At 53.7% G+C, this 56,338-nt stretch carries 56 protein-coding genes and 1 pseudogene (2 of these 57 only partly in view); 26 read left to right on the top strand and 31 right to left on the bottom strand.

Translation table 11 applies throughout. The annotated features are described in order from the left end of the window. Positions 1 to 1,096, bottom strand: partial view of a glycoside hydrolase family 57 protein gene (locus tag DOP62_RS03785; protein ID WP_208673378.1) — the 5' portion only. 500 nt of this gene lie to the left of the window's left edge; 1,096 of the gene's 1,596 nt are visible here — the first part of the coding sequence; its start codon is at positions 1,094 to 1,096; its stop codon lies off the left edge, out of view. Between the two features lie 173 nt (positions 1,097 to 1,269). Between DOP62_RS03785 and DOP62_RS03780 the strand changes: the two genes are divergently transcribed. The 3 genes from DOP62_RS03780 (at position 1,270) to trhO (ending at position 3,304) form a co-directional block, all read left to right on the top strand. Then, positions 1,270 to 1,770, top strand: coding sequence for a hypothetical protein (locus tag DOP62_RS03780; protein ID WP_228383057.1), 501 nt, complete (start codon positions 1,270 to 1,272; stop codon positions 1,768 to 1,770). 161 nt (positions 1,771 to 1,931) lie between these two features. Then, positions 1,932 to 2,492 carry a LabA-like NYN domain-containing protein gene (locus DOP62_RS03775; RefSeq protein ID WP_208673376.1) on the top strand — a complete coding sequence of 187 codons (561 nt, stop codon included), beginning with the start codon at positions 1,932 to 1,934 and terminating at the stop codon, positions 2,490 to 2,492. Further along, on the top strand, positions 2,489 to 3,304 hold the full coding sequence (trhO, locus tag DOP62_RS03770; protein ID WP_208673375.1) for an oxygen-dependent tRNA uridine(34) hydroxylase TrhO: 816 nt from the start codon (positions 2,489 to 2,491) through the stop codon (positions 3,302 to 3,304). The genes DOP62_RS03775 and trhO overlap by 4 nt, the downstream gene beginning before the upstream one ends. Here trhO and DOP62_RS03765 read toward each other — a convergent pair. After that, positions 3,280 to 4,056: an ABC transporter ATP-binding protein gene (locus DOP62_RS03765; protein WP_208673374.1), complete on the bottom strand. Its 777-nt coding sequence runs from the start codon at positions 4,054 to 4,056 to the stop codon at positions 3,280 to 3,282. The two genes, trhO and DOP62_RS03765, sit on opposite strands and share 25 nt — an antisense overlap. Beyond that, positions 4,046 to 5,125, bottom strand: a complete 1,080-nt coding sequence (locus tag DOP62_RS03760) for a branched-chain amino acid ABC transporter permease (protein WP_208673373.1) — start codon at positions 5,123 to 5,125, stop codon at positions 4,046 to 4,048. Before DOP62_RS03760 ends, DOP62_RS03765 begins: the two co-directional genes overlap by 11 nt. 179 nt (positions 5,126 to 5,304) lie before the next feature. Between DOP62_RS03760 and DOP62_RS03755 the strand changes: the two genes are divergently transcribed. From DOP62_RS03755 to DOP62_RS03740, 4 genes are all read left to right on the top strand, one after another. Continuing rightward, positions 5,305 to 6,114: a 2OG-Fe(II) oxygenase gene (locus DOP62_RS03755; protein ID WP_208673372.1), complete on the top strand. Its 810-nt coding sequence runs from the start codon at positions 5,305 to 5,307 to the stop codon at positions 6,112 to 6,114. A 132-nt stretch (positions 6,115 to 6,246) separates the two neighbouring features. After that, positions 6,247 to 6,627, top strand: a complete 381-nt coding sequence (locus tag DOP62_RS03750) for a hypothetical protein (RefSeq protein ID WP_208673371.1) — start codon at positions 6,247 to 6,249, stop codon at positions 6,625 to 6,627. A 66-nt stretch (positions 6,628 to 6,693) separates the two neighbouring features. Next, positions 6,694 to 8,094, top strand: a complete 1,401-nt coding sequence (locus DOP62_RS03745) for a TldD/PmbA family protein (protein WP_208673370.1) — start codon at positions 6,694 to 6,696, stop codon at positions 8,092 to 8,094. 76 nt (positions 8,095 to 8,170) lie between these two features. Continuing rightward, positions 8,171 to 8,635: a tRNA (cytidine(34)-2'-O)-methyltransferase gene (locus DOP62_RS03740; protein WP_208673369.1), complete on the top strand. Its 465-nt coding sequence runs from the start codon at positions 8,171 to 8,173 to the stop codon at positions 8,633 to 8,635. A gap of 6 nt (positions 8,636 to 8,641) precedes the next feature. Here DOP62_RS03740 and DOP62_RS03735 read toward each other — a convergent pair whose 3' ends face one another. The 3 genes from DOP62_RS03735 to DOP62_RS03725 form a co-directional block, all read right to left on the bottom strand. Next, on the bottom strand, positions 8,642 to 9,322 hold the full coding sequence (locus tag DOP62_RS03735; protein ID WP_208673367.1) for a response regulator transcription factor: 681 nt from the start codon (positions 9,320 to 9,322) through the stop codon (positions 8,642 to 8,644). Further along, complete coding sequence (locus DOP62_RS03730; RefSeq protein ID WP_370538866.1) at positions 9,319 to 10,767, bottom strand: sensor histidine kinase; 1,449 nt, start codon at positions 10,765 to 10,767, stop codon at positions 9,319 to 9,321. The genes DOP62_RS03735 and DOP62_RS03730 overlap by 4 nt, the downstream gene beginning before the upstream one ends. 149 nt (positions 10,768 to 10,916) lie before the next feature. Next, positions 10,917 to 11,450, bottom strand: a complete 534-nt coding sequence (locus tag DOP62_RS03725; RefSeq protein ID WP_208673366.1) for a YHS domain-containing (seleno)protein — start codon at positions 11,448 to 11,450, stop codon at positions 10,917 to 10,919. 729 nt (positions 11,451 to 12,179) lie between these two features. On the opposite strand from DOP62_RS03725, the gene DOP62_RS03720 reads away from it, so the two are divergent. Together DOP62_RS03720 and DOP62_RS03715 are read left to right on the top strand one after the other, a co-directional pair. Further along, the gene (locus DOP62_RS03720; protein WP_261789806.1) at positions 12,180 to 12,323 is read left to right on the top strand and encodes a hypothetical protein; all 144 of its coding nucleotides are present in this window, start codon (positions 12,180 to 12,182) and stop codon (positions 12,321 to 12,323) included. Between the two features lie 15 nt (positions 12,324 to 12,338). Further along, positions 12,339 to 12,575 (top strand): annotated as a pseudogene (locus DOP62_RS03715) (tRNA (cytidine(34)-2'-O)-methyltransferase); the annotation flags it as partial. A gap of 30 nt (positions 12,576 to 12,605) precedes the next feature. Here DOP62_RS03715 and DOP62_RS03710 read toward each other — a convergent pair. Continuing rightward, entirely contained in the window at positions 12,606 to 13,133 is a 528-nt protein-coding gene (locus DOP62_RS03710) for a dihydrofolate reductase family protein (protein WP_208673365.1), read from the bottom strand. Between the two features lie 44 nt (positions 13,134 to 13,177). Next, entirely contained in the window at positions 13,178 to 13,723 is a 546-nt protein-coding gene (locus DOP62_RS03705; RefSeq protein WP_208673364.1) for a hypothetical protein, read from the bottom strand. 148 nt (positions 13,724 to 13,871) lie between these two features. On the opposite strand from DOP62_RS03705, the gene DOP62_RS03700 reads away from it, so the two are divergent. From DOP62_RS03700 to htpG, 6 genes are all read left to right on the top strand, one after another. Further along, the gene (locus DOP62_RS03700; RefSeq protein WP_208673363.1) at positions 13,872 to 14,138 is read left to right on the top strand and encodes a hypothetical protein; all 267 of its coding nucleotides are present in this window, start codon (positions 13,872 to 13,874) and stop codon (positions 14,136 to 14,138) included. Positions 14,139 to 14,249: 111 nt separating this feature from the next. After that, on the top strand, positions 14,250 to 14,615 hold the full coding sequence (locus tag DOP62_RS03695) for a response regulator (protein WP_208673362.1): 366 nt from the start codon (positions 14,250 to 14,252) through the stop codon (positions 14,613 to 14,615). Between the two features lie 45 nt (positions 14,616 to 14,660). Then, entirely contained in the window at positions 14,661 to 17,594 is a 2,934-nt protein-coding gene (locus DOP62_RS03690) for a Cache 3/Cache 2 fusion domain-containing protein (protein ID WP_208673360.1), read from the top strand. After that, complete coding sequence (locus DOP62_RS03685; RefSeq protein WP_208673358.1) at positions 17,587 to 18,819, top strand: response regulator; 1,233 nt, start codon at positions 17,587 to 17,589, stop codon at positions 18,817 to 18,819. The genes DOP62_RS03690 and DOP62_RS03685 overlap by 8 nt, the downstream gene beginning before the upstream one ends. After that, positions 18,812 to 19,552, top strand: a complete 741-nt coding sequence (locus tag DOP62_RS03680) for a Crp/Fnr family transcriptional regulator (RefSeq protein WP_261789805.1) — start codon at positions 18,812 to 18,814, stop codon at positions 19,550 to 19,552. The genes DOP62_RS03685 and DOP62_RS03680 overlap by 8 nt, the downstream gene beginning before the upstream one ends. Positions 19,553 to 19,674: 122 nt before the next feature. After that, positions 19,675 to 21,588, top strand: a complete 1,914-nt coding sequence (gene htpG, locus DOP62_RS03675; protein WP_208673357.1) for a molecular chaperone HtpG — start codon at positions 19,675 to 19,677, stop codon at positions 21,586 to 21,588. Positions 21,589 to 21,957: 369 nt separating this feature from the next. Here the strand turns inward: htpG and DOP62_RS03670 are convergent, their stop codons facing one another. The 3 genes from DOP62_RS03670 to DOP62_RS03660 form a co-directional block, all read right to left on the bottom strand. After that, complete coding sequence (locus DOP62_RS03670) at positions 21,958 to 25,077, bottom strand: PAS domain S-box protein (protein WP_208673355.1); 3,120 nt, start codon at positions 25,075 to 25,077, stop codon at positions 21,958 to 21,960. 363 nt (positions 25,078 to 25,440) lie between these two features. Further along, positions 25,441 to 27,195: a diflavin flavoprotein gene (locus tag DOP62_RS03665; protein WP_208673353.1), complete on the bottom strand. Its 1,755-nt coding sequence runs from the start codon at positions 27,193 to 27,195 to the stop codon at positions 25,441 to 25,443. Positions 27,196 to 27,421: 226 nt separating this feature from the next. After that, a complete protein-coding gene (locus DOP62_RS03660; RefSeq protein ID WP_208673351.1) occupies positions 27,422 to 29,137 on the bottom strand; it encodes a diflavin flavoprotein in 1,716 nt (571 codons plus the stop codon). Positions 29,138 to 29,201: 64 nt separating this feature from the next. Here DOP62_RS03660 and DOP62_RS03655 point away from each other — a divergent pair, with 64 nt between their 5' ends. Then, complete coding sequence (locus DOP62_RS03655) at positions 29,202 to 29,945, top strand: pantothenate kinase (RefSeq protein ID WP_208677033.1); 744 nt, start codon at positions 29,202 to 29,204, stop codon at positions 29,943 to 29,945. On the opposite strand, the gene DOP62_RS03650 is transcribed toward DOP62_RS03655, so the two are convergent. The 4 genes from DOP62_RS03650 to bcp all read right to left on the bottom strand — a co-directional run bounded on the left by DOP62_RS03650 (position 29,918) and on the right by bcp (position 31,469). Beyond that, a complete protein-coding gene (locus DOP62_RS03650; RefSeq protein ID WP_208673349.1) occupies positions 29,918 to 30,364 on the bottom strand; it encodes an NUDIX hydrolase in 447 nt (148 codons plus the stop codon). The genes DOP62_RS03655 and DOP62_RS03650 overlap by 28 nt on opposite strands. Continuing rightward, positions 30,365 to 30,625 (bottom strand): DUF2442 domain-containing protein, encoded by a 261-nt coding sequence (locus DOP62_RS03645; protein WP_208673347.1) that lies wholly within the window; start codon positions 30,623 to 30,625, stop codon positions 30,365 to 30,367. 17 nt (positions 30,626 to 30,642) lie between these two features. Beyond that, positions 30,643 to 30,909 carry a DUF4160 domain-containing protein gene (locus tag DOP62_RS03640; RefSeq protein WP_208673346.1) on the bottom strand — a complete coding sequence of 89 codons (267 nt, stop codon included), beginning with the start codon at positions 30,907 to 30,909 and terminating at the stop codon, positions 30,643 to 30,645. 95 nt (positions 30,910 to 31,004) lie between these two features. Next, positions 31,005 to 31,469, bottom strand: a complete 465-nt coding sequence (gene bcp, locus DOP62_RS03635) for a thioredoxin-dependent thiol peroxidase (protein ID WP_208673345.1) — start codon at positions 31,467 to 31,469, stop codon at positions 31,005 to 31,007. A 14-nt stretch (positions 31,470 to 31,483) separates the two neighbouring features. Between bcp and DOP62_RS03630 the strand changes: the two genes are divergently transcribed. The 4 genes from DOP62_RS03630 (at position 31,484) to DOP62_RS03615 (ending at position 35,090) form a co-directional block, all read left to right on the top strand. Beyond that, a complete protein-coding gene (locus DOP62_RS03630; RefSeq protein WP_208673344.1) occupies positions 31,484 to 32,263 on the top strand; it encodes a 4'-phosphopantetheinyl transferase family protein in 780 nt (259 codons plus the stop codon). Between the two features lie 98 nt (positions 32,264 to 32,361). Continuing rightward, positions 32,362 to 32,895 (top strand): hypothetical protein, encoded by a 534-nt coding sequence (locus DOP62_RS03625; protein ID WP_261789804.1) that lies wholly within the window; start codon positions 32,362 to 32,364, stop codon positions 32,893 to 32,895. A 60-nt stretch (positions 32,896 to 32,955) separates the two neighbouring features. Continuing rightward, complete coding sequence (locus tag DOP62_RS03620) at positions 32,956 to 33,393, top strand: Fur family transcriptional regulator (protein WP_208673342.1); 438 nt, start codon at positions 32,956 to 32,958, stop codon at positions 33,391 to 33,393. A gap of 74 nt (positions 33,394 to 33,467) precedes the next feature. Further along, positions 33,468 to 35,090, top strand: coding sequence for a DUF3685 domain-containing protein (locus tag DOP62_RS03615; RefSeq protein WP_208673341.1), 1,623 nt, complete (start codon positions 33,468 to 33,470; stop codon positions 35,088 to 35,090). A 102-nt stretch (positions 35,091 to 35,192) separates the two neighbouring features. Here DOP62_RS03615 and DOP62_RS03610 read toward each other — a convergent pair whose 3' ends face one another. The 6 genes from DOP62_RS03610 to DOP62_RS03585 all read right to left on the bottom strand — a co-directional run bounded on the left by DOP62_RS03610 (position 35,193) and on the right by DOP62_RS03585 (position 39,909). Beyond that, positions 35,193 to 35,909 (bottom strand): alpha/beta fold hydrolase, encoded by a 717-nt coding sequence (locus tag DOP62_RS03610; RefSeq protein WP_208673340.1) that lies wholly within the window; start codon positions 35,907 to 35,909, stop codon positions 35,193 to 35,195. A 224-nt stretch (positions 35,910 to 36,133) separates the two neighbouring features. Next, entirely contained in the window at positions 36,134 to 36,583 is a 450-nt protein-coding gene (locus DOP62_RS03605) for a Spy/CpxP family protein refolding chaperone (protein ID WP_208673338.1), read from the bottom strand. Between the two features lie 38 nt (positions 36,584 to 36,621). Continuing rightward, entirely contained in the window at positions 36,622 to 37,653 is a 1,032-nt protein-coding gene (gene hypE / locus DOP62_RS03600; RefSeq protein ID WP_208673336.1) for a hydrogenase expression/formation protein HypE, read from the bottom strand. Between the two features lie 187 nt (positions 37,654 to 37,840). Beyond that, on the bottom strand, positions 37,841 to 37,990 hold the full coding sequence (locus DOP62_RS03595; RefSeq protein WP_208673334.1) for a hypothetical protein: 150 nt from the start codon (positions 37,988 to 37,990) through the stop codon (positions 37,841 to 37,843). A gap of 160 nt (positions 37,991 to 38,150) precedes the next feature. Then, positions 38,151 to 38,777: a DUF3102 domain-containing protein gene (locus tag DOP62_RS03590; protein ID WP_208673332.1), complete on the bottom strand. Its 627-nt coding sequence runs from the start codon at positions 38,775 to 38,777 to the stop codon at positions 38,151 to 38,153. 628 nt (positions 38,778 to 39,405) lie between these two features. Continuing rightward, positions 39,406 to 39,909: a tyrosine-type recombinase/integrase gene (locus tag DOP62_RS03585; RefSeq protein ID WP_208673329.1), complete on the bottom strand. Its 504-nt coding sequence runs from the start codon at positions 39,907 to 39,909 to the stop codon at positions 39,406 to 39,408. 123 nt (positions 39,910 to 40,032) lie between these two features. On the opposite strand from DOP62_RS03585, the gene DOP62_RS03580 reads away from it, so the two are divergent. Next, entirely contained in the window at positions 40,033 to 40,326 is a 294-nt protein-coding gene (locus DOP62_RS03580; protein ID WP_208673327.1) for a YciI family protein, read from the top strand. 12 nt (positions 40,327 to 40,338) lie between these two features. Continuing rightward, a complete protein-coding gene (smpB, locus tag DOP62_RS03575) occupies positions 40,339 to 40,803 on the top strand; it encodes an SsrA-binding protein SmpB (protein WP_208673325.1) in 465 nt (154 codons plus the stop codon). Between the two features lie 39 nt (positions 40,804 to 40,842). Here the strand turns inward: smpB and DOP62_RS03570 are convergent, their stop codons facing one another. The 3 genes from DOP62_RS03570 to hemB form a co-directional block, all read right to left on the bottom strand. Beyond that, a complete protein-coding gene (locus DOP62_RS03570; RefSeq protein WP_208673323.1) occupies positions 40,843 to 42,021 on the bottom strand; it encodes an LL-diaminopimelate aminotransferase in 1,179 nt (392 codons plus the stop codon). Between the two features lie 5 nt (positions 42,022 to 42,026). Further along, positions 42,027 to 42,350, bottom strand: coding sequence for a thioredoxin (trxA, locus tag DOP62_RS03565; RefSeq protein WP_208673321.1), 324 nt, complete (start codon positions 42,348 to 42,350; stop codon positions 42,027 to 42,029). 168 nt (positions 42,351 to 42,518) lie between these two features. Further along, positions 42,519 to 43,499, bottom strand: coding sequence for a porphobilinogen synthase (gene hemB / locus DOP62_RS03560; RefSeq protein WP_208673319.1), 981 nt, complete (start codon positions 43,497 to 43,499; stop codon positions 42,519 to 42,521). A gap of 207 nt (positions 43,500 to 43,706) precedes the next feature. Here hemB and DOP62_RS03555 point away from each other — a divergent pair, with 207 nt between their 5' ends. Further along, complete coding sequence (locus tag DOP62_RS03555; protein ID WP_208673318.1) at positions 43,707 to 44,948, top strand: PQQ-dependent sugar dehydrogenase; 1,242 nt, start codon at positions 43,707 to 43,709, stop codon at positions 44,946 to 44,948. Positions 44,949 to 44,958: 10 nt separating this feature from the next. Here the strand turns inward: DOP62_RS03555 and DOP62_RS03550 are convergent, their stop codons facing one another. The 4 genes from DOP62_RS03550 to DOP62_RS03535 all read right to left on the bottom strand — a co-directional run bounded on the left by DOP62_RS03550 (position 44,959) and on the right by DOP62_RS03535 (position 51,968). Then, positions 44,959 to 45,774: a DNA adenine methylase gene (locus tag DOP62_RS03550; protein ID WP_208673317.1), complete on the bottom strand. Its 816-nt coding sequence runs from the start codon at positions 45,772 to 45,774 to the stop codon at positions 44,959 to 44,961. Between the two features lie 6 nt (positions 45,775 to 45,780). Beyond that, on the bottom strand, positions 45,781 to 46,764 hold the full coding sequence (locus tag DOP62_RS03545) for a DnaJ C-terminal domain-containing protein (protein ID WP_208673316.1): 984 nt from the start codon (positions 46,762 to 46,764) through the stop codon (positions 45,781 to 45,783). A 121-nt stretch (positions 46,765 to 46,885) separates the two neighbouring features. Continuing rightward, positions 46,886 to 51,592 (bottom strand): translocation/assembly module TamB, encoded by a 4,707-nt coding sequence (locus DOP62_RS03540; RefSeq protein ID WP_208673315.1) that lies wholly within the window; start codon positions 51,590 to 51,592, stop codon positions 46,886 to 46,888. 202 nt (positions 51,593 to 51,794) lie between these two features. Then, the gene (locus DOP62_RS03535; RefSeq protein WP_208673314.1) at positions 51,795 to 51,968 is read right to left on the bottom strand and encodes a hypothetical protein; all 174 of its coding nucleotides are present in this window, start codon (positions 51,966 to 51,968) and stop codon (positions 51,795 to 51,797) included. Positions 51,969 to 52,028: 60 nt separating this feature from the next. On the opposite strand from DOP62_RS03535, the gene sufU reads away from it, so the two are divergent. Genes sufU through DOP62_RS03520 form a run of 3 tightly spaced genes read left to right on the top strand, consistent with a single transcriptional unit; the run spans position 52,029 to position 53,450 of the window. Further along, the gene (sufU, locus tag DOP62_RS03530) at positions 52,029 to 52,511 is read left to right on the top strand and encodes a Fe-S cluster assembly sulfur transfer protein SufU (RefSeq protein WP_208673313.1); all 483 of its coding nucleotides are present in this window, start codon (positions 52,029 to 52,031) and stop codon (positions 52,509 to 52,511) included. Next, a complete protein-coding gene (locus DOP62_RS03525) occupies positions 52,508 to 53,035 on the top strand; it encodes a Ycf51 family protein (RefSeq protein ID WP_208673312.1) in 528 nt (175 codons plus the stop codon). The genes sufU and DOP62_RS03525 overlap by 4 nt, the downstream gene beginning before the upstream one ends. Continuing rightward, entirely contained in the window at positions 53,028 to 53,450 is a 423-nt protein-coding gene (locus DOP62_RS03520) for a DUF4332 domain-containing protein (RefSeq protein ID WP_208673310.1), read from the top strand. The genes DOP62_RS03525 and DOP62_RS03520 overlap by 8 nt, the downstream gene beginning before the upstream one ends. On the opposite strand, the gene DOP62_RS03515 is transcribed toward DOP62_RS03520, so the two are convergent. From DOP62_RS03515 to DOP62_RS03505, 3 genes are all read right to left on the bottom strand, one after another. Next, positions 53,436 to 54,296 (bottom strand): RNA polymerase sigma factor SigF, encoded by an 861-nt coding sequence (locus DOP62_RS03515; RefSeq protein WP_370538865.1) that lies wholly within the window; start codon positions 54,294 to 54,296, stop codon positions 53,436 to 53,438. The genes DOP62_RS03520 and DOP62_RS03515 overlap by 15 nt on opposite strands. 443 nt (positions 54,297 to 54,739) lie before the next feature. Further along, a complete protein-coding gene (cmpR, locus tag DOP62_RS03510; RefSeq protein ID WP_370538864.1) occupies positions 54,740 to 55,720 on the bottom strand; it encodes an HTH-type transcriptional activator CmpR in 981 nt (326 codons plus the stop codon). 69 nt (positions 55,721 to 55,789) lie between these two features. Beyond that, a protein-coding gene (locus tag DOP62_RS03505; protein ID WP_208673308.1) for a methylenetetrahydrofolate reductase crosses the window boundary here: on the bottom strand, positions 55,790 to 56,338 show its 3' portion. The gene runs 384 nt beyond the window's last position; the window shows 549 of its 933 coding nt (coding positions 385–933); its start codon lies beyond the right edge, outside the window; it ends in the stop codon at positions 55,790 to 55,792.

The following is a 56,338-nucleotide window of genomic DNA, read 5'->3' as shown; positions in this document are numbered from 1 at the left end:
AGGGGCCTTCGTACCACCAGTGGCCATAGAGTTCGGCATCGTAGGGAGACAGCACAATGGGTGGGCGACCCATCATGCTACTGAGGTGAGAGATTTGTCGCTGCCGGTTGAACATAAAATTCTCTGCATGTTCAGCCGCTTTCTCCCGTGCCCAGTAGGGATCGTAGAGCGCTTTCTCATGCAAACTCAGGCCACGACCTGTGATTTTGTGATACTTAATGCCCGTATTTTTCCGTTGCCCATTCGGCATGATGTAGGGCTTAATGTATTCGTATTCCGCTTCCCACCCGAGATCTTTGTAGAACTCGCGATATTCAGCTGCACCCGGATAGCCAACTTCCGATGACCAAACCTGCTGTGAGGACTCATGGTCACGGCCAAACGCTGCCACGCCTGTCTCGGTGAAGATCGGCGCATAGGTGCCAAAGCGCGGCCGCGGTCGGGCATAGAGTAGCCCGTGGCCATCCATGATGAAGTAGCGAAGGCCAGCATCCGCCAGCATCCGCTCCAGTCCTTCGTAGTAGGCACATTCCGGCAGCCAGATCCCTTTGGGGGGACGCCCAAAGTTTTCTTCATAGTGCTGGCAGGCTACTTGGATTTGCGCCCACACGGCCTGTGGATACATCTGCATTAGGGGCAGATAACCGTGAGTTGCTCCACAGGTAATGATTTCGAGGTTATTGCTTTCGAGGAAAGGCTTAAACGCTTGTATTAGGTCGCGATCGCAGCGCTCCCAAGTTTCACGAACCCGCGTAAATTCCTGAACGTAATAATCTGCCAGATAGCGTAAGTGACCATTCTGGCTGTGGTGATCAACTTCTTTCTCAGCCAACTCGATCAACTGATCGAGGTGTTTGCTGTAGCGGTCTTGCAGCAATGGATCCCGTAGCATCGACACCAAAGGCGGCGTCATGCTCATTGTCAGCTTAAAATCAACTCCATCTCGCAGCAGCCCTTCAAACATCAAGAGCAGCGGCACGTAGGTTTCGGTAATGGCTTCGTAGAGCCACTCTTCTTCTAAGACATAGTCACTTTCGGGATGCCGCACGAAGGGCAAGTGGGCGTGCAGAACTAGGGCAAGATATCCAAGGCTCATAGGGACACATTCCTTAGGGACGGGCGATTGCGCGTTGGGGATCAACGGGGATCGCCTCTGTGCCCCAGATTCTATCGATAAAGTTCACGATCGCCTATTGCTCTGCAAGACTGCTCGATGATCTGTGTAAGTTACTGCCAAACACTTCGATCAAGGACGATCGCATGCCAGTGATGGAGTCGTTCGAACGTGCTCAGCCAAGAGATGCAGCCAGTATTGCTGCGCTGATCGATGCCCAGTTACGGCCACAAGGCGTGACGGTTGCCGGCATACAAACCCCTGATGGACTCCAGCTGCGGCTGCAAGGAGTCACCGTCGAGCAGCAAGTTCTACTCGAGCCCTATCTCAGAGAAGTCTTGCGTCGGCTGCAGATTCCGATGTCGTCAGTGCAAATTCAGGGCTGTACGACCCAAGGCACGCTGGTTTGGCAAACTCGTCTGCGGCTGGCTGATATCCCTGAGACTTCTCGCAGTACACCTGTGCCTGCTACAACACCGATGCGATCGCGGTCTCAGTCGGCGATCGCCGCTCGCTCCAGACGGGGCCGCCTGCTGGTCCTGATGCTCCTCGCCGCGATCGCAGGAGTTGCAACAGCCTTTTGGCAGACCAGTCGCCAGCTATCAAGCCCAGCTCCGACGGAGCAAATTAGCCCCTTGACAAATCGGCTTCAGTAATTGGGCTCTATGAAAAAAGCGATTGCTGTTAACATCCATTCAGCCCCTCAGCCCTCGACTCACCAAGGGCTAACAACCCAGTTGGCAATTGCGTAGTCAGCAAATTTATAGGATGGTTGTAAGGCTAGTAACCTTTCGTTGATTGTTAAAGGCAAGGCTTTATGGCGTTTCGCCCTAGTCGTTTGGCCATCTTTATTGATGGCAATAATATGTTCTATGCACAGCAGAAGAACGGTTGGTTCTTTGATCCCCGTAGAGTCCTGAACTATTTTGCAAATCGACCAGAAATTGAGCTAGTCAATGCCTATTGGTATACTGGTCTCAAGGATCCTCAGGATCAACGTGGATTTCGAGATGCACTGGTCAGCCTTGGCTATACCGTGCGCACGAAAATGCTCAAAGAATTCCACGATGAGTCGAATGGCAACCGCTATTTCCAGCGTGCCAATTTGGATATCGAAATTGTTATCGATATGTTCAATACAGTTGAACAATACGATGAGATTGTTCTCTTCAGTGGTGATGGTGACTTTGAACGCGCCATTGAGCTTTTGCGGGCCAAGAAGACGCACATCACCGTTGTCTCGACGGACGGCATGATTGCTCGCGAGCTGCGGAATGCCACCGATCGCTACATCGATCTCAATGACATTCGGAGTTTTATTGAAAAAACGGAGCGCCCGGAACCCTTCGTCAGTGCTCCTGTCATTGCACCGGCATGAGTCTCGTTCTCGTTCTGATCAATTTCTACCGCTTTGTTGCTCTTTCAGACTGCGATCGCTGGCAACAGCGGTTGCAGGATCGCTGTGCAGCTCTCGGGCTGCGCGGCACAATTCTATTAGCCCCTGAGGGAATTAACGCGAGTTTAGTGGGCGATGCTGAAGCAATTGGTCAGTTCCTTGAAGAACTCCAACAGCATCCCTCCTTTGCCAATCTCAATCTCAAGACAGCGGTTGTCACTGACTGGCCCTTTGCCCGTCTCAAGGTCAAAGTAAAACCTGAGATTGTCACCTTGGGTCATCCTGAATTGAATCCAGCGGAGCGTACAGGGACACTTGTCGCTCCTCAAGACTGGAATCAGCTCTTGGAAGATCCTGAGATTGTCCTGATCGATGTGCGCAATCGTTTTGAAATTGCGCTTGGTAGTTTTCCGCAGGCGGTCGATCCACAGACCGATCGCTTCCGAGACTTTCCGACTTTTGTCCAAGAGCAGTTATTGCCCCAGCAGCCCGCAAAAGTCGCTATGTTTTGTACCGGCGGCATCCGCTGTGAGAAAGCCTCTGCCTATCTATTAGAGCAGGGCATCGAAACGGTTTACCAGCTGGAAGGCGGCATCCTCAACTATCTGGAAGCCATCGCGCCGGAAGACAATCGCTGGCAGGGCGATTGCTTTGTCTTTGATGAACGTATTGCTGTCGATCGCCAGCTCCAAACGCCACAGCATCACCTCTGCGAAGTCTGTGGTCAGCCTGTTGTTGCTGCCACTTGTTCACATTGCCAAGATGCTGCTCAGGCCGATTCCAGCCCGAGATAAGCGGCCAAAACCTGTTCGTCTTGCTGGATCTGTGCTGGGGGACCATCCACCAAGTTTTTACCTTCGGCCAGCACCCAGACGCGATCGCAGAGCGACATGATCACGTCCATGTTGTGTTCGATGATCAGAAAACTGATGCCCTGCTGGTTCCACGTTTGGATGTGCTGGCAGATCTTCTCGATCAGGGCGGGATTGACGCCGGCTGCCGGTTCATCCAACAGCACGAGTTGCGGCTGTGCCATCAGCGCTCGCGCCATTTCTAGTAGCTTGCGTTGCCCACCGGACAGGCTACCTGCATAGTCTTGAGCTTTAGCGGCCAAACCCACATCACTGAGTAAGGAGAAAGCGCGATCGTGTAGGACTTGTTCCTGCTGGCGAATGGCTTGGGGCTGTAGCCAGACTTGCCAAAATTGTTCGCCGCGCTGCTGTTGGGCGCCAAGCAGCATGTTCTCCAACACTGTTAAACGCGAGAGCGATCGCGCTACCTGAAACGTCCGTACCAATCCCAACCGGGCCAGTTGATAGGGTTGCAGCTTTTCGATCGCCCGGCCTCGAAATCGAACTCGCCCCGCATCTGGCTTGAGAAAATTGGAGAGCAGCGCAAACAAAGTGGATTTACCCGCGCCATTGGGGCCAATCAGCCCCGTGATAGAACCAGCCGCCACTTGCAAGTGCACATCCTGCACCGCCTGCAAGCCACCAAAGCGTTTGCTCAGGCTCTCCGCTTCTAACAACCAAGACTCAGCGGCCAAGGCTCAGCTCCTCCCGTCGTCCCAAAATGCCTTGAGGCCGCCAAATCATCAACGCCATCAATAACAGTCCAACCAAGGCAATCCGCAATGCCCCAATTTGCGCTCCGTCGAGTGGCAGGAGGGCAGGCAGTAAGAAGCGGGTCAGGCTGTCATAGAGCCAAAACACGACTGCTCCAAGAACCGGCCCAAAGCGATGGGCAGTGCCGCCCAGTACCAGCATGGTCCAAGCATCGAAAGTCAGCTGGGGTCGAAAGTTATCGGGGTAAATCGCAGTGAGCTGCCAAGCATAGAAGACGCCTGCTAAACCGGCGATCGCACCCCCGAGGGCTAGGGATTGCAGCTTATAAGCCAGCACGTTTTTCCCCAAGGCGATCGCCACTTCTTCATCTTCGCGAATGGCCTTGAGCACGCGACCCCAGGGCGATCGCACCAACCGCTCCACAGCGGCCACGGTGATCCACAATGCAGCTAGCAATAGCAGCATCTGACCCGAGCGAGGATAGCGCTCATAGTCGGCTAGACCCCAGATCGCTGGTGGTAGAACCACCAGGCTACTGGCCAGAGCGATCGTCCCTAGCCAATGTCGACCCCGACTGGCACTGCTGCGCCACCACTGCCACAGTTGCTGATATCCCAAAGCTGCGATCGCTAGCAAACCCGAGACCAGCAGGCCTGTTTGCCAAGTTTGAGGATCCCAACCCTGCAAAACAATCGGGTAGGCTTGGACCCCAAAACTACCTTGGGTTAGCCCCGTTTCGTTTTGGACGAAAATCCGCAGCACTTCTGCCAGCCCAACCGTGACGATACCGAGGTAGTCCTGACTGAGTCGCAAGCTGGCTACTCCCATGACCAGGCCTAAGAGAGCCGAAAGACTCACCCCAGCGATCGCTGCCAGCCATAGTGGCCAACCTTGCTGGGAAAGGAGGGCAACGCTGTAAGCCCCAATCAACAAAAAGGCCACATGGCCAAAGTTGAGGAGGCCTGTATAGCCCCAGTGCAGATTGAGACCCACACAAAACAGGGCAAAGAGAGCGATCGTGCAAACCAGCAGGATGGTGTAGCCAATCATTGCGTCAGCTTTGGCTGGAGGAACGGAGCGATCCAGCAGTCTTGGCAGTATCCTGCCATTCCTATCGAGAAAGACCAACCTCCTGCTCATCGATCGCGGCAATTCTGGTCTGGGCTGTCCACGCATTCCCGACATCTGCGACCTAGACTAAAAGCTGGCTTGGTTTCTGAGCACCCAAGATGGGCACAACCCTAGCACCTGCAACCTTTCTCGATCCTCAGGTTCTCGCCAGCTTGGAGGTGAATGCCTTTCTGCAGCGATCGCCCTTTCCTTGGCTAAACCCGGCGGGTCTCCTCTCTGCTGATGCCTTTGAGCTGCTGTGCGAGCAGTTCCCGCCCCTTAGCCTGTTTGAACGGCATGAGAGCCGCAGTCGTCACTTCGGTCAGCGATCCCACGATCGCTACTACTTGGCCTATGAGACCTCGATTTACCATGGTGCTGCAGCTGACTCTGGACCCGGTGTAGCTCGGCTTGAAGAACTCCCCTTGCCCTGGCAGCAGTTTTTGACGGAGCTACAAACCTCTGAGCCGTTTCACCAATTCATCCGCCAAGCGCTGGGCAGCGATCGTTACATCATGCGGTTTGCGTGGCATGTGGGCACGGGTGGCTCAGAAGTGTCGCCCCACCTCGACTCCGAATTGAAAATCGGCACCTTGATCTTCTACTTCAACACTGATGCCAACTGGGATCCGGCTTGGGGCGGTGCCACCTTAGTGCTCGGCGATCGCCAGACTCAAGCAATGAATCCTGATTTCAATGAGTTTGGCACTGTGATCCAAACCCAATTCCTCAACAATCGCTGCTTCTTTTTCCGCAACACGCCCGAGGCTTGGCATGGCGTCGAAGCGCTCACTTGCCCCGAGGGTCAGCAGCGGCGACTCTTCAATGTCATTTTTGAAGTTCCCGACAGTCGCCCCGAATCCGGCTCACAGACTCGCTCGAAACGGCAACGCCTCAAACAGGTGATTCGGCGACTCTGGCCTCTGTGACCGATCCTCACCCGATCGCTGACTCCTGAACGAAACTTGGCCCCAATGTCAAGGGTAAAGCTCTGTGCCAGAGAGGATGGCATTCCCGCGATCGCGCCCTAGAATGTCAGCGTCGTGCGAGGAGTCACTGTAATGCTCACCCAGCGGGAAAAGGATCAGATTATTGCCCAATCAGCGGGCTGGCTGGGTGTGGTGCTGAATTTGGGCTGCAATGGTACGGGCTACATCTATCAGCGGCGCTGGCGAGCCTTTTGGATTGGTGGACTGCTGGCTTTTGGTTGCGCCTTCATTGGTGGGGCTGGCGGAGCCCTGCTCGGATCCGCGATCGCCCAGAATGAAAGCCTCTCTGAAGAAGAGTCGATCGCAACGACAGTAACGCTCGGACTCATTGGCGTCTATCTGGGCTTTGGTGGCGTTGGCATTGGCTCAGCTGTCGAGGCCGGTCTACGGGTCTCCAAAATCCGGCAACAGCTCGAAGCGGCAGAACAAAACGTGAATCAAGAGCTGGGATAGGGGCAGTGACGATCGCGATGGAAGGACCAGTCAGGTCACAATAAAAGCGTCGATCGCTGAAGCCCCGTGACCCTCGATTTTGATGCCGCCCGTCAGCAGCTCGAAGACTTGATTCGTCGCTATCGCGATCGTGCTGATTTTTTGGCGATTCGCCTCGAAGAGTCGCAGACCACGGATATTTCCCTGCGGGGCGATCGCTTCGAAACCTTGAGCGAAAGTTTAGCAGTGGGCGGCCAAGTTCGGGCTTGCTGGAAAGGGGGCTGGGGCTTTGCCAGTTTCAATCGTCTCAGTCAGCTCGAAGATCGGCTGCAAGAAGCGATCGCGGCAGCTCGCCTGATTGGTACTGCAACAACGGAGTTGGCGCCGGTTGATCCCATCCGTGCTATTTGGACGGCACCCCTCACGGGGCGATCGCCCGATCAAGTGGCTCTTGCGGACAAGAAAGCTCTCTGCCAGCACTACACCAATGTCCTGCGCAGTGGCGATCACCGGATTGCCAGCACCAGTGTCCGCTATGGCGACAGCAGCCAGCGTTTACTACTCGCGACTTCAGAAGGGACGCTGCTGGAACAGTCCTGGTCAGATTGGGAAATGCGCTTTGCCGCGACAGCGCGCGAGGGCGATCGCGTCCAAACAGGGCGTGAGACCACCGGCTCCCGCCGTGGCTGGGAAGATCTGCTGGGTCTAGACACTGCCGTACAAGGGGCGCGCGATCGGGCCTTGAAATCGCTGGCACTCCCGGTCGTGGAAGCGGGAACTTACACCGTTGTCATCGATCCGATCCTGACGGGTCTGTTTGTGCACGAAGCCTTTGGCCATCTTTCGGAAGCGGATATGGCCTACGAAAACCCTGAGCTGTTGGAAGTGATGACCCTAGGCCGGCGATTTGGCCCAGAAAGCTTGAAAATCTTCGATGGTGCAGCACCCGAGGGACATCGTGGCAGCTATGCCTACGACGACGAAGGCGTGCCTGCCACCACAACTGCCTTGATTACAGATGGCGTCTTAACCGGTCGTCTGCATTCACGGGAAACGGCAGGCAAACTCGGGGAAGCACCGACTGGCAATGCCCGCTGCTTGGACTTTCACTATCCGCCGATTGTGAGGATGACTAATACTTGGATTGCGCCGGGAACAACACCGGCTGCAGATCTAATCCAAGGCATTGAGCAGGGTGTGTTTGCCCGCAACTGGTTGGGTGGCATGACCAATGGCGAGATGTTTACCTTCACTGCGGGTGAAGCGTGGATGATTCGCAATGGTGAGCTGGCTGAGCCAGTGCGTGACGTCACACTCTCGGGCAATGTTTTCTCGACGCTAGCGGCGATCGAAGCAATTGGGGATGACTTTGTTTGGGATGAGTCCGGCGGTTGTGGCAAGGGTGGCCAGAGCGGTTTACCTGTGGGCTGCGGTGGTCCGAGCTTGCGGATTCGAGATGTCGTCGTGGGTGGTGAAGCCAGCGATTAAGGGGCGATCGCGCTAGACGGGATTCTGGGTGAGACGAGAGAATCAGAGACTGCTGTGTTTGCGTTAGCTCTCTCCCATGCCGCAGGTCGTGCTCTTTCAGCCCGAAATTCCTCCCAATACCGGCAACATCGCTCGCACCTGTGCTGCCACCGAGACGCCTTTGCACTTAATTGAGCCGCTGGGGTTTGAGCTGAGCGATCGCTATCTCAAACGGGCAGGATTAGACTACTGGCCTTATGTGCCACTGACGATTCATCCTGATTGGGAATCGCTGCAACAACAGCGCCAACAACAGGGTGGCAGGTTGGTGGCCTTTACCACCAAAGGTAACCTGAATTATCTCGATTTTGAATTTCAGGAAAATGATTGGTTGATCTATGGACGGGAAACCAGTGGTCTCCCCGATGATGTGATGGCCAGTTGCGATGTTTGGGTTCGAATTCCAATTACACAGCCCGGCGTTCGCAGTTTGAACCTCTCGGTCAGTGTCGCGATTGGGGTATTTGAGGCTCGTCGCCAGCTTTACTATGCAGGCCGGTGACCTTAATTAGCCATAGTCGCGAATAACATAGCCAACGCCTCTCACCGTATGAAGAATGCGTTTCGAATTAAAAGCTTCTAATTTGAGTCTCAGAGCCCGCACGTAGACATCAATAATGTTGGACTCACCCATAAAGTCATAACCCCAAACCTGTTCCAAAATTTGGTCTCGGGTCATAACCTGCCGGGGGTGCCGCAGCAGAAACTCTAATAAATCGAACTCTTTGGCCGTAAGTTCAAGCCGCTGCTGGCCTCGATAAACTTCGTGAGTTACACGATTGAGTGAGACATCCTCGAACTCAAGTCGATCGGATTCACCTGTGTTAGCCCACCGCAATCTAGCGCGAACTCGCGCTAGCAACTCTTCGATACTAAAAGGCTTTGTGACATAGTCATCAGCACCGGAATTGAGTCCTGAAACACGATCAGACACTTCGTCTTTAGCAGTGAGCAAAATAATGGGTGTTTGAACACCAGTCGATCGTAGCCTCAAGCAGATATCGACTCCAGACAGATTTGGCAACATCCAGTCAAGGATGAGTAAGTCGGGTTGAATACTCCGAGCTAAAGACAGGCCATCTAGACCGTTATTAGCAACTGTTACTTGGTAGCCTTCTAAGCTAAGTTCCTGCTCAATAAACTGCAAAAGCTTTGGGTCATCTTCAACGAGCAAAATATGATTGTTCATGGCAGGGGTTCCCAGCTGGGCAAGATGATGGTGAATGTACTGCCTTCACCCGGTTTGGAACGAAGTGTGATTTTGCCATGCATACCTTCAATCAAGCTTTTGGCAATTGCCAACCCTAGCCCAGTTCCATCGCGCGATCGTGTCATGCCTTCATCCACTCGGTAAAATCGCTCAAAAATACGACTTTGGTGAGCAAGAGGGATTCCTACTCCTTGATCGATGATGTGAATCAAGGTTTGTTGGCCAGACTGCTCTAAATTAATGTAGACCACTTCATCCTTGTTCGAATATTTGACAGCATTATCGAGCAGATTGATCAAAACTTGCTCTAAACGATTCTGATCAGCATAGACAACAATTCCACTGTTATTTTCATGTATAACAATTTCACGGCCACTGACACGATGTGTCATTTCAGCCACTTCTACTATCAGAGTATTTAATACGGTTGGCATGAGACGGAAATGAAGATTGCCACTGTCAACTCTTGCAAGATCTAGTAAGTCTTGAAGCATTCGAATCGTTCTTTCTGCTTCTGAAGACGCTATTTCTAAAGCTTGATTTTGATGAAAATTAAGATTATCACCTCTCCTTAAAAGGCTTTGTAGATATCCTGAAATTACTGTCAGTGGTGTTTTGAGCTCATGGGAAACATTACCGACAAACTGTTGCTGTTGCTCCCAGCTAATAGATAGACGATTCAACATATCATTGAAAGTCTTTGCAAGTCCTAGAATTTCATCAGGAGCATGGCGAAGTTCAAGAGGATCTGCACCAAGATCAATCACTGAAATATTACTAGCAATTTTACTTATTTCCTTGATCGGAACCATTGCCCTACGGATTCGGCTAGTTATCACAACTATCAAGATAAAAGTCAGTAAAATACTGCCTAGTTTTAGTTGACTAAACAAAGTATCTAACTGTCTCTGATCTTCTGTAATATCTTGAAGCAAATATACATTTCCAAGAGGAGTTCCATCAAGGCTTAGATAGCTCTGAGCAAGGATGAAAGATTGCTGCTGTATGTGAAAGACTTGAGGGTCATTCGATATGGGTAACTTATTAACAACTTCAATTAAGTCGCTTGAAGGTATATTCATTCCTCGCGATCGCGCTAGGATTTTTCCTTGCGGACTGCGTACCCAAATAAGAAGCCTTGGTTTAGAAATTTGGGCGATCGATCGTTCAAGCTCTAGTTGAATAGAGTCATTGAGACTGCTAATCTTAATTCTTTCAGGAAAGCTATCAGCAACATAACTCAGATTTTGTTTATAACCATTAATCAGAGTTTGCTCAAGTCGCCAAGCGGACCATAATGTGATGCTGCATACACCCAAAGCAGAGATTAGGGTCAACTCAAGAGTGAGTCTAAACTGTAAGGAGTTTGCAGAAACTCGTCTCCTCAAAAGACTTTTAAGAATTGATTGAATACGATGAATCATTGATTTGGCTAGAATTTCTTTAGATCAAGATTTTGCTTTTAGAAACAAGCCACATACATTATGTCTGACTTCTCATTTTGATTGATAAAAACGTCTTTAAAGCAAGCGATACAGTATTTAAGTTAGATACTGTATCGCTTGTTGAAACGCTATCTTTTTAGGGTGTCATTATTGAGGATTTTAGGCCAATTCGCATTGGCTTTTACAATCTTAGTTGCTGTATCTTGCTTCCATTCTTTCTGAGCTTCTAAACTGTAATTCAGGTAAAGTTTTCCATCGCGAATTTCCCAGGCATTAGGAATCGTTGTAGCTAAAACACCTCCAGCTGCAGCTTTAGCGCAGTAGCCACCATACTGCGGAGCATATTGAGTTGGATTTTTTGCAAATAAGTCACGATTCATGGCACTTGAGAACTGCCACTTTACACCATTCCAAGTGTGAGTGAATTTCGGACTACCTTGCACCAGTGAATTGGCACGAAAGTATGCAACAACATCTTGGCCGTCTAAAGCAATACCGTTCTCATTATAAACTGCTGGAAAACGAGTTGCTGCTTGAGCAAGCCTAGAATCTCTAGAAGAAGTTTCGACAGATTGAGGAGAAGTTGCTGCTTCAAGACTGTTGATAACGCCAACAGAAGCTAGGCCGACTAGGCCACAGATTAGAAGAGAGCTAAGTTTCATGGTTTCTTGATTTTCCTTGTTCTGCTAAATAACTGATTAAGGTTTCTAGTCTCAAGGTATGAGCTGAAAACAAAAGTCAGATTTAGCTAAAGCAAGACTACTGTGGTATCACTCGTTTTAAATGATTATCAAATGAGGGGTGGCCAAAGAATGATTAAAAATAAATGACTATCTTGTCTAAATTATTCAGCTTAAATTCATTTAAATCCTGTGACAATCTATCTATTGGTCTGATTGCAACCCCTGGCCTTGTTGAAGCTCAAGGGCTTCGGTGAGTTGATTCTCTAACTCACCTTGGAAACATTTTTGTTACTTTGTCGTCACATTTCCCATGGCGACGGTAGCTCATGATCACCTCTACAGCGATCGCTGAGGGCGACATCATCGCTGGTTATGTATACCAGCACACTTGCCCTACTCCGACCACTGCCTCTCTCATGCAGACTGTAAAGAGATTTTGCAAGTTTGCCTCTTCCCCTCTTCCCACCTTGTCCCCATGACCGTCTTTGCTCACTCCCGTTCTCGCCTCGGGCTAGCCTGCCTGCTGGTACTCTTCACGGCTTCGGGCTGTCGGCTACTGCCGCCGGGATCTGCGCAAACCAGCCGTGAGCAATAACAGCGACCGCTAAGCTAAGACTGTCAACTGGCAGAAAATCATAGGACTCTTCTCGATCTGGGTCAGTGGCATCAGGGCGAAGAATCATCAATGCCGAGTCCCTGAGATCTTCGATGGCTGCGCGATCACAATGCTCCGCCACAAAAACGTTAATGGTCGTGAGCGATCGCTATCTCAAGTGTGCGGGCCTCGACTATTGGCCGTACGTCCAGCTCACAACCCATCCTGATTGGTCAGCATTCCAGCAACAGCAGTAGCAACAGGGTGGCCGGCTCATTGCTTTCACCACCAAAGGTGACCTGAATTACCTTGATTTTGAATTTCAGGAAAATGATTGGTTGCTCTATGGACGGGAAACCAGTGGTCTCCCTGATGATGTGATGGCCAGTTGCGATGTTTGGCTTCGAATTCCAATTACGCAGCCCGGTGTGCGCAGTTTGAACCTCTCGGTCAGTGTCGCGATCGGGTTATTTGAAGCACGCCGCCAGGTCTACTTTGCGCCGAGCTAGCTGATATCACGTAACATTCCTGCGATTGTTCTATTCTTCTCGAACTCTGTTGTAAGTACATTGCACTAGCCCACTGGGGAAAGCCTGAGTTTTGATGAGTTGCCAGTGTCGTTCGGGAAAACCACTGGAAAAGAGCGGAATGCCGCTACCCAGCAAGATCGGATGAATCGAGATAATGAGTTGATCGAGGCAATCTGCTGCTAGACATTGCTGCACCAGTTGACCACCCCCCACGAGCCAGAGGTGCCGACCGGGTTGCTGTTGGAGCTGAGTAACGAGATCCCCTGGATTGCCCTGCACGACAGTCACAGCTGGATCGGCCACTGAAGCAAGCGATCGCGAAAACACGTAGGTTTTGCAGCCAGGGTAGGGATCGTTGCTCAAGCGGATCGAGAGGTCGTAAGTCTTGCGACCCATCAGCACCGTATCAACCTGGGCATAGAAGTTGCTGTAGCCATAGTCAGCATCATCAAACAGCCAATCAATGCCCTCATCGAGGCGAGCAATGTAGCCATCTAGGCTGGTTGCAATGAAGAGAATTAAAAGGCGCTCAGTCATGAGGTTCAGGGCAATTCCAGAAGGAGCAATCAGCCTCAATCACTTTAGGGGACAACCGACGGCCATTCTGCATTGACCGGATCGTGCGAGCGGCAAGGTCCCACAAACAGTGTCAGAAGCGATCGCTGAGCCACGCGGGCCAGATCTTGAGTATCGAAGGGTGGCAGTGCTTCAACTGCGATCAAGCCGAGCCGACAGTCATAGCGATCGGCCCACTCTCGTAGAAAGGCTTGAGCTTGCTGGGGAGCAGTATCAGTGTCGGGCAGTGCTAAGCCCAGAACCAGTTGCCGATCGCGGCAGAAACTAACCGTCACTTGATCGATCGTCGGATCCTTGGCTGGCAAATAGAGGCTAAATGCCCAGCTAGGCTGTTCTAAACCGACAGCGATCGCTTGGCTAAGACTGTCAACTGGCAGAAAATCATAGGACTCCTCTCGATCGGGATCAGTGGCATCAGGGCGAAGGATCATTAACGCCGAGTCCTCGAGATCTTCAATGGCTGCGCGATCGCAATGCTCCTCCACAAAAGCGTTAATAGTCGTGAGCGATCGCTGTTGCGTTAATCCATAGACATTCAGTGTGATCGTCATGGAGAGCCTACCGGTTCAATCACTGGGAGATGGGGCAGCTGTCACACCAACAGCGCAAGCCGCTGTCCATCCCTTGACCCAGCAGAAATGCAGGGTAAGATTCATCAGCATTAACAATCTTTTCTCACTCCCACAACAGCTGATTCCCATGTCCTATCCCATTCCGACTAATCGGGAAGAGCTGTTAAATCTCTGTCGGCAACCAGCAGATAGTGAAACGTTGGCAACCGCGATCGTTGGCATTATCCAATTGGCTCGAATCCAAGGGCAAAGTTTGGCAGATTTACAGGCCGAAATTTTGACGGAAGATCCGCTACTCGAGCCTCGCCAACGACAGTGGTTGTCCGATCTCTTGCTCAGTACGTGGCAACAGTTAGAAGCCACACCACCCCAACACTCGGATGACTCTTTCTAACCTTGGGATTGGAGAGTTTGGCAGAATCGGGATAATTGGAACACATAAGATAGCGGTTGCCCCTCCTATCGTTACGAGCTGGGGCGATCGCAGTGGGTGAGAGGAATAGTCATGGCCAAAATTTTGTTGGTTGAAGATAACGAAGATAACTGGGATATGTTGTCGCGACGTCTCACCCGCAAAGGGTTTGAGGTGGTATTGGCCCACGATGGAGCAGCGGGGGTCGCGACGGCACGGCGAGAGCAGCCGGATTTGATCCTGATGGACATGAGCTTGCCTGTGATGGATGGTTGGGAAGCGACCCGTCAACTGAAAGCCGATCCTGAGTTGCAACAAACGCCTGTGATTGCCCTGACGGCTCATGCCATGGCCAGCGATCGCGAGAAGGCAATTGCTGCGGGTTGTGATGACTACGACACCAAACCGATCGAGCTGCCGCGGCTCCTCAGTAAAATTGCCCAACTGCTCGAACGCTAGAGCCTCAACCGCTAGCCTTGGTTGTCCCCTTCACCTCCGACTGCTATGAAGTTGCGCCGTCAGTTCCTGCTATTTGGAGTCGGGACAACCTTTACAGCGATCGCGGCAATCTCGCTGGCAGATGTGATCACCAACACCCGCCTCAGCGAAGCCAGCCGCAATGAGGTGCAAAGCCTGCTCAAGCGCGAGCAAGAGACTATCCTGTCGCGTACCTATACCGTGGTGCGGGCCCAAGGCAGCGCGATCAATCAGCAACTCAGTAGTCAACTGCGGGTTTTAGAAAATACAATTGCGCGCGCGGGTGGTCTGAGTCTTGGGTCGAGACTGGTGTCTTGGCAGGCTCGCAATCAATACACCCAAGTCATCACCCCTGTGCAGCTTCCGGAAATGCAGATCGGCGGCCGCTGGCTGGGGCAAGTGCGCGACTTCGAACAAGTGGTGCCAGCCATTGACGAAGTCGTTCAGCAGATGGGGGGAACTGTCACGATTTTTCAGCGGATCAATGCCCAAGGCGACATGCTGCGGGTGGCGACCACCGTCCCCACAGCCACTCAACAACGGGCGATCGCGACCTATATTCCTGCCACCAATCCCAGCGGGGAGCCCAACCCCGTCATTGCTGCAGTTTTGCAGGGCAAGACGTATCGCGGCCCCGCCTATGTCGTCAACGGTTGGTACATCACCGTCTATCAGCCCCTCAAAGATGCCAGCGGTCAAATTATTGGCATGATCTACGCTGGCCAAAAGCAAGATCAAACGGGTGAACTGGCGCGATCTTTCCAAGATCTACGCTTTGGTGTGACGGGCTCTGCGTTCGTCTTCCTGGGGCAGGGTAGCCAGCGCGGTGAGCCGATTCTCAGCAGTGATTCCACTTTTAGAAAGCAAAATTTCTGGGATGCGAAAGACGCGGCCGGTCGCTTTTTCCTGCGCCCCACAATCGCTGAAGCGGTCCGCCAGCCCGGCACCTTTCACCGGATTCGCTATTCCAGCTCCTACTGGAGTTCAGCGCGAGAGACTGATAATGAGCCCCGCCAGCAACAAATGCTGCTGGTCTACTACCAGCCTTGGGATTGGGTGATTGGTATTAGCCAAGATGAGCAGGAGTTTGCCCAACCCTTTACGCAACTGGCAGCGATTCAGCAGCGATCGCTCTACATCCAGCTGCTGATTGGCGGCATCATTGCTATTCTCGGGGCGATCGCGGCCCACAGTTGGGCGACCCATTTGGGGCAGCGGATTGAACAGCTGGCTCAGGCTGCAGATGCCATGGCAGATGGCAACCTCCAACAGCAAATTCGCACCAGTGGTCGCGATGAGCTGACAGTGGTAGCCCAAGCCTTCAATCGCATGGCAGTGACCCTGCGCGATCTCCTAGTGGGTTTGGAGCAACGGGTTGAAGAACGGACGGCGGCGCTCCAAGAAACGAATGAACATCTGGAACAGGCTCGTGAACAGGCTGAAGCCGCCAACCAAGCCAAGAGTGCGTTTCTCGCCAACATGAGTCATGAGTTGCGCACGCCCCTCAACGCCATCATTGGCTACAGCGAAATGATGATGGAAGAAGCGGAGGAGGGCGTTGATGCAGCGGAACTACTCCCCGACTTCCGCAAGATTAACAATGCTGGCAAACATTTGCTGGAGTTGATCAACAGCATTCTCGATCTCTCCAAAATTGAGGCCGGGCGGATGGAGCTGTACCTGGAAAGCTTCTCCCTGCCGGAGCTGATCAACGGAGTGAAGTCGATTATTAAACCGCTGATTGAGAAAAACCAGAATCAACTCCTAGTGGACTGCCCTGCGGATATTGGCCAGATGACTGCTGATGTCACCAAGCTGCGTCAAACTCTGCTCAATCTGCTCTCCAATGCCAGTAAGTTTACGCAACAGGGCACGGTGCAGCTAATTGTGGCAGCTCAAGCTGATCAGATTTGCTTCAAGGTCGCTGACAGCGGCATTGGCATGACGCCTGAACAAATCGATCGCATTTTTGAGGCGTTTGCTCAGGCGGACGATTCCACCACACGCAAATTTGGGGGCACGGGTCTGGGTCTTTCGATCAGTCGCCACTTTGTCGAGATGATGGGAGGCGAAATTACGGTTGAGAGTGTGCCGGGAAAAGGCAGTACGTTCACAATTACCCTGCCACGCCACGTGCAACCGCTGCGATCGGTACCGGCAGTCGATCCGATGCTGACGGAAGAGGCGATCGCGCCAGCCTCTACCCCGGTGAATCAGAATCAGCCGGTCATTTTAGTCATAGATGATGAGCCTAGCGCCCGCGAGTTGTTGCGCCGCATGCTGGAAAAAGAAGGCTATCGCGTCGTCACGGCGGCGGGTGGTGCCGAAGGCTTACAGCGGGCGAGGGAACTGCGGCCAGCGCTGATCACACTGGATTTGATGATGCCCCAAGTCGATGGCTGGTCAGTACTCACGTCGCTTAAGGCCGACCCCGAACTCGCGGAGATTCCCGTCGTCATGGTCAGCATGGTGGAGGGGCGATCGCTCTCCTATGCGCTGGGTGCTGCTGACTATCTCCACAAACCCATTGATCGCGATCAACTGCGCCGGATCCTAGAACGCTACACCGAAGCCGATCGCCAGCATCAGGCTTTAGTCATCGATGATGACCCCACCAACCGATCGCTGCTGCGGCAGTTGCTCGAACGCGAAGGCTGGCAGGTGGCTGATGCGGAAGAGGGTCAACAAGCGCTGGCGGTTTTAGAAGCGATGGAAGCTTTGCCAGACTTGATCTTGCTGGACTTGATGATGCCGCAGATGGATGGCTTTGCCTTTGTCGAAGCCTTGAGGGCTAGCGATCGCTGGCAAACCCTACCGGTGATTGTCGTGACGGCCAAAGACCTGACCGAACAAGATCGCCAGCGCCTTCAGGGACGGGTCAGTCAGGTGATTGCCAAAGGGAACTTAGCGATCGAGCAACTGCTGGTCGAAATCCGCCAGTTAGGAGCTGTCCGTGTCTGAGTCGCTGGAGTCTTTGGCGCTGCTGGCCCACTGGCGGCACGAACTGCGGACCCCCATCAACGCCATTTTGGGCTACAGCCAGTTGCTCATCGAAGACTGGGCGGGTACTGCGATCGCGGCGGATTTAGAGCGGATTGAAGCGGCGGGGCAGGACCTCCTGCGGCTCGTCAACGAGATTCTCGATCCTCAGAGCAGCGATCGCGCCCTCAGTCTGGACGACTACCAATCCCGTCTGCGCTATGCGCTGCGCACACCGGTCAATACGGTCTGCGGCTATGTAGAACTGCTGCTGGAGGAAGCCCCACCAGAACTGGCCGAGAGTCAGACGGATCTCAATCGGATTCGGGCGGCGGGCGAGCGGTTACTGGCGCAACTTGAAGCAATGGCCGCTTGGGATCAGCCCGCACAGCCGGCAACGGTTGCGCTGTCAGCGGTGGAGGTCGAGATGGCCGAGGCCGTTCTTCGCTATCGCCAAGCAGACTCGCTCCAGCCGGCGATCGCTGGCGGACGCCTGTTGGTAGCTGATGATAATGAGATCAATCGCGATGTCTTACAACGCCGCCTCAGTCGTCTGGGACATGATGTGATCTGTGTCGCTTCTGGCCAAGAAGCCTTGACGCTCTTAGCGCAGGAACCATTTGATCTGTTATTCCTCGATGTGATGATGCCGGGGCTGACCGGCTTCGAGGTTCTCCAAAAGCTCAAGGCCGACCCCACTCTGGCCGAGCTGCCAGTGCTGATGATTTCGGCACTGGATGATCTAGAAAGCGTGATCCGCTGTCTGCGCTTGGGCGCCACCGATTACTTGACCAAGCCCTTTGAACCCACCCTGCTCCAAACTCGTCTAGAGACCTGCCTCGAGCGAAAACGCCTGCGCGATCGCGAGTTGGATTACCTGCGGAATGTGGCCATTGTCACGGATGCCGCAGTGGCAGTCGAGGCCGGCGACTACGATCGCGATCGCCTGCAGACCGTTGCGGAGCGCAATGATGCCTTAGGGCAGCTGGCGCGGATGTTCCGTCAGATGACCCGCTCGGTAGAACAGCGAGAAACCCAGCTCAAACAAACCATTCAGCGCTTGGAGTTGCAAATTGATACGGCAACGGTGAAGACCCAAGTTCAGGAGATCACCGAGTCCGACTATTTCCGGAATCTGGAGAGTCGCGCCCGCCAAATTCGGCGCGATCGCGGTTATCGTTCTACCCCACGCGATCGCCATGATTGATCCTGATCGGCTGGCTGAACTCCAGCAGCTCGAGCTTCTGCAGACCTGCCCGCCGGCTGAACTGGCCCAGCTTGATGACTGTTTGCAACCGCAGGTGCTCCAGTCGCAAGACATCCTCTTCCGCTGTGGCGACCCGGCTGCTGCGCTCTACTGGATTCGCGCCGGACAAGTGGGAGTGTTTGTGGCAGATGGCAGTGATGAGCAGCACGAATCGTTACTACGAGCCTTAGGACCAGGATCCTTGATCGGAGAAATGTCATTGATTGACGGGCAACCGCGATCAGCCACCTGTCGAGCTTTGGAGCCGACGGAACTCTACGCCCTATCCAACCATGACTTTCAACAGCTGTTGCGACAATCGCCTCAGTTTGCCCAAGCGCTTTTGGCGATGCTGAGCCAGCGTCTTCGCTATACCAATCAATTTCTCAGCGAAGTGGGGGCTGGCGTACAACAGCTGGCAAGAGGTCAATATGATCCCTTGCTCCAGTTACAAAGCCCGGATCATTCACTAGCCTCTTTAGCGGCAGCCTTTGCTCAAATGGCGCTGCAAGTTCAGCAGCGGGAGGCCGCTTTGCAAGAACGGATTCGCTGCTTGGAACTAGAGGTGGATGCTTGTCGAGTCCAGCAATCCGTTACAGAAATCACAGAGTCGGAGTTTTTTATTCACCTCCAACAACGAGCCCAAGCCCTGCGCCGCGATCGCCAGAATCCTCGTCAGCCCCCCCAGCACTGAACAGCTACCTTGCGATCGTGACTGTGTGAGTCTGCGGACGGAAATCCGAACTCCTCCCGACCTGCGTTGCTCAAGGCGGCTCTCCTATGATCGAGCCGTCCTGTTAGTGTTTCTGTTTGGGTATGGCGATCCTAGAGCAAGGCAATATCACAATTCATACCGACAATATTTTCCCGATCATCAAAAAATCGCTCTATTCTGAGCATGAAATTTTTCTGCGGGAATTGATTTCTAATGCTGTCGATGCCATCCAAAAGCTGAAGATGGTGTCCTATGCAGGTGAGTTACAGGGTGACATCGGTGAACCCCAAATTACTCTTAGTGTCGATCGCGATCGCAAACAACTCAAAATTGCTGATAACGGCATCGGCATGACAGCTGATGAAATTAAACGCTACATCAATCAAGTTGCTTTCTCCAGCGCAGAAGATTTTATCGAAAAGTATAAAGGTGGCGCTGATCAGCCAATCATTGGCCACTTTGGGCTCGGCTTCTATTCAGCATTTATTGTTGCCGATCGGGTTGAGATTGAAACTCTATCTTACCAACAGGATGCAGTTCCAGTCCATTGGACCTGCGATGGCTCACCGAGTTTTGAGCTGTCGGAAGGGACCCGCACAGAACGAGGCACCACGATTATTCTCAACCTCAGCGAAGATGAGCTGGAATATCTAGAGCCTGCTCGTATCCGCCAACTGGTGAAGACTTACTGTGACTTCATGCCAGTGCCGATTGTCTTAGACGGAGAAGTCTTAAATAAACAAAAAGCAATTTGGCGGGAATCAGCAAGCAATCTGAAAGAAGAAGACTATCAAGAGTTCTATCGCTATCTCTATCCCTTCCAAGATGATCCATTGCTGTGGGTTCACCTGAACACAGACTATCCCTATCAGGTCAACGGCATTCTCTATTTCCCGAAGTTGCGACCGGATATTGATCCCACACAAGGGCAGATAAAACTCTTCTGTAATCAGGTCTTTGTCAGCGATCACTGCGAAGAAGTTGTGCCCCGCTTCCTGTTGCCTATGCGCGGTGTAATCGATAGCCCGGACATTCCCCTCAATGTCTCGCGCAGTGCGCTCCAAGCCGATCGTAAAGTCCGGAGCATTGCAGGTTTTATCGCTAAAAAAGTCGGCGATCGCCTCAAGGAACTCTATCGTTCTCAACGTGATCAGTACTTGAATATTTGGTCAGATCTCAGCACCTTTGTGAAGTTTGGCTGCCTCAACGATCAGAAATTTCGTGAGCAAGTCAAAGAGATCCTCGTCTTCCGGAGTAGTGCAGATCTCAGTGAGGCCAGCAGCAGCGATCGCGGCCAAGATGGACAAGGCAACTGGTACACAACCCTGCAAGCTTATCTAGAGCGGAATAAGGAAAAACATGAAAACCGCGTCTATTACTGCACAGATGCCGCGAGCCAAGCGACTTACATTGAACTGTTCCGCAAGAAAGGGCTAGAGGTTCTCTATCTCGATAGCTTCATCGATAGTCACTTCGTTAGCTTGTTAGAGCAAGAGTATCAAGACGTTCGCTTCTCACGAGTGGATGCTGAACTGGATGACACGTTGCTCGATGCTGAAGAAGCAGAAATTGTCGATCCAAAAACCAATAAAACTCGCAGTCAAACCCTGAAGGAACTGTTTGAAACCGCGATCGCTAATCCGCGTATCAATGTGCGGACTGAATCTTTAAAAGATACAGATGCCAGCGCTCCGCCCGCAATGGTGCTCTTGCCAGAAGCGGCACGACGGATGCGTGAAATGAGTGCCTTTTTGGGTCAGGATACCAGCAACCTGCCTGATGATCACATCTTGCTGGTCAACACGGCACATCCCTTAGTGCAAAACATCCTCAGTCTTCAACAAGGTGCAATCCTAAGCAGTGATGGACAATCACCGAGTCAAGCCTTGGCAGCACAACTCTGTCGCCATGTTTATGACTTGGCTTTGATGACGCAAAAAGGCTTTGATGCTGATGGAATGAAAGCCTTTATTGAGCGATCGAATGCTGTGCTCACTGCATTGACGGCTCGCTAGTCCATCTTGAGGGGAACCCTAGACTTAACAGAACGTCATCCTAACGAGCTCGCCCTCTGAGAGTAGCCTCGCTAAGCTGAGGGCGAGGCTTGCTCAGTCGGTGTGGGGTTATGGGATTGACTCTTTTTTCGCGATCGCGGCGGCGGATCCCGAGCGGCCGCACCTGCATTATTCCGTCTGCTCGAACCTCACGGAGAGCCTATCTTCGAGCCGGATTGACATTACTGCAGCTTACGCTCTTAATCATGGTCTTAGTCTGGCTGCGTGAAGCCCCCCGTAGCTCTTGGCTTGAGGATGACTGTCGCAACTCAGTTCTCTCCAGTTTGTGTCGAGAGCGCTAAGTCCTTGGAGCGATTCTTTGTCGCTTAATCAAGCATTTTCTTCAGAAGTAGACTCAAGCAAAATGACGCGATCGCGGCCTTCATTTTTAGCTTGATAGAGTGCGCGGTCAGCACGATCAAGGAGCTGGTCAAGAGTAAAAACTTCCGGCGTCAAAACGGCAATACCGACGCTAATGGTAATTGCGATCGCTTGCTGGGGTAGGTTAAGCGATTGCTGAATCAGGGTTTGACGAATCCGCTGCATCACTTGATAGGCTTGGCTGCCGTCTGTTTCGGGGAAAAGGACGACAAACTCATCACCCCCTAAACGGGCAAAAATATCAATTTTACGAATATTTTGTTGGCAAATATCAGCCCAAACCATCAACACTTGATCGCCAATTGTATGTCCATAACTATCGTTGATTACTTTGAAGTGATCGATGTCAATTAAGGCTAAGGAAAGCGGCAGCTCATTCTTAAAGCGATGAACGCGATTGAGCTCATTTTGCGCAAGGTTGATAAACTGCCGACGATTGATAATCCCAGTGAGTCCATCAGTTGTGGCTTGCTGTTGCAGTTGTTCTTCGAGCTGTCTACGTTCCGTAAGATCAGTAGCAATCCCAAGTAAGCCAATAATTTTACCGCTGTTGAATGACTCATAAATGGGTGTTTTGAGATCGAGATAAAATCTCATTTCTCCACTCTGAGGATGAATAAGTTGAACTTCTTCTCTCGTTTGTTCTCCTTGGAAGACACGCGAATCGATTGATCGTAGAGATTGAGCAGTCACCTTTGGGAATAAATCAAAATCACTTTTTCCGATGAGGTCCTCCAAGGAGATGTTGAGGAACTCTAAGGTTGCTCGGTTCGCATAAGTATAGTGCGAGTTGAGATCCTTCATATAGACATGGGAACTGACTTCATTTAATGCTGCTCGAAAACGTTCTGCTTCCCCTAGGGCCTGCTGGAGTTGTCTCTCAGCTTCCCGCTGAGCGGTAATATCCCGCATGACAACGACAGCGCCTAGAAAATGATTCTGAGCATCAAAGAATGGTCCCCCCGAACTTAAAACCCAGCGTGGTGAGCAATGCTGAGCGTCAATCATCATCTCAGTATCATGGACTTTCTCTTGATTGAACGCGCGGACGAGAGGAATGGCTTCAGTGGGTAAGAGTGATAATCCGTCAGGCTCGTAGAGGTTGTAGTACTGACTCCATTGATTACTGGGAATTGCTAAAGCATCGAAGCCGTGCCAATCCCGAGCGGCTTGGTTGAAGAGTACTAAGCAACCCTGTGCATCACAGGCGACGACACCATCTGTGAGATTATCCAGGAGTGTGCGAGTAAACTCCTGCTCTCGATATAAGGCAGCTTCAATGGCTTTGAGATCGTGAATATCAAGGCTGTGGATAATAAACCCTAAAAATTTTCCGCGGCTATCATGACGAGGGCTTCCTTCAGTCAGTACCCAGCGGTATTCGCCATCATAACGACGTAAACGGTATTCAATTTTGAAGCTTTCTCGCACTGCGAAGGCTGCATGGTAGGCACTTACACAGGCTTGGACATCATCAGGATGCACACCTTGAATCCAGCCCTCTCCAGACTCTTGTTCTAACGATCGCCCAGTGAAATTTAACCAAGCGGAGTTAAAGTAATAGCAGAGTCCATCACCGCCTGCCAACCAAATTAGTGCTTGTCCAGAATTGACAACCGTACGATAATTTTGCTCACTTTCTCTCAGTGCTTCCTCTGCTTGTTTTCGACTAGTTATATCGATGGTTGACCCAACCATACGGTAGGGCTGACCCTGTGGGTCGCGAACAGCAATGCCAGTGGACTGAAACCAGCGATATTCTCCGGATTGGTGCTGCAGGCGATATTCAACATCATAGGGATATTGCGCAGATGAAAAATGTGCCTCCAAGGCTGCTTGGATTGAGCCGCGATCGTCCGGATGCAAGAAATCGAAAAAGCTCGTCGCCTTAGCAGGCAGGACTGAAGGATCAGACGCCTCATATCCCAGCATAGTTAGATAACGAGAAGAAAAATAGAGATCACCAGTCTCAATATTCCAATCCCAAATAGCCGCAGCTGACCCACGAACTGCTAGTTCAAACCGTTCTTCACTTTCACGTAGGGCAAGCTCAACTTGCTGTTTTTGGGTGATATCTCGAATGGTACTAATAATATGATACTGACCATTGATTTTAATTATTTTGGCGGTCACTAGTCCAATAAAATCACTTTGGTCAGATCGTTGAAGATGAACCTCTAAGTCTTCGCAGTATCCTTTTGCCAGTAAACAATCAATCATCTGACTGCGATCGCGCTGATTACGCCAGAGATCTACATCAAGAATGGATTGACCAATAATCTTGGGACGAGTTTGACCTGTTAGCGCCAGAAAACTATTGTTAGCCCGAATCACAACACCGTCTGATAACCGTGTGATTAAGATTGCATCAGGGCTAGCATTAAAAATCTTCTCTGCAGTTTCTTGTTCTTCTTGACTGACTACGGCCGCCTGTTGATTAATTGCCAGGACTAAGCTGAAAGTCCAAAGTGTGCTAGTGGCCAAGAGTTGAAAGCTGGTTGCAATCTGCAGCACCTCCAGCGAAATGAAACCCTTGCCAAGAAGTCCTAGAAATATAAACGTGGCTAGACCGCTACAAGAAATCATCGTGATGAGAAACAGCGATCCTAAAAAAAGTGATGGAATTAAGACAAGTCGCTGTCGGTAGTAGAACAGTAGGCGAGCAGTTAACCCAGAGAACACAGCGATCGCCGCTGTCAAAATGGCTTGAGCCAAATAGTTCGATTCACTACTGATCTCAATCAGTCCTAGTGATGCAAAGCAGCACAGTACAGCAAGCCTTAGCGGATACCGACCCCAAGAGTGTGCTAGCCCTAAAAACTCTCGCGTTCCCCAATAGATGAGTGCTGAACCCAGAATTAGGGCATAATCAGCGGCAATTTGACCAATCGTAAATGTGCTTGCAAATAGATAAAGAAAAAGACCGAGAATAAAGCAAAAATTGCCTGCACTCCAATAATTCAATCGAGGTGCAAAGTGCATGACTCGCGACTGAACGACGAGCACAATTGTCTGCAGGCTGTTGAGGAAAATGAGCGTTGCAGAAAGGGTTGGAAGGTCAATACTCATAGATCATCAACAACTAGCCGCCGTCAGATAGGTGCATTTCAATAATGACCTTGTTAATCGGAGATTAATTTGTCGAAATAATAGCCAGTCAAAATTGTTTTAATTTTTATTTTGATATTTTTTAATGTTACCAAAGCGAAACTCATTTTCATGAAGAAAATGGATGATCTTTGGCAAACAAGTATTGAAGTGCTTTGATCTGTCATTGACCAGGGTGTTGCCGCCATCTGCAGACTGGTTCACTCCAGCTTGCCTCAGCTCTCAAGTCCTGATGGTCGCGCTCAGTAGAAAGGTAGATTCATGACAGACAAGAGCCATTCCAGAGAATGAGCTCCCTGCTCAGATTGTGGGCTGGAACAGCCGTCAGTAATGACTACCGCTCTTGCGGTGGTGAATGGCAGTGCGGGCTTCAGCATCTTGAACCTGACCGGCCTCAACCACAGCGTAGACCAGCCAGTGATCGCCACATTCCATCCGGTTGGCAACACGGCATTCTAGCCAAGCGGCCGCATCTATCAAAATGGGATGTCCCTGATCACTCAGCTTAAATTCAATACCGTCGAGACGATCGGCTCCTGGACTAAAGGGTCTGAGAAAGTGTTTTTGAATGGCTACATTCTTGTTCTCGCCCAAGATATTGAGCACAAAGCGATCGCCTTGATGCAGGAGAGATTCAACAGCGCGATCGCGGGCAACGGCCACACTAATTCCGGGTGGATTGAAGGTTGCTTGCGAGACCCACGAGGCCAGCATGCCGCTGCGAATCTCTTCCTTCTGCGTCGTCAACACACAGAGCGAGCCAAGGATACGCCCCACGGCCTGAGCCGTAGCCTCTGTTTCACTATCTTGGAGCTTAGAACTCGTTTGTCGACTAGCCTGGCGGCGTTGACGCTGTAAGGCTTGCGCTAAATCAGTGCCCGCTTCTTCACAGGTCTTGAGGGTGCTCGCAGTCGGTTTGAACCGCACTCGAATGGGTTCGAAAGCAAGGCGAAAACCAGCATCTTTGAGCTTGTTTTCCAACAGATCGATTGCTTCTCCACTCCAACCAAAGGAGCCAAAAACACCGGCGGGCTTATCTCGAGAGACGGTTGCCAGAATGGTTCCCAACGCCGTTTGGATTGGAGTTGGCGCATGACCACCCAAAGTTGGTGAGCCGATGACAACTCCATCACAGGCCTCAAGGGTCTGTCGGATGTCATCCATGCTTTCAACTTCGCAATTCAGGGCTTCCACCCGTACTCCTGCTTTGGTGATTCCTTGCGCGATCGCTTCGGCGATTGTGGCGGTACTGCCGTAGGCCGAGGCGTAGAGCAGCGCCACCATTTGCGGTTGCTGAATTTGGCGATCGCTCCAGCTGGTATAAGCAGTTGTCAGGTCGTGCAAGCCATAGCGAATCAGTGGTCCGTGACTCGGCGCATACCCCTGAACTGGCAGACGACTGAATTTTGCCAGCACCGTTTGGACCTGGCGGACCTGCGGCGCCATGACGCAGTCAAAGTAATACCGCTGATCCTCTCGAAAAGAGGTCCATCCCTCGTCGAAGAGAGCATCTTGGCAGAGATGAGCACTGAAAAATTTGTCAGAGAGCAGCCAGCCCGTTTGCTCATCGAAAACGCACAGTCCGTCTGGCCAGCGGGGAGTGGGGGTTGGAATCAGTTGCAGCACTTTCCCCCGCCCCAGATCGAGGGTTTCTTCTGCCCGCACAATCTTGAGATCTAAGGGGGGAATCGGGGCTTCTTGCGCTTCTACCTGCCAGAGCTTATCGAGCGCTTGCGCAGCTGGATTAGAAACAATCACTTGCAGCCCCGGATTGAGGCGCATCAGCTCTTTTAGGGTGCTGACTCGGTTGGGATTGACGTGACTGAGCAGCACTGCATCGAGTTCACCAATCGGACGTTGGGCTTCGAGGCTCGCCAGAAAGATTTCCGTAAATGAGGCACCGGGCGGATTGATCAGCAGCGTGCGATCGCCCTGTATGAGGTAGGCATTACTAGTCGTACCGTGGCCCAACCCATACTCCACTTCAAAGCGGAGGCGTTCCCAACTGCGAGCCCGCAGCACCATTAAGCCCGAAGCGACCCAGCTCGGTTGGATATCGCGGCGACGCCCTTCGCTCATGCCCGTCCTCTTCTCGCTGCTCTGTCGGAAGCTGTGATGGTTTTAGCCATCCTGTCCTCTATCCTCCACGACTTTGACCGCATACTTGGCGCTCAAGAGATGAGGATTTCCAAGCTGGATGATTTAGCTGCTGGCCGTGAGAGGACCGACGCCTTAGGCGATCGCTTCTCTCCATCCCAAGGGAAATGAGAAGAGCCGCGATCGCCCAGGGATTCAGCCTGTTGCCCTAATAGTGGTTACCGACTTTACGGTGGTGAACAGCGGTGCGAACATCCGCTCTCGAAACGCGGCCTTGTTCAACTTGGCAGTAGACCAGCCAGTGATCGCTGCAATCCATACGGCTGACGACCTCACACTCAAGGTAGGCCAAAGCCGCTGTCAGTAAGGGACTGCCGTTGCTAGCAGTTTGCGTTTCGACGCCAGCAAAGCGATCGGCCCCCGGCGGGAACCGCTTGAGGAAGTGCTTCATCAGCGGTGCGTAGTTGTCTTCGCCCAAGACATTGAGCACAAAGCGATCGCTGACTTGCATCAGCGACTCGATTGCCCGATCCTTCGCAACAGCAACCGTGAAACCCAGTGGCTTAAAGCTGGCTTGCACCACCCATGAGGCAAGCATGGCGCCGCTAACTTCGCCCTTGCGGGCCGTGATGATGTAGAGCCCACCACTCAGCCGTCCCAGCGCTTTATCGAGGTCACTGTTCAGCGACTTCATCGTCTGGATAGCATCAGCACGAGTCAGCCATTGGCCTAAGTCCGTGCCCGACTCTTCGCACTGCTGATAGATCGCTTCCGTCGGCTGATCCTTGACGCGAATTGGCGGGAAAGCCGTGTGCAGGCCTAGATTGCGGAACTGGGCTAGCAGGGCGTCGATTGGTTCATCATCGCCACCGTAGGAGTCATAGAGACCGATCGCCTGCTTGTTGTGAGCTGCCGCAAAAATCGTGCTGAGGGCTGAGGCGACTGCCTCAGAGGGTTGACTGGGCGGCGTCCCCAAAACAATGCCCCGCGCACTGCTGACGGCTTCGATCAACTCCTGCGGATCGACGGCTCGTAAGTCGACCATTTCGACTACCACACCGGTTTTGACCAGGCCACGCCCGATCGCTTGGGAGAGGCGATCGCTGTAGCCATAGTCCGACAGGTAGCCAATCAAGACGCTGGTTTCAGCAGTCGCTTTTTGCTCGCTCCAATGTTGGTAGCGATCGACCCATTCCCGCAGATTGCGGCGCAGCAAGGGGCCATGGCCCGTGGCGATCGTTGTGATTTCGCCCAGCGCTTTCATCCGCTTCAGCGCTGCCAGCACCGATCGCGCATTCGGTGCCATCAGGCACTCGTAGTAGTACTGAAAGTCCCCTTCGAGCTGGTGGAGGTCTTCATCAAAGGTGCGATCGTCGCAGAAGTGCATGCCAAAGGCATCACAGGTGAAGAGGATTTGGCTGGCGGGATCGTAGGTGAAGATCGTGTCGGGCCAATGCAGATTGGGCGCACTGACAAACTCCAGCTCGTGACCCTGACCGAGGTCGAGGCGATCGCCGTTTTTGACTTGTAGTTTTTGGAAGGGTCGATGGACTTGGTTTTCCAAGAATTGCAGCGCCACCTTGGAACCCACAACCGTCACGTTCGGCGCGATCGCGAGAATATCGCCGACAAGGCCACTGTGATCCGGCTCAGTGTGGCTGATGATCAGATAGTCCAGCGTGCTGAGGTCGGTTAGTTCCTGCACCTGCTGAACATAGGTGTTTTGAAATTTGGCGTGGGAGGTATCGACCAGCGCCTTGCGATCGGCTTCGATCAGGAAAGAGTTGTAGGTCGTGCCATTCTGCAGGCCAAACTCGATATCAAAGCGGCTGCGATCCCAATCGAGGGAGCGGATGGTGGTCGTGTTGGGACCAATGGTTTCGACGGCCAGACTGAGGCGAGGCGCTGGAGCAGTGGCGACCATGAATCCCTCCGAGGCTGTAAATTCGTTGCTTTGTATTGTGACGCGATCGCCAGCGTCTCGGGGGATGAGTCGACTCGCACTTGCCATTGGAAATTCACGCTGGCATTGGGGGTATTTCTCTAGAGATTCAGCGCCTCGGTTTTGGGATGCAATCGCTCCTAGTCAACCTCTGAGCTGTGCAGAACTCGCAGCATTGCTACGGGCACAACATCCAGAGATCTCGGTCGAGACTCCGATCGCGATCGCCAGCGTCGTCCCTCAACAACTGACACTGCTCCCCGCAGGCTGGCCTCAGCGACAGCTACAGCTCAGCGATGTACCGCTGGCCAATTGCTATCCGACACTGGGCTTAGATCGGGCGATCGCTCTTTATGAAGCAGGCTACCAAGCGGGTTGGCCGGTGTTACTGATCGACTGTGGCACGGCGATTACAGTCAATGCGGCCGATGATCTAGGACAGTTTGCCGGTGGCGCAATTTTGCCCGGAGTGGCCTTACAACTGCGATCACTTACCCAAGGAACGGCTGCTCTCCCCAGGGTTGCAATATCGGCTGAAGGCGATCGATGGGCAATGAATACCTCAGACGCGATCGCGAGTGGTGTGATCCACGGATTAGCAGGAGCACTTAGAGGTTTTATCGAGGACTGGCGATCGCACCATCCACAACGTCCGGTCTATTTCACTGGCGGCGATGGGACGTTACTAGCAAGAATCCTCACCGATCTGCCCAACTGCCGAGTTGAGCCGCATCTCTTGCTACAAGGCATCAATCGCTTGGCTCAAGCAATGACCACCGCCCCAGATTGATAGTCCTGCAGTTGGCGCGCGTGATCGTGACTGTAGGGTCCTGATGGGAGGCGATCGGGCGGAAAACTCGCGACCGCGCGCACTTCATGGCGATCGCCAACTTGCAGATCGCCAGCAACCGTCACTGCCAGCGCAATGCAGACAGAATGCAGCCGAGGATCGCGATCGGGCGCACTGTAAATGCCAACACAGCGCTCGATGCTAACTAAGCGCAAACCCGTTTCTTCTCGCAATTCCCGAGCTGCTGCCTGCGCCACTGTCTCACCGCGATCGATCAGGCCACCAGGCAAACTCCAGCCGCCATCATCCTGCCGCTGAATCAAGACCAGTTCGCCATTCGGCAAGGTCGCAATCAACGATACCGCCACCAAAGGTCGCCGCAACAGCGATCGCAACCCTGCCCACAGCCAAGACAGCATTTAGGACGGTCCTGTCGACAGCGAGGTTGTCGTTTGTAGGCCTGCTAGTAGCGTCTCTGGAGCAATATCTTGGCCGTTAGGCCAAGTGACAGCCCCAAATAAAATGCCAACTTGATTGAAGTAACTCAGATCTTGTAAATCTCGAAATTGTCCATGCTCCAAATAAGGAGTGAGATCAAAAATTCCTCTGCGACCATCTTCTAAATCAACCTGAATCTGATAATCAGGTAGTGGTTGAACTTTTTTGACATCCCAATACATCTCAATCCCTCCTAAGGTTAAAGTGGGTCGATTTTATAAGGCAATTGACCATTCATTGCGAGTTCCCAGTTCACTCTAAGCTCATCTGTATGTAATTCAATCCAAGCTTGCACAATGCGAAGCTGTTTCCTTGGCAGCTCACCTGCCAGAACTTCACCATCTAAAATACTGATCGAGGCTTCATATTCGGCATAGCGAGCGTGAATGTGGGGTAGATTATGATGCTGATTGTCTAGCAAATACATCCTAATCAAAATCCCATAGAACATTGAAATAATTGGCATTCTGAGACTCAAGGCTAAATGAGATGAGGTCTAAGATTATCAATGCAGCGGAGATCTGTGAATTAACAACTAACTCTGCTGCATAGACAAAGCTGTTACTCAACACCCAAATCAGTCAGAATTTGCCGCGCATGGGTTTCGGGTTTGACCTTGGTGTAAACCTGCTCAATGTTGCCCTCGGCATCGATCACAAACGTGTGGCGCATCATGCCCATGTACTCCCGCCCCATGAACTTCTTGAGGCCGTAACTGTCGTAGGCGCTAGCGATAGCTGCATCCGCGTCGGTGAGTAGCGTGAAGGGCAGCTCGTACTTGGCAATAAACTTTTGATGTTTGCTGGCGGGGTCTTTACTCACGCCCAGAACCACAATCCCTGCTTGCTCAAACAAGCTGAAATCGTCCCGAAAACCACAAGCTTCCTTGGTGCAACCCGGTGTATCGTCCTTCGGGTAGAAGTAGATCACCACACGCCGACCTCGCAGGTCAGCCAAGCTGACGGGATTACCCTGTTGATCTGGCAACGTAAAATCTGGCGCGCGATCGCCCACTTGTAACGGCATCGGTCCACAGCAGAATGCAACGCCCCAACCCTAGCGATGCGGTTCCAGTGCCGTCAATTCCCAGTTGCGATCGCGGCCCAATTCCCACACCAGTGACTTGGCAGCCTGGTCCATCCCAACCCGAACTCCCGGAGCGAATGGTGCATCTCTGGCGCTGTTGCCTAACGCGATCGCTCAGTGCGGCTGATCAGGCGATCGTGGCTGCGGATTGCGATCGAGCCCAAGCCTATGGCACTCAACGCCGTCAACAGTTTCTAAGGGGGCGCTGGTGGTTGCGGCAGCTTCTCAGCCTCTATCTACCAGAGAAACCAGCAGACTTTTGCTTTCAGCTCAGTCCCACAGGCAAGCCAGAATTACCGCACACCGATCTCTGCTTTAACCTCAGTCACAGCGGATCGACACTGTTGATTGCGATCGCCCGTCAACCTGTGGGGGTGGATGTGGAACAACCGCGATCGCGATCGTGGCTAGCTTTGGCACGTCGCTACTTCCCGACTGCGGAACAGGAGGCAATGCAACAATCTGCCGATTGCGATCGCTGGGGGCTGGCAAGCTGGGTCTGCAAAGAAGCCTGGATCAAAGCTCAAGGCCGGACGTTAGCCAATTCACTGCGCCATCTCGCGTGTAGCTGGACTGCGACAGGGCAACCCTGTCTGCAAGGGCTCGGTAGCGAGAACAGTTCGATCCGGCTGCTGCAAGTCGATCCTCAAGGCCAGCAGTGGGCTGCAATTGCTTCTCCTGACGAGTTGGACTATCAAATGTGGTCCGCGTCAATAATCTTGAGAAATCATTAAGAGATTTAGCAATTTTTTATTTTTTAGAGACTAAGTTTTTAGCTTGAAAATCATCTTCAAACTGAGGCAAGGCCCAGTTGTTTCGTCTGCGCAAGCTATTGACCGCACTGTTCGTGCTCGTGGGGGCGGGTCTGGCAGCCTATTTTGCGGTGGTTACCTATCGCAGTCAGCAGTCCATTGGAACGGCTACTTCGATACCCCTCCCAGAGTTTTTAGAGCGACTCCCTGACAGTCTTCGCTTTCGAGAACTGGATGCTCGACTGGGCAAGGCACGGGACGTCAGCTTGGCTCTTTCCGAAGTTAACTCTGCCCAAATGGTGAATTACATCTGGGGAGGCTTTCAGCCTTCGTTTGCCGCATTGGGAGTGACCCCAACGGTAGTTGGCTACAGCTTTGAGCTGGAAGTTACGCCCCAGCAATCGATCACACGGGCTTTGCCGACCCAAGATTTCTCACCAAGTTTCATTGGGGCCGTGGTGCCCGAGGGCGATCGCGTCTTTGAACTGCGCTGCCAGAGTATCGAACCCCGTCGGATCAAGCTGGCACCACCCGTGCTTGAGCAAAATCAGCTCATCTGTGGTCCTGGCTCCTTCCCACTAGAACCGCCTGCTACTCAGCCCTCGACTCGCTAAACTAAAGTGGTAATGAGTCCAGGGTGTCTCATGAGTTGTTCCCTTCATCCGTAACCCGTTATGTCCGAGACTGCGGCTCAACCTCCAATTCGATCCCTTGAGGATGCCTTGAATCGCTGCCAAGACAAAGGCATGCGAGTCAGCCGGCAGCGCCGCTACATCTTGGAATTACTCTGGGACGCTCAAGAACATCTTTCGGCACGGGAAATTTACGATCGCCTCAGTCGGGCTGGCCGCGATATCGGTCACACGTCGGTCTACCAAAACTTAGAAGCTCTCGCTGCCAATGGTATTGTTGAGTGTCTCGATCGCTCCGAAGGGCGTTTATACGGCAATATCAGCGATCCTCACAGTCATATCAACTGCCTAGATTCCAATCAGATCATTGATGTGCAGGTGCAATTGCCCGCAGAATTGCTGGACCGCCTCGAAGCAGAAACCGGCGTCCGGATTGTGGACTATCGCATCGATTTCTATGGCTATCAGAATCAACCGTAACGACTGAGCCCTAGGTCAGGCTGGTAGGCTGTTGTCGGTCGGAGCGATGGCTCCACGCATCTTTCTCGCGGTTCATGGCCTTGCCGTTATCAGTCAAAGTCGTTGGGGATTCGCCGTTGCTCCGGCTAGGGCTGGAGGCAGGGATCACCGATCGCTCGGATCTGCAGCTGACGCCGCCGGATGGCACAGTTGCTCCTGACGTGGTCTTGTGGGTGGCTGCGCAACCGCTGGATGCTCAAGAAGCCCTGCGCTGGCGATCGCAATATCCCGAGACCCCAATTCTGGCGATTCTGTCGCTCCCACAGCGATCGCAACTGTCAATGCTGCAGACCCTAGGAATCGAGGGGGCTTGGGCAATCAGTAGCGACTTTGACGACCTCGAAGCCACGCTACGTCAAATTGTCGCTGGGCAAACGCGCTGGCCTCTCCCGCAGGATATTCGCTCTACCCCGGTTCCGCCGCTGGGCTTCTTCCAGTGGTTGCACCAATCCAGCCTGGTGCAGATTGATTCGCAGCTGTTGGCGATCGAAGGTCAACTCCGACATCCCGACTGGAGCTGGCTTGACCGCACCTTTATGATGGGTCGCCGCCGCGAACTAAAAGCTGCTCGGGTTCTGATGGATTGGTTGTGGAATGGCGGGCAAGCGACCCCCTTGCTAGCGCTAGCCCAACCGCCTGCACCGGCCGCTGATCCCCTGACGCTGTCCCCCACAGCCCGCCGTATTCGCGATCGCCAACACCTGCAGGTTCTGCTTTGGGATCACCTGACGGAGCGCCTGCAGCAACCGCTGACCAACCTCACGGGGCGCCCCCTCGAGCTAGATATTTTGCGACGCGATCGCCAGCGTGAGTTACTGGCCATCATCCTGCGGCGTCTCAATGACTTGATTGCAGATTTACAGTTCTCTCAGCTCTCGGCTGAGCAAATCGTCGAGAAACTACCGCAGCTACATCAAGACCTGTGGCAACACAGCCTCAGTGACTTTTATGGCCGCTATCGCGATCTCCAGATCGACAGCACCAAAATCGAATTAGCCAGCAGACTCAGGGATGAGTGGCCACGCTTGGCACCTGACTTAGCAGCTCGACTCCATGGCGATCGCCAACTGCTGCTGACCTTGGTGCATGGGCTGCCTGTAATGATTGATGGCACGGCCTATCCCCTGGAAGCCCCAGAAGCGCAGACCCGTCTGCAACTCTTGCTGGAAAATTTATTGCTGCGTCTTGGTAATGCAGTCGTCCAACCCCTGCTCAACTGTTTTGCGGAAGTGACGGCGATCAAGCAGGAGTTCTACGACGCTCAGCATTTGTCGAATCGCGAACTGACCCGCTTTCGTAACCAGCTCAATTGGGCCGATCGCTGGGAACAGCTACTCGACACCCCGCGATCAATCTACGAGAGTCAATGGCCGCTGCTCTATTTCACAGCTGAGGGCATCGATCGCTGCCAGGTCTATGCACCCCGCGAACAGGAGTTACAACAGTTATCGGGTGTTCAGCAGACGATCACGCTTGTCCTCGAAGCCCGCGATGCGATCGCACCGCAAGTCAGCAACTTGATCCGTTGGCTGGGCAGCGGCGTAGTGTTTGTCCTCACGCAACTGATTGGCCGTGGGATTGGTTTGGTGGGGCGCGGTGTGCTGCAGGGTATCGGCAATGCTTGGCAACCCGATCGCCGACTGAAGGGCGATCGCTAACAACACCCTCTTCTCCCCACGGGATAACCCAGCCAGCAGGTACGGTTACTTGGGGCATATCCATTCCCGTACTAACTTGAGCGTCAATGCCGGATGCATCCCTCAAAGCACTGTCAATAGACAATCGGCAACGGCTTGGGGAGCAGAGAGATAGGGATTGTGGCTGGTGTCCAGAGTCAGCAGGCGATCGCAGCCCCCAGCCTCCGCCATTCGCCGCTGGGTGGCGGGACCAATAACTTTGTCCTGAGTACAGAGGATGTAGACCTTGGGGACTCGCCCCGCTCGCTCGGCTGTGATTTGTACCGGCGTGGAGAGGGGAGCCACTGCTTGGGGAGTGATCAGCGATCGCACCAGCGCCAGATCTTCTGCAGAACAGTCAGCGTAGCCCAGCTCTTGCAATGCTTCGGGCTGGCAAGTTGCTGAAAGCTGGTCGTCTGAGAAGACTGCAGTCCCCATCATCAGGGACTCACTGTCCGTCTGCGAAATATCCAAGGGACTTTCACCGTTCCGCAGCAAATAACCCGCCAGATAGACCAAGGTCTGAATTTTTTCAGGACAAGCCTCCGCTGCTTGGCTGATCACGGCCCCACCCAGACTATGCCCGACTAACACCACCGGCTCGGATTGGGCACGCAGGATGTCGCAAACAGAGTCTGCATAGCGAGCCAAAGTAATCTCCGCCATCGGTCGGGGATTGCGGCCGTGCCCCGGCAGGTCCGGAGTAATAACGGTATGTCCTTGATGCTCCAACCGCGGCGCAACCTTATGCCACACCCAAGCGCCCGATCCTGCGCCATGAATTAGAACAAAGGTGCCCATAGTCTTTTTGCCTTGACCCTATGGGTCGACTATATCGAGCTCCTTAAAAAGCTCCAGAAAAACTGGGGATGAAATATGGAGTCTCAGGCGGTCAGCTGCTGCTAATCCTGACCAACAGCAGACTTGTGATCGCTCAGGTTAGATGGCCTCAAGTTTCACAACAAAACCGGCGCGATCGCACCGGCTTTCCTTTGACAGACGGCTGTATCCAAAGCAGTCAAGGTTCAGTTCGGGGACTCTGCTCCGCCACGCTCACGCCACTGTTGGCGGCGTTCCGATCGCTGTTGTTGGAGCTGTTGACGTTGCTCGGGTGTGAGAATGGCTCGGAGTTTCAAGCTCTGTTGAAAACGCAGCTGCTGGGCCTGTTGCTTGAGCGCATTGAGCTGAGCTTGCTGTTGGCTGAGTTGAGACTCACTGGCATTGCTGGCCCACAGCTGTCGCAGTTGGGTTTGAGTAGCTTTGATTTGTTCGCGGAGCTGTTTCAGTTGCGCTTTATCTTGCTCGCGGAGACTGCTGAGCTGTTGGCGCTGTTCAGGCGTGAGATTCAGTTGCTCCCAGCGCTGTGTGCGATTGGGGCGATCGCCATTGGGATTGGCCTGGGCATGGGCGACGGCTGGAATAGTGAGAGCCCCCAACAGGCTTACCAAGGCCAACTTTTGCAGGAGTCGAGACATCGGGAATCGGTGGGAAGGGTCAGGAATCAGCCCAGCCTTTAGCAAATGCGGGGCAACTGTTCGCCACTGAGCATTTCTAAGAGGCGATCGCCCCCAAAAGGCTGGCGCAACCGCACGAGGCCAGGCGTGGTTGATTGGACGCAACCAATCCAGCGAGGTTCCTGATCGGGCCAAATCTGGCGCAAGGTCTCTAGGGCGATCGCCACTTGATCGGCGGGGAGAAAAGCCACAAATCGGCCTTCGTTGGCCACTTGCAGTGGATCCAACCCCAGAATTTCGCAGACGCCGGCAACTACCGGATCGACTGGAATTGCAGCTGCTTCAATATCCATGCCCACGCCCACGGCAGCCAGCTCATTCAGGGCGCTAGCGAGTCCTCCCCGCGTGAGATCGCGCAAACAGTGCAGATCAACTCCAGCGTCGAGCAAACCCAAAACGGGCGATCGCAAACTGGCAGCATCACTGAGCAGCGGCAGCTCCAACGTCAATCCCTCGCGACAAGCAAGAACCGCAACCCCATGCCGTCCCAAGTCTCCATTGATCACAATGGCATCGCCGACCTGAATCTGCTGCGGACCGATCTGTCGATCGGGCAGTAGGCTGCCGATTCCCGTGGTCGTAATGTAGACACCGTCAGCTTTGCCCCGCTCCACGACTTTGGTATCACCCGCACAAATGTGGACTCCATCAGCTTGGGCAGCAGAAGCCATTGACTGGACAAGGCTCGTCAGGGTAGCGATCGGGAAGCCCTCTTCGAGGATGAAGCTGGCCGTCAGGCTATGGGGAGTGGCTCCGCGCATCAGCAAGTCATTAACTGTGCCATGCACAGCCAGCGAGCCGATATCACCACCGGGAAAAAACAACGGTTGGATGACAAAACTATCGGTACTAACTGCAATGCGATCGCTGGGCAGAGTCAAAACTGCAGCGTCAGCCGCAACGGTTGGGGAGTCTTCAAAGGCTGATCGAAATATCGTCTCGATCAGCTGATTCATCTGGCGACCACCACTCCCATGGGCGAGTTGAATGCGATCGCCACCGGTTGACGGTAATGGACAATCCCAGATCATGCAGCACTTGAGAAAGACAGCTGGCAAAGTCTTCTCTCCGTCTGCGATCGCAGATAGATTCAGGACTTCTGCCCATCTAAAGTAGGTTGACTTGGCTGGCTAAAGTGGCACTTGTGATGAATTGCAAGAGCGATCGTGAACGCTCCCTCTCAAGGCTGCGATCGCCTAGTGCTGCAATCAATCCGGATTAGCCGCAGGAGCGATCGGGTTGCTTGGAAACTCCTTCACTCCACTGCAAGACGATAATGGCTTCTTGCGTGGTGGGAGTATGGCTATGAAATTGACGCAAAAAGCGTTTGGCCATTGCAATTTGTCGGTCGCTATATTGCGGCTTCATGGCTTTATCCTTTTTAGGCTCTAATTTCTAATGAAAAGACAGGCGCGATCGCTGGAGAATAAGCTCTGCAACGATGCGTTAATTTTTCAGCAGCAGCTGAGCCTCAGAAGAGACGGACTGAGCTTGATAGAGACTGAGGCTAGCGTGTGAAAAAGAAGCTTTAGACAGCTTCAGGCCTAATTCTCCGCCGATGATGGGGGCGATGAATCTCACGAATACTAATTTTTGTGATCGCTTGCTGAAAGTCTTGATGTAACTGACCCACAAGGCGATCCAGTTCTGTTGGCTCAAATTCTGAGACAACAATTTCGATTCTGTGGTAAATCTGCTGCGGCGTGTTTTGCTTCTTGATTAAGCGCTTACTGTGCCGAATTACCTTGAGTGCTTGTCGGATAGAAAGATTGAGCTCTTGGCAATCTCGGAGTTCAGGCTCAACCGGTTGGAATTGAGGGTTGGCAGCGCTTTTGATGAACACTTGATCATCCAGAATGGGGATATTGAGTGCTTCAAAGAGCTCTTGGCGATGCTCCCAAAGGAAGCGGTACTCATCGGCCATGCTGCGCTTAAAGGTGCAATGTTCTGAGACCCATTGCTCCCAGCTACCAGTGGGTAGGAGGGCTTTTGCTTGGGATAGTAAGTAGCCGATTGCTAGCGATCGCAATAGCTTTTGTGACTCTAGTTTTTGAATTTCGAAGTAGAGAATATTTGCTTGATGACTGATTGTTGAGATATCTAGCATTTCTGGTGAAAGAATCTCAGTTGTTTGGGGAACTATAGTGATATGCATCTTAATTCTTAAGTGCCAACGCACTGAGAAAAACAAGATGACCTTACTTATAGCCGAAAATCCCTGAATTTTCAGGAAGGTCTCTGCAAATTCAAGCAAAAGTTTGATTCATCACGATAAATTACTTTTAGTGGCAATAAAAATTGCCCTAGAGTTCTCAAAAGTTTATTCGTGTTTGGATAGGTAAAAATCTGAATTGAGTCTTGTATTTTAATCTTTTCTGAGATCTGGATATCTGAGAGCTATAGTTCTCGAAACGAGAGTGGTTTTTGTGAAAATAAAAAAATAATTAATATCTCGCTGAAACTGCAATGTAACGAGTTGATTCTGATCATTTCGAATGATGGCTCTGTCCATTGCTTCTAATCTTGATCTTTTGAATTTAGGCTTTTAATTACTCATGCAATTTAATGTAAACCGTTGAGCAGCTGAGAGTCACCTTCAAACTAGTCACGAAATCTGGCTAGATTAAGGACAGTCGATCAAGCCTGTTTAAGGGGGATGGTACTCCTGCCTCAGTCCAGGAAATAGACTGTCAGTAAATATGAGACGATCGCTATCGCTATTAGCTCTGGAGAGGTGTGCAGCGATCGCAGGCTTTCAACGAGACTTTTGATGTCAAACTTTTTCAGCCGAGATAAGCCGCAGAGGTCTGACCGATGTAGTGTCCCAGATGTTGGCCGGTGCGAAGCGTCGCAGCAATCAGGGCAACAGGGGCACCACGTTCAACCGCACTTTGGGCATGGCAATCCCAGAGTTGTTGGGCAGTGCAGGGAAAAGTCAAGCCAACGCGGCGGGCAGCATTGCGAACAATGCCACTGACTCGGGCTGGGCTGAGAGCGCTGCCATGGCGGCTGAGAAAGATCAGGGATTGAGCGTTGGTTTGGGGCGATCGCAAATAGAGGAGGTGGCTCCAGCAGTGACTCGGGAGCAACAGTTCACCCCCCGTGGGTAAAGTCAACAGACCTTGGTTCCCCCCGATCGCGCGGACATCCTGCCAACGGATAGCAGTCAATTCTTCTGGGCGCAAACCTGCATAGTAAATCAGCCGCAGCATTGCGTTATTGCGATGATTCCGCTCAGCCGCAAGTAACTGACGAAACCAATCTTCGGCACGATCAAGGGCTGTCATAGGAGGTCGCGATCGCCATCATCGCCATCACAAGTTGGCGATACTTTAGCGGCCCTGTCCAGAGCAGAACTGTTACCGCCACCACACTCCCCGATAAACTAGTGCCAGTTGCTGGCCTGGTCTATGCCTTGGTTTGTCAAAATTGAGCAGGGACGCGTGGAAAAAGCGGTTTTTGATCGCTATGTCCCAGCTCATTTAGACTACGTCCGTCAGCTGAATGCAGCCGGTCACCAAGCCAGTAGTGGCTACTGGGCTGAGCGCGGAGGGGGCATGTTGCTCTTTCAAGCTGAGTCGCGGTGCCAAGCAGAACAAATTGTTGCAGCCGATCCGCTGGTCCAGTCCGGCTGTGTGACCTACGAACTCCACGAATGGTGTGTGGTCTGCTCTGCGACAGCGCAGAATGGATCTTTGGTGTAACAACAGGCAACCATGGCCGATTCCGGCGGCATCAAAGTTCTGAGTGAAAATCGTCAGGCTCGTTTCCAATACGAAATTCTCGAGACCTTCGAGGCTGGGATTGAACTCCTCGGCACGGAGGTCAAATCGATTCGGGCGGGGCGGGTCAACCTGCGCGATGGCTTTGCTTTGGTGCGCAATGGTGAAGTCTGGTTGCACAACGTCCATATTTCGCCGCACCTCCAAGCAAGCACTTATTACAATCACGACCCCCTGCGGACACGCAAGCTGCTGCTACACCGCGAGGAAATCCGCAAGCTGATCGGCAAGGTTGAACAAAAGGGGCTGACCTTGGTGCCGCTGAAGATGTATCTCAAGCAGGGCTGGGTGAAAGTCACCCTCGGCTTAGGACGCGGTAAGAAATTGCATGACAAGCGCGATACTGAGCGTCGTCGCCAAGATGAGCGAGATATTCAGCGGGCGATCAAACGGACCTAAACCGTTTGGACCCGCTCACCTCACACCAGCCCAGAAACCTCAGCTGACTAAGAACTGGGTAATCCGTCTAGCAGCTTCTTCCAGCCGATCGCGATCGTGCACGAGGGCAAAGCGGACAAAGCCTTCGCCACAGTCGCCAAAACCAATGCCAGGGGAAGCGGCGACGCCGGTTTGAGCGACAAGCTGCTCGCAGAATTCGAGCGATCGCGTTTGCCAAGGTGCAGGCAGCGGTGCCCAAAGGTACATGGTCGAAACCGGCTTAGGAATCGTCCAACCTGTGGCGGCCAGCGCATCAATAAAAATGTCGCGGCGATCACGGAAACGTTGACGGGTCGCTTCCACACAATCCTGTGGTCCCGAAAGAGCGGCGATCGCCCCCGCCAAAATACCTTGGTACTGGTTGAAGTCCACCACAGCTTTCAGTCGGCGCAGCGCTCCAATCAACTCCGCATTGCCGATGGCGAAGCCTACGCGGAAGCCGCCCATGTTGTAGGACTTGGAGAGCGAGAAGAATTCGATCGACTGCTGCTTCTGGCAATCGGCTTGAAAAATTGAGGGCACCTCGACGCCATCAAAACCAAGGTCGGGATAGGGAAAGTCGTGGGCCAGCACCAGTTGATGGTGACGGCAGAAGGCCACGGCCTCTTCAAAAAAGGCCAGCGGCGCGATCGCTGTCGTTGGGTTGTGGGGATAGCTGAGAACGAGCAAGCGCGATCGCGACAAAATATCAGTAGGAATGGCGCTGAAGTCCGGCAAAAAGCCCCGATCGGCGGTTGTAGCCAGACGGTAGATCTCCCCCCCGGCCAAATAAACGCCACCAGCATGGGAGGGATAGCCCGGATCTTGGAGCAGAGCGATCTCGCCAGGCTCCATCACCGCCAGCGGTAGGTGGGCCGTCCCTTCTTGCGAGCCAATTAACAGCAGGACTTCCGTTTCGGGATCGACGCCGAGGCCAAACTTGCGTTCGTACCAAGCCGCCGCTGCCTGCCGAAACAGGAGTGTGCCCTGATGCAGTAGGTAGCCATGGCTGCTAGGGTCTTGCAAGCTCGCGGCGATCGCGGCCACCACATGATCTGGAGCGGGAAGATCTGAGGATCCTAAGGAAAGATCAATCACCTCTTGCCCCGCTGCGATCGCTGCCGCTTTGGCTCGATCCATATCGGCAAAAACGTTGCGTTGTAAGGGCGCGAGCCGCTGCGACAACCGAAAGTTAGGCATGAACTTTAAAGATGGGCGTTAATCAGGGTCTGAATGCGATCGCGTCCGACGGCACCTTCGACGCGCTCCACCAATTCGCCGTTTTGAAACAGCAACAGGGTTGGAATGCCTTGAACTTGGTAGCGAGCCACCGTTTCGGGGTTGGGATCAACCTCGAGTTTGTAAACCTTGAGTTGATCAGCATAGGTCTGGGCAGCCCAGTCCATCAGCGGTGCAATCAGACGGCAAGGCCCACACCACGGCGCCCAAAAATCGACGAGAACCAGTCCCGGGGCTTGCAAAACGGCAGATTCAAACTGCTGATCATTCAGCTCAGCTGCTGCTGACATGACGAACCGAACCTTGAGCGCACAACGATCTTCCAGTGTGCCATTGCGCTCGATGGTCAGCGTGAATTCACGCCGGAATCCTGCCTGACTGTCAATGTTTGGAGATGGGCGATCGGGCGGGCTTAGATCACTGCTCAGGAATCGCAGCCCAACCCTGTCGAATTTGCGTTAGGCGAGCCAGCGAGCGGCATCCTTGGCGTGGTAAGTCAGAATCAGGTCCGCCCCAGCCCGCTTAAAGCTAGTCAGGGTTTCCAGCACTACCCGCTCTTCATCGATCCAGCCATTGAGCGCCGCCGCCTTGACCATCGAATATTCGCCAGAAACGTTATAGGCCGCGACGGGCAAGTCAGTGGTCTCTTTGATCCGGCAAATGATGTCCATGTAGGACAGAGCCGGTTTAACCATGACAATGTCAGCACCTTCGGCGATATCCAGCTCAACTTCCTTGAGTGCTTCGCGGCTATTGCCTGGATCCATTTGGTAGGTACGGCGATCGCCAAATTGCGGAGCTGATTCAGCCGCATCACGGAAGGGGCCATAGTAGGCCGAAGCATATTTGGCTGAGTAGGCCATGATCGGCGTATCGCTAAAGCCCGCTTCATCCAAGGCTTCGCGAATCGTGGCGACAAAGCCATCCATCATGCCGGAAGGCGCAATGATGTCTGCCCCCGCTTTGGCTTGAGAGACCGCGGTTTTGCGCAGCAATTCTAAGGTCGGATCATTGAGGACGCGACCGGAGAGATCGCCGACTTCCAAGTAGCCACAGTGGCCGTGGGGCGTGTATTCACACAGGCAGGTGTCAGCCGCAACAATCAGCCCAGGCACCGCTTCTTTGACGGCGGTTGCTGCCTTCTGGACGATGCCGCAATCGTGCCAAGCGCCGGTTGCATCATTGTCTTTTTCGGTGGGAATGCCGAAGAGAATGATTGAGGGAATGCCGAGGTCATAAACTTCCTTGGCCTCTTCCACGATCTTGTCGATCGACAGTTGATAAACCCCGGGCATGGATTTCACTTCCTTGGCGACGCCACTGCCGGGCACCGCGAACAGGGGATAGATGAAATCGGCCGAAGTCAACGTCGTTTCGCGCACCATCCGGCGCAAAGTTTCGGACGATCGCAGGCGACGGGGACGATGCGTGGGGAACATGGACTCAGCTGTGGCACGTATTTCCTCAGTTTACGGCGGGGATTAAAAGCCGCAGTGTCACAAACTATGAAGCTTTTGCTCAGAGCCGATCCTCCGATCGCAACGACGCTTCAGCTCCCCTATAGAGGGAACCTTTCGTAACATTTGGCAATCTTTGGCCAAGAGGCTACCCAAGCTGGTTGCTGCTGTGATTCTCGAAACGCTGCGATGAAAGTATCCACTGCTGCCACCACCCTGATTGGACTGGCGATCGCGACTGGATTTGCGAGTTGCAGTACTGCCTCCTCTCCACCGACCACCTCCACCCCCGTTGCGGCGCAGACCACCCCAGACCCTGCATCGCTGTTAGTACCCGCGTCGGTACCGGAATTGACCACGGTGGAAGTGACGCCACTCGTCGAAGGGCTAGAGCATCCCTGGAGTTTGGCTTGGCTTCCGAATGGCGATCTGTTGATTACAGAACGACCGGGGCGGCTGCGCTTGGTTCGCCAAGGAAAGCTGGAGCCGACTGCGATCGCAGGACTTCCTGCAGATCTATGGGTACAAGGGCAAGGTGGCCTGCTGGATGTCACGGTTGATCCTCAATTCGCGCAAAATCGCTGGGTCTATTTCAGCTACGCCGCAGGCAGCTCAGCGGCCAATCGGGTTCAAGTCGCGCGGGGTCGCCTGAATGGTCTGCAACTACAAGACGTAGAGGTCATTTTTACGGTGACGCCCGATAAGTCCAGCGCCCAGCACTTTGGCTCACGACTGGCTTGGCTGCCCGATCGAACCCTATTGATTGCGATCGGCGATGGGGGCAATCCGCCGGTGGAACTCAATGGGCGTTTGATTCGCCACCAAGCACAAATGCCCGAGAGCGGTTTGGGCAAAATTCATCGCATCAATGCCGATGGCTCAATTCCGGCTGATAATCCCTTTCGCAATCAACCCAATGCCCAAGCTAGTTTATGGAGCATTGGCCACCGCAACATTCAGGGCTTAGCCGTTGACGCGCAGACCGGGACGGCGTGGTCGACCGAGCATGGATCGCGGGGTGGTGATGAGTTGAATCAAATCAAGGCTGGCGAAAATTACGGCTGGCCTGAAGTTACCTTTAGCCAAGAATATTGGGGCGCAGAAATCAGTTCTCGCCGCACCCAACCCGGCATGATCGATCCGCATCTCGTCTGGACACCTGCGATCGCACCTTCCGGTATGACGGTCTATCGTGGCGCCAAAGTACCCAATTGGCAGGGCAAGATTTTTGCAGGCGGCTTGGTCAGTCGAGACATTCGCATAATTCAAGTCTCGCCCGAGGGTCGCGCAACCAATGTTTCTCGCATTCCAATCGGGGCACGAGTTCGCGATGTACGCCAAGGTCCTAGCGGCGATCTCTATGTGTTGACGGATGAATCCTCGGGCAAGCTGCTCCGTGTGCGATCGACAGCATCCGCTGCCCAACGTTAACTAGTCGAAACTAACTGCTTTGAAAAGCTATTTCCCAGCCTTGATGGACGCCTTTTGTTGCAATCATTTCTAGGGCTGGCTGGCGATCACCATTACAGGAAATTCGCCTTGGGGCCAAGCAGGTCACAACTTGAAATCCCAGCGATTGGTAAAGCTCTAGGATTCTGGGCGTTGCTTGATTAGAAGCAATCACAGGACTATTTGCCGCTGCTAGCCAATGCGCTAGGCGCACTTGATCATCCCAATTGAAGCCTTCTTTGGCATACTGTCGAAACTCCACATCATAGGGAGGATCAGCATAGATCAAGTCTTGAGCCGTTACTGTTAGCTGATCGAAGTCACCCAGACAAAATTGATAATCTTGGAAGAGTTGAAAGTAATCTAAAAAATCATGACGATAGTGAATGGCTTTATAGCGACCAAAGGGAACATTAAATTCACCCTTAGAGTTAAAGCGACAGAGCCCATTAAAGCCCGTACGGTTGAGGTAGTAAAAATATTGTGCTGAGAGTGCTGAAGGCAGATCAGTTTGGTTAAAAGCTTGTCGGTATTGGTAATAGAGATCCGGATCATTCTCTAGGGGGATTGTGACTTCTAATCCTGCTTTGACCTGTTGATAAAAATTGATCAAATGCGGATTGATGTCATTCAAAAGAGCGCGGCGGGGCTTCAGGCTGAGGGTGACAGCTAGCCCACCACAAAACGGCTCGACAAGACGATCGTAGTCAAGTCCCTGCACAAGTCCTTGCAGCTTGGGGACCAGCCAGCGTTTACCCCCAGCCCATTTCAGCGGCGGCTTTAAGGGCGCGATCGCAGGATCAGGCATTGCGCGCTAGAGACTGTACTGCTTGAGGTCCGATCGCAGATCGGCACTGCGCGATCGCTGCAACTGTTCGTAGGCCTGACGTTCTGCATCGGTCAGGGTTTTGGGTACCGCGATCGCTACCTTCACCAAGAGGTCACCGCGACCGGTGCGAGTCGGCCAACCCTTACCGCGCAATCGTAGAGATTGGCCGGTACGAACCCCTGCAGGAATGTTGACGTTGACCAACCCATCCGGTGTGGGAACCGCGATCGTGGCACCCAGTGCGGCTTCGTCGGGAGCGATCGGTACCTCACAGATCAAGTGATCGCCATCCAACTGGAAGAACTCGTGTGGTTTGATGTCCACTTTCAGGTAGAGGTCGCCCCGCTGACCGGTCGTTGGCATAATGTTGCCCTTACCTCGCAAGCGCAGCTTACTGCCAGCTTTAATCCCTGGGGGCACCTTGACCTCGACCATTTCGTTGTTGATCCGCAGCTGTTTTTGCGTGCCTCGAAAGGCATCGCTGAGGCTGAGGCTAATACTGGCTTCGGCATCCAGGCTAACTTTCCGCGCTCCTGCGGTCGCTTGCCCCCCGAAGCCACTCCCAAAGTCCTGAAAGCCAGGGCTGCGATAACCGGCACTGGCGCTAGCCGAAGCACCACCGCCAAACCGCCCCAGCAATTCATTAATGAAATCGTCGAAGCTACCGTAGCGACCAAATTCAAAGTCATCAAAGCCCACCCCAGCAGGCCCCGCCCCTGCCCCAGGTGCTCCGACGCGGCTCCAATACTGGCCAAACTGGTCGTACTTCCGGCGCTTATCAGTATCCGAAAGTACCTCGTACGCTTCGTTGATTTCCTTAAAGCGTGCCTCCGCCACCTTATCGCCCGGATTCATGTCGGGGTGGTACTGGCGAGCCAAACGTCGAAACGCTTTTTTGATCTCGTCGGCACTGGCAGCGCGCCCCACTCCAAGCGTTGCGTAATAGTCTTTGAAGTCCGTCGCTGCCATGGCGAAACTACATCTCCGTTGGAGGCTGATTACATTGCGTCCTTATTCTGCCACTGTGTTCCCAGTCCGCTGTGGCAATGCACCGATCGCATGGAGGAAGAGAACCGATCGCGCCACCGGTTTAAAAGCGTTGGTTGAACTCCAGTACGGCTCGATTGTTGCCAGCGGTATCGGTTGTGCCGCGAATACTGAGGCTGTCGGTGAATTCATAGCGCAGGTTGAACTGCGTCGGCAGCCCCAAGGTCAGCACCTGTAGCACCGAAACTGATAGGTCATCGGTGATATCAAATCCCAATTGTCCACCTAGTCCTAGGACGGTATTGGTATTGCCCGACAGTGCCAAGGACTGAACATCGCGATCGGGCACTTCAGTCACCGTGGGGAAGAGTTGGATGTTGATCCGCTCACCCAAGGCGCTGTTGAAAAAGCCCTGCACATTATTTAAGAGGGCTTGACTAGCCAACCCCAATAAGGCGGTGCCACCGCCCGAATTGGCCAAACTGTTAACCGTGCCACCCCCAATCAAGGTCAGCAACTCGCGCTCACTGCGGGGTGGACTACTGGTGAGCTGAATACTGTTTTGTAGGTTGCTGGCGAGGGTGTTGACCTGAGCACGGACACGCACGAGCTGGAAGCGGCCAAATCCCGTTTGGGATGGATCGTTCTGGAAAGGCAAGACGATGCGATCGCTCCCTGTTTGGAGCGTCGATCCGGTGAACTCTGGAATCGAGGCAACGAGGTTGACATTGACAAAGGGATCGAGCCCGAGGTCTGGGCGAAAAATGACTCGACTGGTTTGACGGCGATCGAGAACAAAGGTTGAGGTGAAGAGATTGACCTGCCCGGAAGTCAACGTCAGGCTACCATCGGGCGACAGAGTTGACCCCAGCGGTCCATCCAACGAGAGATCGCCTTTGACACCAAAACGGAAGAGAGGATCGGACTGAATCGAGACGCCATCTTCGAGGGAAATCTTTAGCTGCTGGAAGCGAACAGGTAGAGTGGGGCCACCTAGATCGCCACTGGCAAGGTTCGTCAAGCGATCGGGGCTGGGCAACAGGATCTCAGCCTGATTGATGCGGATATCTCCAGCGATCGCTGGTTCCAGTGCGGATCCCAGGATCTGCAGATCAGCGGCTGTATGACCGGTAAACAGATTGGGTAAGGCAACCTTGGCGTCGCGCAAGGCAATGGCTAGTGGCTGAGCGCGATCGGGGTCATTGGCTGGCAAGAGTTCAGCAAGGGGCAGCACTCCTTGTGCCGTAATCGTGCCCCCGTTGAAATTACTGCTGAGGGACTCGATGCGCAGACGATCTTGGGCGAAATCAATTTGGCCGTTCACGTTGGTAAACGGTTCTGCCAAGAGCGGAGAAGCAAAACTCGCGTTTTGGAAGCGGGCTTGCCCCGACAGGATGGGAGCCTCAAGGGTGCCCCGCAGCCGAAGTTTGACATCCCCTTGGCCGCCTTGCCACTGCACTTTGTCGCGGCTGAGCAGACTCAGGAATTTTAGGCCGTTGTTACTAACGTCGAGGTTGAGCTGAACTTCATCACTGGGTTGACTAGCCAGAAAAGGTAGCTGTAGAGGGAGGCTCCCTGTCACCCGCACGGGCTCTGGATCGTCAGCCACAAGCGCAAAACCAAAGGTCAGGCGCCCCTCGCGCACGTTGAAACCCGTCTGCTCTGCTTGAATCGGAGTGCCGTTAATCACGGCGTTACTGAGCTGGAGATCACCCAGCACTTGAGGGTTTTCGAGACGGCCTGACAGTGTTGCCGAGAGTCCTAAGTTGCCCTGCATCTCGATGGGCAAGCGCAAGAATTGCTGAATGCCCGCCAAGGGTAAGCCTTCAACAAACAGTTCGCCTTGGGTCTGGTTGCTGAAGCTGCCGCTAAAGCTCAGCTTGGTGGCACCGGTCTGAATTTCAAAGGGTTCTAGCTGAATTTGGTTCTGTTTAACCGATCCTTTGAGCAGGACGCGATCAGCACGGTAATCGCCCCAGACCCAGCCTGCCCCTTGAAAGTCAAAGTCTGCGGTCAATCCCTGCTGCCATGAGCCACCGACAGTGGCAATCCCATCAAAGCGCCCAGTGAGCTGGCGAATCGTGGGTAATGTTGGGAGGGGCTGCGTTGCTTCCTGCTGGAGCTGCAGTGCCTGAATCTGGCTCAGTCGCTGGAGCTGTTGGTAAAGCGAAGCGGCAGTATCGTTAATTCCGGTGACAGCCGCGATCGCCTCGGCATCGGCAAATTCGGGCTGCTCGGCCAAAAAGCCCGATCGCTGTAAGCTGCGCAGGAACCAAGCTAGTTCTTGGGGATTTCCCTGTTTGGCTTCAAGACGGGCTGAGACCTTCCCCTCACCCGCTAGCTGGACGCGCCCTTCGAGGCTGTAGAGGCTGTCCTCTCGTGCTAGGACTGCTTCAGAGAGCATCAGCCAGCCATCCCCGAGCTGAAATTGAGCTGTCAAGCGATCGCCGCGCACATACCCAAAGCGGGGACGAATCACGGAGAGGTTGCCACTGCCAGTTCCTTGCTGGAGGTTGAGACGACCATCCCCACTGACACGGCCAGCAGTGACCAAGGGGATGCCGCGATCGCTGGGCAAGTTGAGTCCAGCAATGCTGAAGTTATCGGCCTGCCAGCGGAGATCGGCCCCATTGGCTTGGACTTCGATCACCCCGCCACTCTGCTGCCAGCGGAACGCCTGCAGCTGGAATTGGCGATCGGTTTGGGCGCGGAGCTGGCCATCGGCACTAGTCAACGCTACCTGCAGCCCTTGCTGGTTGTAGCGCAGGCTGCCCTGCCAGTCCCGACGACGGCGCTGGGCACTCCAACCCACGTCTCTGAGCTGGAGATCGCCATCGAGTTGTGGCGTCTGTAAGCTGCCAACTAACGTACCTTGGAAGCCTAAATTGCCTTGAATCGGCAGAGGAATCGGCAGGGTTTGCAGGGGCAACTGCTGGAGATTCAGCGCGATCTGGAGCTGTTGATCGGCAGCTGCGTTGGGGCGAACTTGTCCCTGCGCGACCAATCCCGGTGCTGAAAATTCCCGCAGTGCTAGCTGTTGCCCATCCCAGCCCCAGTCCAAGTTGGCTTGACCATCAGCCCAGCGCTGGCCTTGCCACTCCAAGTTACGCAGTGCGAAGCGACTGTTGGCTTGCAGAGTTGAGAGAGACAGGTTGCGCAGACTGCCGCTGAGTTGCACCTGCCCGTTGGCTTGTCCGCCGAGGTCAGTGGCCAGCAGTTGCAGAGGAAGGTCGCGGACTTGCACATTGCCCTGCCAGCGATCGCCCTGACTACTGAGCTGGGCTTGCACGGCTCCACTGCCGGTCTGCACCAGCGCGATCGCTTGCCAATCGGGCTGGCGTTTGAGAAAGATCTGACCGTCGATGGTTTGCTGTTGCGCTGTGGTTTGCCAGCGAACCTCCGCCTCTGGGCGATCGAGAGTCCCCCCGATTTGACCGCTCGCCACCAATGCTCCCAATTCGAGGTTGGCGGGAACTGCAGCTCCCAAATTTTGCAATAGCTGACGACTCGACAGCCCTCGCAGCTCTGCGGTCAATGCAAGCGGCTTGTCGGCCTGTCGGCCAATACTGCCCTGGAGTGAGAGCTGCCCCTGCTGGGCGATCGCGATCGTCCCTTGCTGAACCCGCAGCTGCTTGGCATCCAGCTGGTACTGCGCCGTTACCTTACCTAGTGCGAGCCCCTGCCAAGTGGTACCTGCCGCTGGTGTTAAAGCGATCGCGCCTCGAAAGGCTTCGCGCTGCTGTTCAATCGTCAACTGTGCCTGTAGGGAACCCCCTAGTTTGAGTCCAGGTAAGGGCGATCGGGCGTTCTGACTTCCCGGCTTGGTCGTCAGCTGAATCGTGCCGCCCCGATCAAGGGTCCAGATCCCCTGCCCTTGCAGTTGCCAGTCTTGCCAGCGTGCCTGACCTTGCTGGACAGTCACTTGCCGATCTTGGAATTGCAGCGCTGCTGTGACGGATTGCAAACGGACTGGTAGCTCAGCAGCCTTCAGCGTTGCGGCCTGCAACTGGGCTGAGCCATTGATCGCTGTGAGCTGTTGGTTGCGCAGCTGCAGCGTCAGATTGCCACTGGCAGTGCCTGCTTCTGCGATCGCGGGAAGCGCAAGGGACTGGGTGAGGAGACGTTGTACTTCGGGCAGGGATACCTGCTCGCTGCGCAGGCGGAGTTCCCCATCTCGCCCCGCTTGGAGGTTTCCTTGAACGATGCCGCGCTGGCCGGTACTCAGTTGGGCACTGGCTTGGAATTGAGCCCGCTGTCCTTGGGAGAGCCGCAGATCGCCCACGATCGCCGTCAGACGCACCGGTGCGAGGAGTTGATCCTGAGCATTGCGTGGTTGGAGGCTGAGCTGTCCTTGCTCAACCACTAGCTTGAGATCGGGATAGTCCCCGGGAGGGACTTGCTCTGGAAAGGGATACCATTGCCCACTGTTGAGCTGTTGCAAGCTGGCATCGACGTTTTGCAGGCGCACCTCTAGCGGTATACGGCCTTGGAACAATCCCACCCAATCCACACCTACCGTGGTGGATTGCCAGCTAACGAAACTAGGCCCTGAGACGCTGCCGAGTTGCGATCGCCCCAGCTGCACGCCATTCCAAGTCCAGCCTTCAATACGCCCCAGTTGCAGCGGCTGTCCTAATACCGCCGTGAGTTGCTGCTCCACTTGCGGAATCAGCCATGTTTCTGCCAAACGCTGGGGGCCACCCACGCCAACCCACACACCACCCGACAGCAACAACCCACCTCCAAGCATCCACCAAGCACGCCGCCGCGAGGAGGGAGTGGAAGGATTGGGCTCGGGCGAAGCAACCATAGAGTCTTCGGGGATGGCGCAGAGTAGAACGCTAGGCCATTATCTGGCCTCACTTTCGGCTGTCAACCGCAGCCAGAACAGTTTCCTAAGAGGGTCAAACGAACTGAAAAAGCGATCGCTCTCAGGTCAGTCCCACCGAGCCAAGTCCTGTCCTTGTCAGAGCATCTCTGGCGTTCGATCTCCCATGACGGTGTCAGGGCCGCTAGGGTGCTGGTGTCGTATCAACAAATTGCAACGATTGCGAAGTCATGCGTAACTGCGATCGCCAGCGCTCAAAGCGATCAATTTGGATAGCCTGCCAAGCAGTCCCTGTCAGGGATCCCTGAGCTGGGATGAGTGTAGGCAAGAAGAACACCTGTCGAGCGAACGTACTCACAGCAGCAGAATGCGGAAGCAGGTTAGGATCGAGCACGACCTTGCGAGACGTATCGCCGCCATGCAGGCAGGCAATCTGCGCGACCTGTACCAGCAGGTCATTCTGGAGCATTACAAAAAGCCCCGCCATCGAGGGACCGCCGACCCGATTGACCGACACCAGCGCGGTCACAATCCCTCCTGTGGCGACACGATTGAGCTGACCCTCAGTTTGAACGAGGCAGGCGATCGCATTACGGCGGTCAAATTTGAGGGAGAAGGCTGCGCGATCGCCATGGCTTCCGCCGACTTAATGGCTGGAGCTCTGGCAGGTCGCACGGTCACCGAAGCACTGGAGATGGTGCAAACTTTCCAAGCCATGATGCGCGGTGATTCTGAATTTCCCCATGAGCTGCGCAAGCTCAATGTGATGAAAGGAGTTGCGCAATTCCCGGTGCGGATCAAGTGTGCCAATTTGGCTTGGCATACCCTGCGCGCCGCTCTCGATTCACCCCGCTTGAGCGATTTTGTCAGTACGGAAACGAGTGAGGAAGCATCTGCATGAACAGTGCCGCCACAGATTTTTTTGCGATCGCTGGCTGGCTGGGTTGGGCGGCTCTCGCTCTGGCTGTTTTGACAGTGCTGGCCTTCATTTTTGGCTGGGGCTTTCGCTTCCGATTGGTGGGGGTCACCGCCTTTACAGTTGTTTTGATCGGTGGCTGTATCGGCTTTGCCTTGGGTTTCAAGCAGCCAGTCAGCATTGAAGGAGCGGTTGCTTTTAATGTGGTCTATGATGCTGGCGGCAGCGAAGCTGTGGTTGCAGTTGAACCCACAATCGCACCTGAAGCCATTGAACCGACCCTCAAGCAAGCAGCGTTTAATCTCTTTTCGCGCGGTCGCTACAGCAGCCAAGGCGAGCAACAGTTGCACATTCGGCTGCGCACCATTGTGCATCCCCAGCCTGGCATCTCTGAGCCACTCTACCTCGGGGAAGTCCGGCGATCGCTGAATCAACTCGATGACGAAGCGATGCAGATCAGTACTAATCTCAAGGCGATCGCTCGCTTAGCTCAAGCGGAGCATGGCTGAGTCTGTACCGGATCAGGGTTGGCCGCTGACGCAGCTCCCCGGTCTCAGTGATCGCGATCGCCAGCAGTTAGCGGCGCTGGGCCTGCACTCCAGTAGAGATTTACTCCAACTGCGATCGGAAGCAGAGCAGATGGAATTGGCTCAAAAACTACGCCAGCCAGTGCAGCGCCTACGAAAATGGCAAGCCCTAGCGCAGCTCTCGCACCTTCCGTCTGTGAACCATCGCTGGTGTGGCGTGCTGTTGCACACAGGTATTGGCAGCCTGCAAATGCTCGCGATCCAAAGTCCGCCGCAACTGCATCAACGCCTGCATCGTCTCCAGCGATCGCTTCTGGGCGATCGCAGTCCAGCTCCGACGCTTGGACAAGTCGATCGCTGGATCCGTGAAGCTCAGCAGTATTTACAACGCCGCTGATCGAGAGTCGTTCTGAGGCTGAATCGAGGACTCGTTGGCCATCCGTTCTAGATGTTCAGCGATTTTTTGAACGCCGCGATTGATCCGGCGCGTGATCGTCATAGGACTAATGCCAAACTGTTGAGCTGCCTCTTTACGGGTCAATCCCCGCAAGTAGACTGACTCAATCGCTGTTCGAGCCTTTTCCTCCAGTTGCCCGATCGCCTCGATTAACTGCTGACGTTCTTCGAGGGCTGCCTGCTGCCACTGCTGACTGTTATCCGGTAGCGTTTCCACTAACGTGACCGAGGAATCCCCCGCTTGATTGAGGGTGGCATCGAGACTCATCGGCAGACGATTGCGGCGGGCGAGATGAATTTCCTGCCACTCCGTCATGGACAGGTTCAATGCCGAGGCCAGCTCTTGTTCAGTGGGGGCACGCCCCCACTCATGGCGCAGGGCTTCGCGCAGATGCTGGCCTTGACGCTGGAGTTCCTGCCAGCGGCGCGGGATGCGGACACTATGGCAGCTATCGCGTAAAAAGTGGAGGATTTCACCGCGAATGTAAGGCACGGCAAAGGAGCTAAAGGCACAGCCCTGATGGGGCTGAAATCGCTCGATCGCTCGAATTAACCCCAGAAAGCCAATCTGCTCAAGGTCTTCATAGGGCTCCGAGCACTGACGGCTCAAGCGGTGGGCAATTTTGCGAACGAGCCCGAGATTCAACTGCACGATTTGATTGCGGAGGGCAATGCTGGGATTCTCAGCGTAGGCGACCAGCAATTCCATCCCTCGGGTCCGTAACGCTGCTGAGTTCACCATCATGGGGCCTCCGAGGATTGTGTGAGGCAAGGAGAACTTGGGCATCCTAGGGGGGGCTTGCCGCCGCTCTCTAAACCCACCGTACGAAGGGGATTCGGGGAGCGCTATGAACTGCAATAATCCTTGATACTCCCGCAAAAACCGTGACTGAAAAGCGTTGCTAAAGCTGAAATTTCGGGCGATTCCTGCCAAGTTCGGCTAAGTCGAACTATTCCGTCCTCAACGGCTGAATAACCCTCCTGCGATCGCAGTTATGCCCGACTACTGGAAATGAGTGGTGGTGCTCTCAAGTTTTTGAAGCTGAGTCTCTTTTGCCTGAGAGTGGGTGATCTTCCCTTAAACTCTGTCAGCCATCAACTGCCAGTGACCGCCGCTCTGGTACGGCAAGGTCGTCAGCACCTGAATTCAGCGATCGCCCACCACTAAGCAACTCACTCCACAGACTGTCAGCGGCCGATGAGGAGTGCAGCTTTGTCCTCTGTTGCCAGTTAGACCTCAAGCAGAGGCTCAGGATTTTCAGGATTATCTGCTGCGATCACGCTTGCGCTTGCTTCAGGAATTTGAATATCTGCTGCGATCCGCTGGCTTTCTGTGAGGAGGTAATCCAAAAAAGTTGCAGCGACAGTCGAGAGTTGCTTACCGGCTGGATAAACGGCATGCCACTGGCGATGGATGGGGAATCCTTCAACCTCAAACATCACTAATTCCGGCGTTGCACCCGCTGAGGTCAGGGTGTGATAAGACAGCACCGCGAGTCCTAAGCCCCCGAGAATGGCTTGCTTAATTGCTTCGTTGCTACCGAGGTCGAGCTTGACATTCAAATTGAGGTTATGGGCAGCAAATAGCTGTTCCGCTGCTTCCCGAGTCCCCGACCCCCGTTCCCGCAGAATAAACGGCTCTTGTGCGATGCGCTCGAGGGAAATGCCTCGCTGCTTCGCGAGGGGATGCGTTGCTGGGCCTACGACAACAAGGGGGTTATCGAGGAAGGGCTGTACAGTGATATCTAGTCCACTGGGGGGACGGCTGAGCACGTAGAGATCGTCAAGGTTGTCATTGATCCGATTGACGAGACCCTCATGGTTGGTCACCTTGAGAGAGACATTGATGCCGGGGTAGCGCTGGCAAAAGGGTCCGATCAAGCGGGGAATAAAGTACTTGGCCGTGGTGATGACTGCGAGACGTAGCTGACCCTGTTTCATGCCTTGCAGGTCAGCGATCGTCATGTCGAGCTGTTCGAGCTGCTCGAACACCTGCCGGGTTGTTTTGTAGAGCTGACGTCCTGCTTCTGTGAGGTAGAGCCGCTTACCAATTTGCTCAAAAAGCGGCAGACCGACTGCTTTGGTCAGTTGTTTGACCTGAATGGAGACTGTGGGCTGGGTCAAATACAGCTCTTCTGCCGCGCGGGTGAAGCTACTATGGCGGGCAGCGGCTTCAAACACTTTGAGCTGGTGCAGCGTCAGATTTTTCACAACCTAATCACCATTCGATAGACTCAAGTCTATCTTTAATTCACGTTTCTAAGAATTTTCTCTATATATCTATGGCATAAGCAGAGTCGATGGTTGGCGATCGCTCGTGGGTTGCAGTGGTGCAATCCCAGCTTGATCGAGAATGGCTGGAATCAAGTCTTCCCGCCGGACTGCCATTAGATGCACGCCTTGGCAAAGTTGCTGAGCCCAACGAACCTGTTCAGCCGCGATCGCAATCCCTTCTGCCAGTGGATCCGCTGCTGCTGCGAGGCGATCGATGATCGTCTGGGGAATCTGCACTCCTGGCACATTGCGATTGATAAACTCCGCGTTTTTGGCGGACTTGAGTAGGAAGATACCGGCCAGTACAGGGCGACCGCTAGGCCGTGCGATCTGCTCCATGAAGCGATCGAGGCGATCGAAATCGCAGATTAGCTGGCTCTGAAAGAACTGCGCGCCCGAGTCCACCTTGCGCCAAAAACGGCGTTCCAGCCCCGACCAGCTCTTGAGTTGTGGATCGACGGCTGCGCCTGCAAACAGATCACTGGCACCATCCGGCAGCGGCTTGTCGTGGATATCTAGTCCACCGTTCAGCTTCTGGATCAACTGCAGCAATCG

Origin of the sequence: Synechococcus elongatus PCC 11801 (assembly GCF_003846445.2) — a bacterium.
Lineage (GTDB): Bacteria > Cyanobacteriota > Cyanobacteriia > Synechococcales > Synechococcaceae > Synechococcus > Synechococcus elongatus_A.
This window is presented reverse-complemented; position numbering and strand designations above follow the sequence as displayed.

Coding starts and splice junctions, on each gene's coding strand:
- DOP62_RS03590 (WP_208673332.1), bottom strand. CDS start 38,777: ATGCATATCACTATAGTTCCCCAAACAACTGAGATTCTTTCACCAGAA.
- DOP62_RS03670 (WP_208673355.1), bottom strand. CDS start 25,077: ATGAGTATTGACCTTCCAACCCTTTCTGCAACGCTCATTTTCCTCAAC.
- DOP62_RS03740 (WP_208673369.1), top strand. CDS start 8,171: ATGCCGCAGGTCGTGCTCTTTCAGCCCGAAATTCCTCCCAATACCGGC.
- DOP62_RS03725 (WP_208673366.1), bottom strand. CDS start 11,450: ATGAAACTTAGCTCTCTTCTAATCTGTGGCCTAGTCGGCCTAGCTTCT.
- DOP62_RS03680 (WP_261789805.1), top strand. CDS start 18,812: ATGATTGATCCTGATCGGCTGGCTGAACTCCAGCAGCTCGAGCTTCTG.
- DOP62_RS03520 (WP_208673310.1), top strand. CDS start 53,028: ATGGCTGAGTCTGTACCGGATCAGGGTTGGCCGCTGACGCAGCTCCCC.
- DOP62_RS03655 (WP_208677033.1), top strand. CDS start 29,202: ATGAGTCGACTCGCACTTGCCATTGGAAATTCACGCTGGCATTGGGGG.
- DOP62_RS03780 (WP_228383057.1), top strand. CDS start 1,270: ATGGAGTCGTTCGAACGTGCTCAGCCAAGAGATGCAGCCAGTATTGCT.
- DOP62_RS03720 (WP_261789806.1), top strand. CDS start 12,180: ATGGCTGCGCGATCACAATGCTCCGCCACAAAAACGTTAATGGTCGTG.
- DOP62_RS03610 (WP_208673340.1), bottom strand. CDS start 35,909: ATGGGCACCTTTGTTCTAATTCATGGCGCAGGATCGGGCGCTTGGGTG.
- DOP62_RS03760 (WP_208673373.1), bottom strand. CDS start 5,125: ATGATTGGCTACACCATCCTGCTGGTTTGCACGATCGCTCTCTTTGCC.
- DOP62_RS03775 (WP_208673376.1), top strand. CDS start 1,932: ATGGCGTTTCGCCCTAGTCGTTTGGCCATCTTTATTGATGGCAATAAT.
- DOP62_RS03545 (WP_208673316.1), bottom strand. CDS start 46,764: ATGGCAGCGACGGACTTCAAAGACTATTACGCAACGCTTGGAGTGGGG.
- DOP62_RS03705 (WP_208673364.1), bottom strand. CDS start 13,723: ATGACGATCACACTGAATGTCTATGGATTAACGCAACAGCGATCGCTC.
- bcp (WP_208673345.1), bottom strand. CDS start 31,469: ATGCCGTTACAAGTGGGCGATCGCGCGCCAGATTTTACGTTGCCAGAT.
- DOP62_RS03615 (WP_208673341.1), top strand. CDS start 33,468: ATGGCCTTGCCGTTATCAGTCAAAGTCGTTGGGGATTCGCCGTTGCTC.
- DOP62_RS03620 (WP_208673342.1), top strand. CDS start 32,956: ATGTCCGAGACTGCGGCTCAACCTCCAATTCGATCCCTTGAGGATGCC.
- DOP62_RS03710 (WP_208673365.1), bottom strand. CDS start 13,133: ATGACTGAGCGCCTTTTAATTCTCTTCATTGCAACCAGCCTAGATGGC.
- DOP62_RS03550 (WP_208673317.1), bottom strand. CDS start 45,774: ATGCCTGATCCTGCGATCGCGCCCTTAAAGCCGCCGCTGAAATGGGCT.
- DOP62_RS03650 (WP_208673349.1), bottom strand. CDS start 30,364: ATGCTGTCTTGGCTGTGGGCAGGGTTGCGATCGCTGTTGCGGCGACCT.
- DOP62_RS03595 (WP_208673334.1), bottom strand. CDS start 37,990: ATGAAGCCGCAATATAGCGACCGACAAATTGCAATGGCCAAACGCTTT.
- DOP62_RS03665 (WP_208673353.1), bottom strand. CDS start 27,195: ATGAGCGAAGGGCGTCGCCGCGATATCCAACCGAGCTGGGTCGCTTCG.
- htpG (WP_208673357.1), top strand. CDS start 19,675: ATGGCGATCCTAGAGCAAGGCAATATCACAATTCATACCGACAATATT.
- DOP62_RS03640 (WP_208673346.1), bottom strand. CDS start 30,909: ATGCCAATTATTTCAATGTTCTATGGGATTTTGATTAGGATGTATTTG.
- DOP62_RS03515 (WP_370538865.1), bottom strand. CDS start 54,296: ATGCCCAAGTTCTCCTTGCCTCACACAATCCTCGGAGGCCCCATGATG.
- smpB (WP_208673325.1), top strand. CDS start 40,339: ATGGCCGATTCCGGCGGCATCAAAGTTCTGAGTGAAAATCGTCAGGCT.
- DOP62_RS03580 (WP_208673327.1), top strand. CDS start 40,033: ATGCCTTGGTTTGTCAAAATTGAGCAGGGACGCGTGGAAAAAGCGGTT.
- hemB (WP_208673319.1), bottom strand. CDS start 43,499: ATGTTCCCCACGCATCGTCCCCGTCGCCTGCGATCGTCCGAAACTTTG.
- DOP62_RS03735 (WP_208673367.1), bottom strand. CDS start 9,322: ATGAACAATCATATTTTGCTCGTTGAAGATGACCCAAAGCTTTTGCAG.
- DOP62_RS03700 (WP_208673363.1), top strand. CDS start 13,872: ATGTCCTATCCCATTCCGACTAATCGGGAAGAGCTGTTAAATCTCTGT.
- DOP62_RS03750 (WP_208673371.1), top strand. CDS start 6,247: ATGCTCACCCAGCGGGAAAAGGATCAGATTATTGCCCAATCAGCGGGC.
- DOP62_RS03585 (WP_208673329.1), bottom strand. CDS start 39,909: ATGACAGCCCTTGATCGTGCCGAAGATTGGTTTCGTCAGTTACTTGCG.
- trhO (WP_208673375.1), top strand. CDS start 2,489: ATGAGTCTCGTTCTCGTTCTGATCAATTTCTACCGCTTTGTTGCTCTT.
- hypE (WP_208673336.1), bottom strand. CDS start 37,653: ATGATCTGGGATTGTCCATTACCGTCAACCGGTGGCGATCGCATTCAA.
- DOP62_RS03630 (WP_208673344.1), top strand. CDS start 31,484: ATGCAACGCCCCAACCCTAGCGATGCGGTTCCAGTGCCGTCAATTCCC.
- DOP62_RS03730 (WP_370538866.1), bottom strand. CDS start 10,767: ATGATTCATCGTATTCAATCAATTCTTAAAAGTCTTTTGAGGAGACGA.
- DOP62_RS03525 (WP_208673312.1), top strand. CDS start 52,508: ATGAACAGTGCCGCCACAGATTTTTTTGCGATCGCTGGCTGGCTGGGT.
- DOP62_RS03555 (WP_208673318.1), top strand. CDS start 43,707: ATGAAAGTATCCACTGCTGCCACCACCCTGATTGGACTGGCGATCGCG.
- DOP62_RS03645 (WP_208673347.1), bottom strand. CDS start 30,625: ATGTATTGGGATGTCAAAAAAGTTCAACCACTACCTGATTATCAGATT.
- DOP62_RS03660 (WP_208673351.1), bottom strand. CDS start 29,137: ATGGTCGCCACTGCTCCAGCGCCTCGCCTCAGTCTGGCCGTCGAAACC.
- DOP62_RS03690 (WP_208673360.1), top strand. CDS start 14,661: ATGAAGTTGCGCCGTCAGTTCCTGCTATTTGGAGTCGGGACAACCTTT.
- trxA (WP_208673321.1), bottom strand. CDS start 42,350: ATGTCAGCAGCAGCTGAGCTGAATGATCAGCAGTTTGAATCTGCCGTT.
- DOP62_RS03540 (WP_208673315.1), bottom strand. CDS start 51,592: ATGGTTGCTTCGCCCGAGCCCAATCCTTCCACTCCCTCCTCGCGGCGG.
- DOP62_RS03695 (WP_208673362.1), top strand. CDS start 14,250: ATGGCCAAAATTTTGTTGGTTGAAGATAACGAAGATAACTGGGATATG.
- DOP62_RS03605 (WP_208673338.1), bottom strand. CDS start 36,583: ATGTCTCGACTCCTGCAAAAGTTGGCCTTGGTAAGCCTGTTGGGGGCT.
- DOP62_RS03755 (WP_208673372.1), top strand. CDS start 5,305: ATGGGCACAACCCTAGCACCTGCAACCTTTCTCGATCCTCAGGTTCTC.
- sufU (WP_208673313.1), top strand. CDS start 52,029: ATGCAGGCAGGCAATCTGCGCGACCTGTACCAGCAGGTCATTCTGGAG.
- DOP62_RS03570 (WP_208673323.1), bottom strand. CDS start 42,021: ATGCCTAACTTTCGGTTGTCGCAGCGGCTCGCGCCCTTACAACGCAAC.